This window comes from uncultured Gilliamella sp. (genome assembly GCA_945271295.1).
GTDB lineage: Bacteria > Pseudomonadota > Gammaproteobacteria > Enterobacterales > Orbaceae > Gilliamella.
Genome location: CALYPG010000007.1, coordinates 1 through 57,671, shown reverse-complemented (window position 1 = coordinate 57,671; position 57,671 = coordinate 1). Strand labels below are relative to the sequence as shown.

General features: G+C 35.5%; 47 protein-coding genes, 3 pseudogenes and 1 riboswitch (1 of these 51 running past the window's edge). Of the genes and pseudogenes, 31 read left to right on the top strand and 19 right to left on the bottom strand.

Annotation, left to right across the window (positions count from 1 at the left end):
• The 4 genes from Q0K76_RS05540 to crr form a co-directional block, all read left to right on the top strand.
• Positions 1–229: the 3' portion of a hypothetical protein gene (locus tag Q0K76_RS05540; RefSeq protein WP_294612651.1), read on the top strand. The gene continues 116 nt to the left of window position 1, outside the view; 229 of the gene's 345 nt are visible here — the last part of the coding sequence; its start codon lies beyond the left edge, outside the window; the stop codon is at positions 227–229.
• 138 nt (positions 230–367) lie between these two features.
• Positions 368–625: a phosphocarrier protein Hpr gene (gene ptsH / locus Q0K76_RS05535; RefSeq protein ID WP_065557325.1), complete on the top strand. Its 258-nt coding sequence runs from the start codon at positions 368–370 to the stop codon at positions 623–625.
• A gap of 52 nt (positions 626–677) precedes the next feature.
• Positions 678–2,405, top strand: a complete 1,728-nt coding sequence (gene ptsI, locus Q0K76_RS05530) for a phosphoenolpyruvate-protein phosphotransferase PtsI (protein WP_294612645.1) — start codon at positions 678–680, stop codon at positions 2,403–2,405.
• Positions 2,406–2,414: 9 nt separating this feature from the next.
• Positions 2,415–2,924 (top strand): PTS glucose transporter subunit IIA, encoded by a 510-nt coding sequence (gene crr, locus Q0K76_RS05525; protein ID WP_294612642.1) that lies wholly within the window; start codon positions 2,415–2,417, stop codon positions 2,922–2,924.
• 94 nt (positions 2,925–3,018) lie between these two features.
• Here the strand turns inward: crr and pgi are convergent, their stop codons facing one another.
• Positions 3,019–4,668 (bottom strand): glucose-6-phosphate isomerase, encoded by a 1,650-nt coding sequence (gene pgi, locus Q0K76_RS05520; protein ID WP_294612639.1) that lies wholly within the window; start codon positions 4,666–4,668, stop codon positions 3,019–3,021.
• 265 nt (positions 4,669–4,933) lie between these two features.
• Between pgi and Q0K76_RS05515 the strand changes: the two genes are divergently transcribed.
• Positions 4,934–5,686, top strand: coding sequence for an IclR family transcriptional regulator (locus tag Q0K76_RS05515; protein WP_294612636.1), 753 nt, complete (start codon positions 4,934–4,936; stop codon positions 5,684–5,686).
• Between the two features lie 134 nt (positions 5,687–5,820).
• Here the strand turns inward: Q0K76_RS05515 and Q0K76_RS05510 are convergent, their stop codons facing one another.
• On the bottom strand, positions 5,821–6,963 hold the full coding sequence (locus tag Q0K76_RS05510) for an iron-containing alcohol dehydrogenase (RefSeq protein ID WP_294612634.1): 1,143 nt from the start codon (positions 6,961–6,963) through the stop codon (positions 5,821–5,823).
• Between the two features lie 229 nt (positions 6,964–7,192).
• Between Q0K76_RS05510 and Q0K76_RS05505 the strand changes: the two genes are divergently transcribed.
• From Q0K76_RS05505 to ilvD, 3 genes are read left to right on the top strand one after another with little or no spacing between them, the layout of a single operon-like run.
• Positions 7,193–8,107 (top strand): dihydrodipicolinate synthase family protein, encoded by a 915-nt coding sequence (locus Q0K76_RS05505; RefSeq protein WP_294612631.1) that lies wholly within the window; start codon positions 7,193–7,195, stop codon positions 8,105–8,107.
• A gap of 21 nt (positions 8,108–8,128) precedes the next feature.
• Positions 8,129–9,397, top strand: a complete 1,269-nt coding sequence (locus Q0K76_RS05500) for an MFS transporter (RefSeq protein WP_294612628.1) — start codon at positions 8,129–8,131, stop codon at positions 9,395–9,397.
• A gap of 35 nt (positions 9,398–9,432) precedes the next feature.
• Complete coding sequence (gene ilvD, locus Q0K76_RS05495) at positions 9,433–11,145, top strand: dihydroxy-acid dehydratase (protein WP_294612625.1); 1,713 nt, start codon at positions 9,433–9,435, stop codon at positions 11,143–11,145.
• A 131-nt stretch (positions 11,146–11,276) separates the two neighbouring features.
• On the opposite strand, the gene metA is transcribed toward ilvD, so the two are convergent.
• The 6 genes and pseudogenes from metA to rne all read right to left on the bottom strand — a co-directional run.
• Positions 11,277–12,209: a homoserine O-succinyltransferase gene (metA, locus tag Q0K76_RS05490; protein WP_294612622.1), complete on the bottom strand. Its 933-nt coding sequence runs from the start codon at positions 12,207–12,209 to the stop codon at positions 11,277–11,279.
• Between the two features lie 155 nt (positions 12,210–12,364).
• Positions 12,365–13,177: an ATP-binding cassette domain-containing protein gene (locus Q0K76_RS05485; protein WP_294612618.1), complete on the bottom strand. Its 813-nt coding sequence runs from the start codon at positions 13,175–13,177 to the stop codon at positions 12,365–12,367.
• A 23-nt stretch (positions 13,178–13,200) separates the two neighbouring features.
• A complete protein-coding gene (locus Q0K76_RS05480) occupies positions 13,201–14,190 on the bottom strand; it encodes an oligopeptide/dipeptide ABC transporter ATP-binding protein (protein ID WP_294612615.1) in 990 nt (329 codons plus the stop codon).
• A 2-nt stretch (positions 14,191–14,192) separates the two neighbouring features.
• Positions 14,193–15,053 carry an ABC transporter permease subunit gene (locus Q0K76_RS05475; RefSeq protein ID WP_294612612.1) on the bottom strand — a complete coding sequence of 287 codons (861 nt, stop codon included), beginning with the start codon at positions 15,051–15,053 and terminating at the stop codon, positions 14,193–14,195.
• Entirely contained in the window at positions 15,046–15,975 is a 930-nt protein-coding gene (locus Q0K76_RS05470; RefSeq protein ID WP_294612609.1) for an ABC transporter permease subunit, read from the bottom strand. The genes Q0K76_RS05475 and Q0K76_RS05470 overlap by 8 nt, the downstream gene beginning before the upstream one ends.
• A gap of 505 nt (positions 15,976–16,480) precedes the next feature.
• Positions 16,481–18,745: pseudogene (rne, locus tag Q0K76_RS05465) on the bottom strand (ribonuclease E); the annotation flags it as partial.
• A 746-nt stretch (positions 18,746–19,491) separates the two neighbouring features.
• Between rne and syd the strand changes: the two are divergent.
• From syd to Q0K76_RS05430, 7 genes are all read left to right on the top strand, one after another.
• Positions 19,492–20,031 carry a SecY-interacting protein gene (gene syd, locus Q0K76_RS05460; RefSeq protein ID WP_294612603.1) on the top strand — a complete coding sequence of 180 codons (540 nt, stop codon included), beginning with the start codon at positions 19,492–19,494 and terminating at the stop codon, positions 20,029–20,031.
• 117 nt (positions 20,032–20,148) lie between these two features.
• Positions 20,149–21,324, top strand: a complete 1,176-nt coding sequence (locus tag Q0K76_RS05455) for an amino acid aminotransferase (protein WP_294612598.1) — start codon at positions 20,149–20,151, stop codon at positions 21,322–21,324.
• Positions 21,325–21,713: 389 nt separating this feature from the next.
• Positions 21,714–23,075: an adenylosuccinate lyase gene (gene purB, locus Q0K76_RS05450; RefSeq protein ID WP_294612595.1), complete on the top strand. Its 1,362-nt coding sequence runs from the start codon at positions 21,714–21,716 to the stop codon at positions 23,073–23,075.
• Entirely contained in the window at positions 23,072–23,593 is a 522-nt protein-coding gene (locus Q0K76_RS05445) for a GNAT family N-acetyltransferase (protein ID WP_294612592.1), read from the top strand. Before purB ends, Q0K76_RS05445 begins: the two co-directional genes overlap by 4 nt.
• Positions 23,593–24,375, top strand: a complete 783-nt coding sequence (locus Q0K76_RS05440) for an amino acid ABC transporter substrate-binding protein (RefSeq protein ID WP_294612589.1) — start codon at positions 23,593–23,595, stop codon at positions 24,373–24,375. Before Q0K76_RS05445 ends, Q0K76_RS05440 begins: the two co-directional genes overlap by 1 nt.
• Positions 24,372–25,043 (top strand): amino acid ABC transporter permease, encoded by a 672-nt coding sequence (locus Q0K76_RS05435; RefSeq protein ID WP_294612586.1) that lies wholly within the window; start codon positions 24,372–24,374, stop codon positions 25,041–25,043. The genes Q0K76_RS05440 and Q0K76_RS05435 overlap by 4 nt, the downstream gene beginning before the upstream one ends.
• 10 nt (positions 25,044–25,053) lie before the next feature.
• Positions 25,054–25,806, top strand: coding sequence for an amino acid ABC transporter ATP-binding protein (locus Q0K76_RS05430; protein WP_294612583.1), 753 nt, complete (start codon positions 25,054–25,056; stop codon positions 25,804–25,806).
• Positions 25,807–25,861: 55 nt separating this feature from the next.
• Here Q0K76_RS05430 and Q0K76_RS05425 read toward each other — a convergent pair whose 3' ends face one another.
• Entirely contained in the window at positions 25,862–27,220 is a 1,359-nt protein-coding gene (locus Q0K76_RS05425) for an MmgE/PrpD family protein (protein WP_294612580.1), read from the bottom strand.
• Between the two features lie 212 nt (positions 27,221–27,432).
• Between Q0K76_RS05425 and folK the strand changes: the two genes are divergently transcribed.
• From folK to gluQRS, 3 genes are all read left to right on the top strand, one after another.
• Entirely contained in the window at positions 27,433–27,918 is a 486-nt protein-coding gene (folK, locus tag Q0K76_RS05420) for a 2-amino-4-hydroxy-6-hydroxymethyldihydropteridine diphosphokinase (protein WP_294612577.1), read from the top strand.
• A 137-nt stretch (positions 27,919–28,055) separates the two neighbouring features.
• Positions 28,056–28,511: an RNA polymerase-binding protein DksA gene (gene dksA / locus Q0K76_RS05415; RefSeq protein WP_294612574.1), complete on the top strand. Its 456-nt coding sequence runs from the start codon at positions 28,056–28,058 to the stop codon at positions 28,509–28,511.
• A gap of 42 nt (positions 28,512–28,553) precedes the next feature.
• Positions 28,554–29,441: a tRNA glutamyl-Q(34) synthetase GluQRS gene (gene gluQRS, locus Q0K76_RS05410; protein ID WP_294612571.1), complete on the top strand. Its 888-nt coding sequence runs from the start codon at positions 28,554–28,556 to the stop codon at positions 29,439–29,441.
• Here the strand turns inward: gluQRS and moaA are convergent.
• The 3 genes from moaA to Q0K76_RS05395 all read right to left on the bottom strand — a co-directional run bounded on the left by moaA (position 29,424) and on the right by Q0K76_RS05395 (position 32,440).
• Positions 29,424–30,398 carry a GTP 3',8-cyclase MoaA gene (gene moaA / locus Q0K76_RS05405; protein WP_294612568.1) on the bottom strand — a complete coding sequence of 325 codons (975 nt, stop codon included), beginning with the start codon at positions 30,396–30,398 and terminating at the stop codon, positions 29,424–29,426. The genes gluQRS and moaA overlap by 18 nt on opposite strands.
• Positions 30,393–30,523, bottom strand: a riboswitch (molybdenum cofactor riboswitch). It overlaps the preceding gene by 6 nt.
• 85 nt (positions 30,524–30,608) lie before the next feature.
• A complete protein-coding gene (locus Q0K76_RS05400) occupies positions 30,609–31,532 on the bottom strand; it encodes a hypothetical protein (RefSeq protein WP_294612566.1) in 924 nt (307 codons plus the stop codon).
• Positions 31,533–31,648: 116 nt separating this feature from the next.
• Positions 31,649–32,440: a hypothetical protein gene (locus Q0K76_RS05395; RefSeq protein WP_294612564.1), complete on the bottom strand. Its 792-nt coding sequence runs from the start codon at positions 32,438–32,440 to the stop codon at positions 31,649–31,651.
• Positions 32,441–32,993: 553 nt separating this feature from the next.
• Between Q0K76_RS05395 and ppnN the strand changes: the two genes are divergently transcribed.
• Entirely contained in the window at positions 32,994–34,370 is a 1,377-nt protein-coding gene (ppnN, locus tag Q0K76_RS05390) for a nucleotide 5'-monophosphate nucleosidase PpnN (protein WP_294612561.1), read from the top strand.
• Positions 34,371–34,441: 71 nt separating this feature from the next.
• On the opposite strand, the gene radA is transcribed toward ppnN, so the two are convergent.
• From radA to Q0K76_RS05375, 3 genes are all read right to left on the bottom strand, one after another.
• Entirely contained in the window at positions 34,442–35,821 is a 1,380-nt protein-coding gene (gene radA, locus Q0K76_RS05385; RefSeq protein WP_294612558.1) for a DNA repair protein RadA, read from the bottom strand.
• Between the two features lie 9 nt (positions 35,822–35,830).
• Entirely contained in the window at positions 35,831–36,805 is a 975-nt protein-coding gene (gene serB, locus Q0K76_RS05380; RefSeq protein WP_294612554.1) for a phosphoserine phosphatase, read from the bottom strand.
• Positions 36,806–37,016: 211 nt separating this feature from the next.
• Complete coding sequence (locus Q0K76_RS05375; protein ID WP_294612551.1) at positions 37,017–37,358, bottom strand: helix-turn-helix domain-containing protein; 342 nt, start codon at positions 37,356–37,358, stop codon at positions 37,017–37,019.
• 109 nt (positions 37,359–37,467) lie between these two features.
• Here Q0K76_RS05375 and Q0K76_RS05370 point away from each other — a divergent pair, with 109 nt between their 5' ends.
• On the top strand, positions 37,468–38,007 hold the full coding sequence (locus Q0K76_RS05370) for an NAD(P)H-dependent oxidoreductase (RefSeq protein WP_294612546.1): 540 nt from the start codon (positions 37,468–37,470) through the stop codon (positions 38,005–38,007).
• A gap of 83 nt (positions 38,008–38,090) precedes the next feature.
• On the opposite strand, the gene Q0K76_RS05365 is transcribed toward Q0K76_RS05370, so the two are convergent.
• Complete coding sequence (locus tag Q0K76_RS05365; protein ID WP_294612543.1) at positions 38,091–38,432, bottom strand: helix-turn-helix domain-containing protein; 342 nt, start codon at positions 38,430–38,432, stop codon at positions 38,091–38,093.
• A gap of 109 nt (positions 38,433–38,541) precedes the next feature.
• Here Q0K76_RS05365 and Q0K76_RS05360 point away from each other — a divergent pair.
• Positions 38,542–39,080 (top strand): annotated as a pseudogene (locus Q0K76_RS05360) (NAD(P)H-dependent oxidoreductase).
• A gap of 59 nt (positions 39,081–39,139) precedes the next feature.
• Here the strand turns inward: Q0K76_RS05360 and rsmB are convergent.
• Positions 39,140–40,429, bottom strand: coding sequence for a 16S rRNA (cytosine(967)-C(5))-methyltransferase RsmB (rsmB, locus tag Q0K76_RS05355; RefSeq protein WP_294612537.1), 1,290 nt, complete (start codon positions 40,427–40,429; stop codon positions 39,140–39,142).
• A 36-nt stretch (positions 40,430–40,465) separates the two neighbouring features.
• Complete coding sequence (locus Q0K76_RS05350) at positions 40,466–41,809, bottom strand: Na+/H+ antiporter family protein (RefSeq protein WP_294612534.1); 1,344 nt, start codon at positions 41,807–41,809, stop codon at positions 40,466–40,468.
• 812 nt (positions 41,810–42,621) lie between these two features.
• Here Q0K76_RS05350 and aroD point away from each other — a divergent pair.
• From aroD to Q0K76_RS05300, 10 genes and pseudogenes are all read left to right on the top strand, one after another.
• On the top strand, positions 42,622–43,386 hold the full coding sequence (gene aroD, locus Q0K76_RS05345; RefSeq protein ID WP_294612531.1) for a type I 3-dehydroquinate dehydratase: 765 nt from the start codon (positions 42,622–42,624) through the stop codon (positions 43,384–43,386).
• A gap of 342 nt (positions 43,387–43,728) precedes the next feature.
• Positions 43,729–46,155, top strand: a complete 2,427-nt coding sequence (gene plsB, locus Q0K76_RS05340; RefSeq protein WP_294612528.1) for a glycerol-3-phosphate 1-O-acyltransferase PlsB — start codon at positions 43,729–43,731, stop codon at positions 46,153–46,155.
• 224 nt (positions 46,156–46,379) lie between these two features.
• Positions 46,380–49,448: a formate dehydrogenase-N subunit alpha gene (gene fdnG / locus Q0K76_RS05335; RefSeq protein ID WP_294612525.1), complete on the top strand. Its 3,069-nt coding sequence runs from the start codon at positions 46,380–46,382 to the stop codon at positions 49,446–49,448.
• A 17-nt stretch (positions 49,449–49,465) separates the two neighbouring features.
• Positions 49,466–50,347: pseudogene (gene fdxH, locus Q0K76_RS05330) on the top strand (formate dehydrogenase subunit beta); the annotation flags it as partial.
• An 85-nt stretch (positions 50,348–50,432) separates the two neighbouring features.
• Complete coding sequence (locus Q0K76_RS05325; protein ID WP_294612519.1) at positions 50,433–51,125, top strand: formate dehydrogenase subunit gamma; 693 nt, start codon at positions 50,433–50,435, stop codon at positions 51,123–51,125.
• A 112-nt stretch (positions 51,126–51,237) separates the two neighbouring features.
• Complete coding sequence (gene fdhE / locus Q0K76_RS05320; protein ID WP_294612516.1) at positions 51,238–52,140, top strand: formate dehydrogenase accessory protein FdhE; 903 nt, start codon at positions 51,238–51,240, stop codon at positions 52,138–52,140.
• 300 nt (positions 52,141–52,440) lie between these two features.
• Positions 52,441–53,400, top strand: a complete 960-nt coding sequence (locus Q0K76_RS05315) for an ABC transporter substrate-binding protein (RefSeq protein ID WP_294612513.1) — start codon at positions 52,441–52,443, stop codon at positions 53,398–53,400.
• Positions 53,401–53,686: 286 nt separating this feature from the next.
• Complete coding sequence (locus Q0K76_RS05310) at positions 53,687–54,637, top strand: ABC transporter substrate-binding protein (protein ID WP_363322403.1); 951 nt, start codon at positions 53,687–53,689, stop codon at positions 54,635–54,637.
• Positions 54,638–54,698: 61 nt separating this feature from the next.
• A complete protein-coding gene (locus tag Q0K76_RS05305; protein ID WP_294612507.1) occupies positions 54,699–55,652 on the top strand; it encodes an ABC transporter permease in 954 nt (317 codons plus the stop codon).
• A complete protein-coding gene (locus tag Q0K76_RS05300; protein WP_294612504.1) occupies positions 55,645–56,439 on the top strand; it encodes an ABC transporter ATP-binding protein in 795 nt (264 codons plus the stop codon). The genes Q0K76_RS05305 and Q0K76_RS05300 overlap by 8 nt, the downstream gene beginning before the upstream one ends.
• 266 nt (positions 56,440–56,705) lie before the next feature.
• Here the strand turns inward: Q0K76_RS05300 and Q0K76_RS05295 are convergent, their stop codons facing one another.
• Entirely contained in the window at positions 56,706–57,248 is a 543-nt protein-coding gene (locus Q0K76_RS05295; RefSeq protein ID WP_294612501.1) for an NADAR family protein, read from the bottom strand.
• Between the last annotated feature and the right edge of the window lie 423 nt (positions 57,249–57,671).

Here is a 57,671-nt window from a genome sequence, read left to right as displayed (position 1 = left end):
AGACAAAGTACAACACCATGTAACAAGTCAAGACTTGCCAAAATATTACAAGTTAGGTGATAGCGAGCAAGAACTACAGAAATTTGAAACATTTTGCCGAGAAGAAATCCGTGCATCACAACTCGATGGTAGTGAAGAAATCGTTTTTGAAAATGTCAGGCACGGGATTCATGGGCAAGTTGAATTTAAAAAATGTAGTGACCGAATCAATCGCATTTATCAATATTGATAAAATATGGTTATCTTTATATATTAGAATGAATAATATTAACTAAATCCAAAAGAACTATGAAATCTTACTAGCCTTTCCGGCGGATTTTATTTATATTGTTCGCGTAGACAAAATATTTTCGGGAGTAAAATAACTATGTATAAACAAGATGTAACAATTACTGCATCAAATGGTCTTCATACCCGCCCTGCTGCTCAGTTCGTAAAAGAAGCAAAAAACTTCAATGCTGAAATCACAGTTACCTCAAATGGCAAAAGCGCCAGTGCGAAAAGCTTGTTTAAATTACAAACACTAGGGCTAACACAAGGTACTGTAATTACAATTTCTGCCGAAGGTGAAGATGAAAAAGAAGCGGTAAATCATTTAGTAAAATTAATTCCTGAATTGGAATAATACTCCCTAATAGCAATAAAATGGTTTTAAAATTGAATAAGGATTAAATGTTATGGTATCAGGTATACTTGTTTCCCCCGGTATCGCTTTCGCAAAAGCGTTATTATTAAAAGAAGAACCTATTGTTATTAATAATAGACAAATTCTTGATAACAAAATCGATGCTGAAATCGAGCGTTTTAAAGATGCGCGAGCCAAATCAAGCGAACAATTACATGCGATCATGGAGCGAGCTAAATCGACACTTGGTGAAGATAAAGCCGCTATTTTTGAAGGGCACATTATGCTTCTTGAAGATGAGGATCTTGAGCAAGAAGTGATCTCTCGCATTCAAAGCAAACATTCTACTGCTGATGCCGCAGTCCAAACTGTATTTGAAACCCAAGCAAAAGAGCTTGAAAATTTGGATGACGAATACTTAAAAGAACGTGCAGCAGATATCCGAGACATTGGTAAACGATTACTCAAAAATATTTTAGGTGTGGAAATTGTTGATTTAAGTGCCATTAGCCAACCTTGTATTTTAGTTGCAACGGATCTAACACCATCAGAAACCGCACAATTAAATTTAGACATGGTGTTAGGTTTTATTACTGATGCCGGTGGGCGAACTTCACATACCTCAATTATGGCGCGTTCCCTTGAAATTCCTGCTATTGTTGGTACATCAAATGCCACCGAAAATATTAAACAAGGTGATTTTATTATTTTAGATGCGATTAATAATGCTATTTATATTAATCCAGACCACACTACGCAAGAAAAATTAAAACAAGTTCAAGCTAAGTTTATTGCTGATAAAGAAGAACTAGCTAAACTAAAAGATCTACCAGCAGTTACACTAGATGGTCACCAAGTTGAAATTTGTGGCAATATCGGTACTGTACGTGATGTAGCTGGTGCTGAACGTAATGGTTATGAAGGTATAGGGCTTTACCGTACTGAATTCTTATTCATGGATCGTGATGCTTATCCGAATGAAGAAGAACAATTCAAAGCTTATAAAGAAGTGGCTGAATCAACTAATGGTTTACCTGTTATTGTACGTACTATGGATATCGGCGGTGATAAAGATGTACCATATATGCACTTACCTAAAGAAGAAAACCCATTCTTAGGCTGGCGAGCAATTCGTATTTGCCTTGATCGTAAAGATGTCTTACACGCTCAATTAAAAGCAATCTTACGTGCATCAGCTTTCGGCAAATTACGCATTATGTTCCCTATGATTATTTCGGTTGAAGAAGTTCGTCAATTAAAATCAGAAATCAACATTCTTAAAGAACAATTAAATGCTGAAGGGAAAGCTTTTGATAAAAATATTGAAATTGGTGTGATGATTGAAACCCCAGCAGCAGCAGTGATTGCTCCTCACTTAGCTAAAGAAGTCGACTTCTTTAGTATAGGTACTAACGATTTAACACAATACACATTAGCGGTTGACCGTGGTAATGAGTTAATTTCTCATCTTTATAACCCGCTTTCACCTTCAGTGTTAACCCTGATTAAAAATGTTATTGATGCTTCGCACAAAGAAGGTAAATGGACAGGCATGTGTGGTGAACTTGCTGGTGATGAAAGAGCAACAGTTTTATTACTCGGTATGGGATTAGATGAATTTAGTATGAGTGCGGTTTCAATTCCTAAAATTAAAAAATTGATTCGTAATACTAATTTTGAAGAAGCGAAAAAACTAGCCGATACTGCACTTGCAAAAGCAACAGCAAAAGAAATTATTGATTTAATAGAAAATTATACTGCTGAAAAGCAAATTAGTTAGGAGACAATAATGGGATTATTCGATAAAATCAAACAATTTGTGTCCGATGATAGCAAGAATGATAATAGCATTGAAATTATTGCTCCATTAAGTGGCGAAATTGTTAAAATTGAAGATGTACCTGATGTAGTTTTTGCAGAAAAAATTGTTGGCGATGGGATTGCCATTAAACCAGCGGGTAATAAAATCGTAGCACCATTGAATGGTAAAATCGGTACAATCTTCCAAACCAACCATGCTTTTGCGATTGAATCGGATGAAGGTATTGAGCTTTTTGTTCACTTTGGTATTGATACTGTTGAATTAAAAGGAGAAGGCTTTAAACGTATTGCTGAAGAAGGGCAACAAGTTAAAGTTGGTGATACAATTATTGAATTTGATCTAAAACTACTAGAAAGTAAAGCAAAATCAGTCTTAACGCCGGTCGTTATTTCCAATATGGAAATTATAACTGAATTAACCAAACTATCTGGTACCGTTGAAGCAGGTCAAACCCCAATAATGCGGGTAAAAAAATAAAAAACTGTCAATAAAAAAACCTTCAGTTTAAAGCTGAAGGTTTTTTATTAAACTGTTTAACAGTATATAAAATTCATAGATTTAATAAAACCTATTAACGCCATTTCTTATATTGATTAATCAAATTATTAGTTGAATCATCATGAGACGTCACTGGTTTATCATCAGCTAATTCAGGCAAAATTCGCCCGGCTAACTGTTTACCTAATTCAACTCCCCATTGATCGAAACTAAAGATATTTAAAATAATACCTTGGGTAAAGATTTTGTGCTCATACATAGCGACTAATGCACCAAGTGTATAAGGAGTGATCTTTTTGACTAAAATAGAGTTGGTCGGTTTATTACCTTCAAATACCTTAAATGGTACAATTGCTTTTATTTCATCAAGTGTTTTACCTGCTGCAATAAATTCTTGCTCAACTTGCTTAGCTGTTTTACCAAAAGCTAATGCTTCAGTTTGCGCGAAAAAGTTAGAAAGTAATTTTGGATGATGATCACCTACAGGATTATGACTAATAGCAGGCGCAATAAAATCACAAGGAATAAGCTTAGTACCTTGATGAATTAATTGATAAAAAGCGTGTTGCCCATTAGTACCCGGTTCCCCCCAAATAATTGGTCCTGTAGTATAAGTGGTTTTATGACCATTGCGATCAACACTTTTACCGTTCGACTCCATATTACCCTGTTGGAAGTAAGCTGCAAAACGGTGCATATATTGATCATAAGGTAAAATGGCTTCGGTTTCCGCGCCAAAAAAGTTATTATACCAAATACCGATGAGCGCTAATAAAGTCGGAATATTTTTATCAATTGGTGCATTTTGGAAATGCTTATCCATCGCATGACCACCAGCTAAAAATTGTTTAAAATTAGCAAAACCGATTGATAGCACAATTGATAATCCAATTGCTGACCAAGATGAGTAACGTCCACCAACCCAATCCCAAAATTCAAACATATTGGCAGTATCAATACCAAATTTTTCAACTTCCTTAGCATTAGTTGATAGTGCGACAAAGTGCAGGGCTACTGCTTTGTTATCTTTGGCTGCATCAAGTAACCAATCACGCGCCGTTTGTGCATTAGTCATGGTTTCTTGAGTAGTAAAGGTTTTTGAAGCCACTAAAAACAAGGTGGTTTCAGGGTTTAAACCTTTAAGCGCCTCTACAATATGAGTGCCATCAACATTAGAAACAAAATGCATAGTTAAATGATTTTTATAAGGTCTTAAAGCCTCTGTTATCATATGTGGACCAAGATCTGAACCACCAATCCCAATATTTACAACATCAGTAATGGCTTTACCAGTGTAACCTTTCCACTCACCGCTAATAATTCTATTACTGAATTTTTCCATTTTAGCCAATACCGCATTAACATCATCCATGACATTGTTACCATCAACGTAAATAGGGGTATTTGATACATTACGAAGGGCGACATGCAATACTGCTCGATTTTCGGTTCGATTGATTTTTTCGCCACTATACATAGCTTTTATTGCGCCGTTGAGGTCACATTCATCAGCTAGTTTATAAAGGGTTTCAAGCGTTGCTTGTGTAATTCGATTTTTAGATAAATCAACAAGAAATTCATCTTCAAATGGGATACTAAGTTTCTCGACTCGCTTTGGTTCTTCTTTTAAGATTTGCGCAATCGTTTTACTTTTGTTTTTTTCGTAGCTAGCTTGTAGAGACTTCCACGATGTGGTACTAGTTGGATCAATTGACTTTAACATAATAAATTCCTTAAATAATATAGCATTGCGTTCATAATATAACTATGCCTAAAATGATGCAAGATAAGGATTTTATCGATTGAGTTTAACTTAATTATAGAAAAAACTAATAGATGTTATGTTCTTTTCAAATTTAATAACTTGAATATAATGCTAAAGATAATATATAAAATACAGCTAATTATTCAAGATGTAATATTTCCAATTTACTTGCATCAATAAGATAAATGAGACTTCTTACACTATTATTACAATAGGATATTTAATGCCAATTATTCAAACACTTGTCCCTGCACTAGATAAAATGGTGCGCATTTGTGATTATTTAGATAATCACCGAGGTGCTACATTTAGTCAAATTTTTCAAGATCTTAATCTTCCCAAAAGTAGTACCTCAACATTACTTAATGCTCTTGTTATTCATGGTATTTTGCGTCAAGAAAAAAATAAATATTATCTCGGATTAAAATTACACGAATGGGGTGACAAATCACTTGAACAATTTGATATTGCTAAAATAGCTAAACCAATGATGTCAGAATTACGTAATGAAACAAATTTAACCTGTCATTTGGGCGTTCTTGACGGCTTATATCCGGTATATATTGCTAAAATTGAAAATGATCAAGCTATTGGTATTCGTACTTGGATAGGCAAAAAACTGCCTTTACATAGTTCTGGGGTAGGTAAAGCACTCATTGCTTGGCTACCGGAAGAAAAAATTGACCAACTGATTCCTGAAGATAAGCTCACCAAATATACCGAAACAACCATTACCAGTAAAAAGCAATTGAAAAAAGAACTAGCGAAAATCCGCTCGCAAGGTTGGGCTTATGACAATCAGGAAGATGTTCAAGGAGTGCATTGTATTGCCGCGCCAATATTTAATAAAAATAATGAACCAATTGCCGCAATTAGCATATCAGGTGTCCTTTTCCAGTTACCTATCGACAAGATTGAAAAATATTCAATATTAGTGCGTAAAGCCTGTCAAGCAATAACCAATAAACTTCAATAATAAATGCCCTTGTAGATAAAAATCGTATCAATTATTCATTTTTTAAAACGCAATAAAACTCTCAGCCACTAAGTAATCGTGAATGAGAGTTATCTAATTAACCGTAACTGTTTTACTTTTTATTTGTTTATTACTTATGCGATTTTTTTAAATAGTTCAATCAGTTTTGCTTTATCAAAAAAGACTGGATTAGCGCCGGCACAAGCATCTTTCATTGAATTTTCAGCCAATAAGTCAAAATCAGGATTATTAACCCCTAACTCTTTTAATGATTTAGGAATACCCACTTCCTCTGCTAAATCTTTAATGCGTTTAATCACATAATCAACACATTGCTGATCACTTTTATTTTGGGTATCAAGTCCTATGGTCTCAGCAATCACCCGGAATTTTTGTGGTGCATGTTTGGCGTTTTCTTCTTCCACCACTGATAATAACATGGCATTACACACACCATGTGGTAAATCATACAGCCCACCTAATTGATGCGCCATGGCATGAACATTGCCTAATCCTGCGTTACTAAATGCAATACCATTTAAAAAACACGCAAAACTCATCTGCTCCCTCGCTTCTACATCATTACCATTTTTTACTGCTCTGGCTAAATAATCGAATGTTTGGCGAATTGCATATAGCGCAGTTGAGTCAGTAACATCCATGGCACCTTTAGCAACTACCGCTTCAATTGCATGAGTTAAGGCATCCATGCCTGTGGCTGCGGTTAAATTAGCTGGTTTAGAGAGCATTAAATCTGGATCACTTACCGTTATTGAGGCAAGTGTATTCGGATCAACCATGATCATTTTTACATGCCTTGATTCATCAGTAATGACATAGTTAATGGTTACCTCAGCAGAGGTCCCTGCTGTAGTAGCTATTGCCACAATTGGCAAACATCTTTTTTTACTCTTATGCATACCTTCATAATCTGTGATTTTACCACCATTAGTTGCAAGCACAGCAACGGCTTTACCACAATCTTGTGGAGAACCGCCACCAATTGAAACAATAAAATCACATCCAGATTCTTGACACACTTTTAAAGCATTTTCGACGTTAGTCACCGTTGGATTAGGTTTGACATCACAAAAAACAACTGATTCAATCCCCTCTTTCTTCAAGATATTAACCACTCGATCTACAGTACCATTGCCAACTAAAAATTTATCACTGACAACAAATGCTTTTTTACAATTTAATTTTTTTACTGGTACCCCTAATTCAGATAAACAACCCTTGCCTAATAAATTTACTGGTGGAATGTAATAAATCATATATTTTCCTCTCAATTGATAATTTTATTTAAATTTTTTCCTATTACAGAACTATTTTTCATTATACAGAAATTATCAATTTACTCATAAAAATATTTCATACAATGAGAGAGCGATCACAAAATTAATTTTCTTTTAAATGAATGCATTGCAATTCAATTTTTTTTTGCCAATAATTTGTTCACGAAACAGAAATACAGTTCCAAGCAAAGAACAAAAAGGAGAGAAAATGAATTTAGCTCAATTTAAAGGTATATTTCCACCCGTGCCAACTATCGTTACTAAAAAAGGTGAATTAGATAAAACAAGAATGGCAAATCTTTTAGAACACCTTATCAAAAATGATGCAGATGGGCTGTTAATACTGGGTAGTGGTGGTGAGTTTTGTCATATGACCCCTAAATTACGCTTAGAAGTAGCTGAATTCGCGGTTAAACACGTGAATAAACGTATTCCCGTTATGATAGGAATATCAAGCCCAAGTACTGAAGAAACCATTCAATATGGTCAACATGCAGCTCAAATTGGTGCTGACGCTGTTTTAGTTGTCAATCCTTACTATGCATTATTAAATAGCGACGCTATTTACCATCACTATCAAACAGTTGCTGTAAATATCTCAGTCCCGGTACTGCTTTATAATTTCCCAGCCTTGACCGGTCAAGATATTGGTATTGATGTCATTACTAGATTGGCAAAAGATGTACCAAATATTGTTGGATTAAAAGACACTATCGACAACATCAGTCATACGCGAGAAGTCATTAACCGAGTTCACGCTTTCCGCCCGGATTTTATTATTTTCAGTGGTTTTGATGAATATATGCTAGACACACTTATTTTAGGTGGCCACGGCGGAATTCCAGCAACATTCAATTTTGCACCCCAAATTACCAAAGGAATTTATAACGCGTTTGTAAATAAAGATTATGAAACCGCCTTTAAATTACAACGTCAGTTAGCCAAATTAATGCCAATTTACGCCATTGAATCACCTTTCTTTGGTGTGATTAAACAAGCAATTAAATTAGTTGGCGTAGATATTTCAACTGAGGTATTAGCGCCAGTTCAACCACTCCAAAAAAATAAAAAAGACCTGTTAATTAAAACGTTGCAATCAGCAAATATTTCTTTTGAAAAATAAATGATAGTAGGAGATATTCATATGAATGATATAAAAAATGAGGTTATACCTAAAGGTCGTTGGAAACACATAATACCTGCGACAATACTTGTTTATATTGTGGCTTACATGGATAGAACGAATATCGCTATTGGCATTGCTGGTGGTATGAATAAAGATCTTGGTATGACCGCTTCTATAGCAGGACTTGTTGCAGGAATATTTTTTATTGGTTACATATTTTTACAAATTCCAGGTGGACAAATTGCTGAGCGATACAGTGCAAAAAAATTCATTGCAGGAACAATTGTTGTTTGGGGTGGATTTGCAGCGATCACTGGATTTGTCCAAAATCCCATTCATTTATTAATTATTCGTTTTATATTAGGTGTCGCTGAAGGCGGTGTTTATCCTGCAATTTTAGCATTAATCGGACATTGGTTTCCTAATCATGAACGTGCTAGAGCAATTGCATTTTTCCAAATGAATTTAGCTGTTGCATCAATTATTACAGGTCCATTATCTGGTTGGTTAATCGAAGTTTGGGGATGGAGGGAAATGTTTATAATTGAGGGAGTTCTTTCACTTGCATTACTCTTTGTTTGGATGCCTTTAGTTTCTGATCATCCTCATCAAGCTAAATGGTTAGATCCTAAAGAATTGGATTGGTTAAATCAAAAATTTGCTGAAGATAAAGCTCTCATTAAGTTAAATGATAAAGCTAGCATAAAAACAGTATTAAGTAGTATCAATTTATGGAAATTAGTTGCTATCTATTTCTTTTTCCAAGTTGGCTTCTATGGTTTTGCGCTTTGGATGCCAGCATTAATTAAACAATTAACTGGTAGTGGCATGTCAATAGTTGGTCTTTTAACTGCTGCTCCCTATATCCTCTGCATTTTTGGACAATACTATATTGCAAAATTATGCGACCAAACCATGAATCGCCGATTATATACTGCCATTCCAATGATTGGTTTTGCAATATGCCTAACTCTATCAATTTTATTAGAAAATAACACATGGCTAGCTTATGGAATGATGGTTTTATGTGGCTTTTTCTTACAAGCATATGCCGGACCATTTTGGACATTACCTCCACTATTATTCCCGTCTAATGTTTTGGGTGGAGTTAGAGGAACAATCAATGCGCTTGGTAATTTAGGTGGATTTATTGGACCATACTTAGTTGGATTATTAACGGTTAGCGTTAGTAAGAATGCTGGATTATATACATTGGTTGGCTCACTCGTCATAGCAATAATTTTATTATTTACACTACCAGTAATCACAGCAAAACCCAACAAATAGAATAATTAATAATTTAAAATACATTGGAGGATATTATGCAACAAAAATGTAAATTTGCTCGAGATTTATGGTCTCAATTAGATGCCTTGCGTATGGGAATGAATTATACAGTTGAAGATACTGAAAAACCCCAAGTTCTTATTGATGATTGTTTTGGTGAAAGTCATCCAGGAAGTTATCACTTAGATAGCCTTGGTTATGAGGTTGTTCTAGGAGTGCACGAGAGAGGAGGGCGTTCAGTACGTAGTCATGTTACAGATATTTGCGATGGTTGGGGGCAAGGACATGATGGAATGAACTATATATTGGCTTCACGAGAAGCTATTGCAAATATGGTTGAAATTCATGGCTCTGTTGTTCCATATGACGCTGCAGTACTGATTTCTAGTTGTGATAAATCTGTTCCCGCACATCTTATTGCCGCAGCCAGACTTGATATGCCATTAGTGCATGTTCCTGGAGGTTCCATGCGTGCAGCACCCAACATGACAACATCAGACCTCGGTGGCGCAACTGCTCAATATAAAAAAGGAGAAATTGATATAAAACAAATTGAAACCTTACAAAGATGTGGTTGCCCAACCGCTGGAGCATGTCAATTTATGGGAACTGCCAGTACAATGCAATGTATGTCAGAAGCTTTAGGAATGGCGCTTCCCGGTAGTGCTCTCGCCCCATCAACCATGTCTGAAATTCGAAGAATTGCTAGGGCTGCGGGACATCATGCAATGTATTTAGCGCAAGAGGGAATAACAACTCGTCAAATACTTACCCCTGCAGCATTTGAAAATGCGATAAAAGTACACGCTGCTATCAGTGGTAGTACAAATGCCCTCATTCATTTACCAGCCATTGCTCATGCAGCAGGGTTAGAGTTAACACCTGATATTTTTGATAAGATAAATAATACCGTACCTTACCTGACGAATGTACAACCTAGTGGTCAATATGTTACTGAGTTATTATGGTTTGCAGGTGGTATACCAATGGTTCAATGGATGATTAAAGACTTACTTGATCTTGATGTTATGACAGTAACCGGACATTCATTAGGCGATAATTTGGAAATGATGCAAAAAACAGGATTTTTTGATCGTAATTTAGGATATTTACATAATTACAAACTAGAAAGAGAAGATCTAATTCGCAAACCTAATAAAGCAAAAATAGGCGCTATTGCTGTATTAAAAGGAAATATAGCCCCAGAAGGAGCTGTTATCAAATATACTGCTTGTAGCCCAGATATGCATAAACATACTGGACCTGCAAAAGTTTATAATTCGGAAGAAGCTGCTCAAGAAGCAATTATAAAAAATAAAGTTAATCCAGGTGATGTTATTTTTATTCGTTATGAAGGACCTAAAGGATCTGGAGCACCTGAAATGTTAATGACTACTGATGCCATTGTTTTTGATAAACGATTAAATGGTAGTGTCGCATTAGTAACTGATGGACGTTTTTCTGGTGCAACTCATGGTCCATGTATTGGTCATGTATCACCTGAAGCAGCTGATGGTGGACCTATTGCTCTCGTTGAGGATAATGATATTATTGAAATTGATGTTCATGCCAGAAAACTCAATATTATCGGTATCAATGGTGAAAAAAAATCAGCTGAAGAAATAGCAGAAATTTTTTCTAAACGCAAAGCTAAATGGACTCCACCAGATTATTCAAAACGAAAAGGTGTATTCAAACAATATACTGAAAGAGCAAAATCATTAATGGCTGGAGCATATATTGAATAACAATAACTTATTAATAAATATGTAATTAAAGAGAATGCCACTAGTTGTATTTAGTGGCATTTTACGATTTTCTTAGTCAAATCTAATTTAAATCATAACTGAATAAATAAAATTATAATTTCACCAATCATTTAATCATCAATGGTCATATTACGGGTATTTAAATCAAATGGTGTTAATTGATAAACGTAATAATTAAGCCAATTACTAAATAATAGGTAAGCATGACTTCGCCAAGTCGCTTTAGGCGTTAGGTTAGGATTATTATCAGGAAAATAATTTTCCGGAATTTTTGGATTAATACCAGCTTTTAAATCACGGTGGTATTCATTGGCTAGTGTAAAAGAGTCATATTCCGGATGGCCGGTAACAAAAGCCATGCGTTTATCACTCGTCGCCATTAAATAAGCACCAGTAATGTCAGACTCAGCTAAAATATTTAAATCTGTATAGGCTTTTATTTTATCCAATGGGAAATCAGCATTACGAGAATGCGGTGCCAAAAATGTATCATCAAAGCCACGTGTTAAAATAGCATTTGACATAACGGTATTATGTTGATAAACACCGGATAACTTCTGAGTACGGGTAAATTTAGGTAGGTTATATAAAACATGTAAAGCCGCTTGTACCGCCCAACAAACAAACATGGTTGAAGTAACATGCTCTTTTGCCCAATTAATAATTTCAACTAACTTAGGCCAATAAACCACATCGGAAAAAGCAACTTTTCCTAATGGAGCACCAGTGATTATTAAGCCATCAAAATTTTGTTCACGAATATCATCAAAATCACAATAAAAGCTATTTAAATGCTCTATTGGCGTATTTTTTGATTCACGCTGATCAATCCGTAATAACTGGATATTAATTTGCAAAGAAGAATTAGATAATAATCGCAAAAACTGGTTTTCAGTCTCAATTTTTTTTGGCATTAAATTTAAGAAAAGGAGTTTTAAAGGGCGAATTTCTTGAGTATTTGCTCGCGATGAAGTCATAACAAAGACATTTTCATTACGAAGAACATCAACAGCGGGTAATGAATCAGGAATACAGATAGGCATAACACAAGCTCCTCAAAAACATCAATCTATTTAATCAATTTCCTAAAAAATAGACGTCTAGAAATCCATACAGCTAAATATAGTGTGTTTTAGATTAATTGTCGAGATTTTTTATTAAGCAAAAACTGATTAAAATATATTAATAATAATTATTATTAAAAGGCTCTAGTATCTGTACGCCATGCATCGGCGGTCAATGCTTCACCAAAATAACTGTGAATAAGTTTTTGCGTAATGTCACTTAATGGTGACGCTAGTACTTCCGCGGTATTACCATACTCCACTAAATCTCCATTATGCATTACCAAGATATCATCACTAATATGTTTCATCATGCCAATATCCTGAGTAACATAAACGTAAGATATTTTTTGCTGCTCTTGTAATGACAACATTAAATTTACAATTTGCGATCGCATCGAAATATCTAAAGCCGCTAAAGCTTCATCAAGAATAATGACTTTGGGTTTTAAAATTAACGCTCTGGCAAGCGCCACTCGCTGTTTTTGTCCTGCTGCCATAACAGATGGGTAATATGAAGCATGCTCAGGTAATAATCCTACTTGTTTCAATACGGCATTAATCAGTTTTTCACGCTCGATTGCATCATAATCAGCATTTCGTTTTAAGGGGACTTCTAGTAATTGACCAATACGAAGTCTAGGATCGAAAGAGCTTTCAACGTGTTGAAAAATCATCCGAATAAGTTGGTACCGACTATCATAATCACCATATTTAACTTTATGATCATCAATCCAAATGTCGCCACTATCAGGTTTTAGCATACCCACCAACATTTTAGCTAATGTTGACTTACCTGAACCATTTTGCCCAATAATCGCCAAAGTTTTTCCCTCATTAAGCGAAAATGACAGCGGTTTGACTGCATCAATACGTAAGTGCCCAAAAATCCCTTTAGGAATAATAAACTGTTTAGATAAATTACGTACTTTTAAGATTGGATTCATGGTTACTCCTTCTTGGTGTACCGCTACTCATCAGTATTCAATGGGAAATGGCAAGCAACAGAGTGATCTTTTATTGCTATAAGCTCTGGAGTTTGTATACATTTTTTTTGCGCATAAGGGCAACGAGGTCCCAATCGGCAGCCAATTGGTAAATGTTCCAATGAGGGAATTACACCCGATAATGTGTTTAAAGGGCTTTTATGTGGCATCGCTTTACCAAAATCAGGAATTGCATATATCAATGCTTGGGTATAAGGGTGATAGGGTGATTTAAATAAAGCTTCGCTGTCAGCTATTTCCACTGTTTGTCCACAATACAGCACATTAATACGATCAGTCCATCTGGTTATCATTTGTAAATCATGGCTAATTAATAAAATCGTTGTTCCCATATTTTGATTCATACTAGCCAGTAATCGAAAAATTTGCGCTTCGGTTGTGGCTTCCATCGCATTAGTTGGTTCATCAGCAATCAGTAGTTTAGGTTGGTTAGCAAGTGCAATAGCAATCATTACCTTTTGACATTCGCCTTCGGTCAATTCAAAAGGATACGATTTTAATATTTCTTTATGATCTTTAATACCAACACGATGAAGTAGCTCGATAGCACGATTTTTGCGCCAAAATAACCGCTGCCACCAATGACCTTTAAATGTTCTTCTTGGGATAGCATCAATTAATTGCTCCCCGATTTTCATGGAAGGATCTAAACAAGATTGTGGTTCTTGGAATATCATTGAAATATTAGCACTAATCACTTTTCGCCTCTGTTTGGGCGTTAAGCTCAATAAATCAATATTATTAAAATGGAAGCGATCTGCTGAAATCTTCCAATTATTGTTAGTCACACCTAAAATAGCTTTGGCTATTAGGCTTTTACCTGATCCAGACTCACCGACTAATCCTCGAATTTCGCCTTCAGACAATTTTAAATTTACGCGATCGATAGCGCGTAAAAGCCCATCAGAAGTGATAAATTCAATCGTTAAATTGCGGATATCTAACAATGCCATAGTTAATTTCCTACTTGACGGCCAAATAATCCGAAAACGAATAAATAAACTAACGTAATCGTAATAACTACAGCCATTCCTGGTGATAAAAAAGCCCAACAATTGGTAGCAATAATATCTTTCATTTGAAACATCATCATACCTAAATCAGGACGAGAGACATCATTGGCAAAACCTAAAAATGTTAAAGTGGTAACGGCTAAAATAGTGGCACCAAATAATGAGACGATTTCAGTTAAGTAAACCGGTAATATATTAGGAATAATGTAATGGTTTAAAATTGCAAATGAAGACAATCCATCTAATCGATAAGCTGTAATATAAGTTTTATGCCACTCTTTAATCACTTGTTGATGTATATTATAAATAAAACGTGGCATATAGGACAAACCGATAATTATTAACATATTAGTAATATTATCTTCAACTAATAAACTAATTAAAATCACTCCCAATAAAGGTGGGATCACCGTACAAAACCTAAATATAAACAATATGATAGTTCGTAAAGCCGGAATAAAAAACAGTAAATAAATTAAAATACTGCCGATTACAACCACATAAAACACTGCTTTCATGGTCATTGCAATGGTTGAGCGATATCCTATTAGCAAGTAATAAAATACATCTTGCCCACGCGCATTAGTGCCTAAAATATGATTAATATCACCATTTATAACCCAAGCTGGTGGTAAAGAAGCCACATAAATCGGATCTAAATGCGCATGGAAAAACCACCTTGTTGATAAAGAAACAAATACGATTGCCAATATGCCATAGAACCCAATCATAGAATAGAGATTGCTGTGTAATTTATTAAAACAGAGTGTTAACCAACTAAGTAACTTAGTTCGACTAAACATATTTTTCTTTATGCCTCATAGGGTAAATCAAAATAGCAGAGATTTCACCTAACAAAGTTAATAAACTAATTAACGAACCACAAGCTAAAATTGCAATAGCGATAATAAAGTAATTATGATGATAATAAGCCATCATAATCCATTGTCCGAGTCCTACTCGATTAAATAAGATCTCAATAACCATTGTTGAAAATAATAATGTTGTAGTATTGTAAGTTAACAACGGTATAGTTGCTGGAATTGAGTTGGGTAATAAGTGCTTACGCAAAATTCTAAATGGCGAAGTTTCGCGAATAATTGCCATTTTAATGAAATTTTGTTGCGCCGTATTTCTTACATTTTGACTGACTAACTGAATAGTCACAATACTTGGTTGAATAGATAGAATAATAATCGGTAGCAGTAAATATTGCATCTGTTCCAGTAACAATTGCACCTTACCTGTTTTTGACGAAAAAATAATATCTAATAAAGAGGAATGGGTATCAATTGGTGCAATATTAAAATAAACAAATAGTGACCATGAAGGTGAAGATAAATACATCGTCACAATAACGATTAACACAAGTGGACATGAATAGAGAAGTAAACAACCTATTCTGATGGTATTATTCAGCCATTTGATATTACTTAACCCAAGAAAAATACCTAAAGGCAACCCGACCAGTAATGTCACAATCAGAGCTAAAATACAAAGCTCAAATGTCGCCGATAAGGTATTGAAAAACGGTCCCCGCTCACCCGATAACAATATAAATTGACCATGCAATAACTGTTTAAAAAAAGCCGTATAGGCATCAATAAAACTCAAATTGTAAAATATAGAATGAGGCGAAAAATAAACAAGACAAAAGCTAATCTGAGCCAGAACACAGACAATAAATAAGAATATCACTATTTTTTTTAAAATATAGGTTATCATTATACATCTTTATCGTAATCAATAGCTCAGTTAAAAACAGTGGGTGACATGCGCCACCCGTTTGTTAGATCAATTATCTTTATTCTGATGGTAATACTGGCTTACTGGCTTTTGCGTAGGCATGATCCTTAACTCTTAATTCGTCGGAGTTAGCTTTACCTTCGTCACGATAATCTGACTCTTCGCGTAACTTTATGGCTACCTCAGAGGCTAAATACTCTGGCGCAGGCGCTTTAGTCATCGCTGATGAAGAATAACCAACTACTTGTTGATCATTAGTTATCGACTCATCGCTATCATCAGCCTTTGGTTCATCATCGTTATATTCTAGATTTAATTCTGCGTTAATAGTAATCTGATTTGGTGATACCTTATCACTTATATTGCCATTATCAGCATTACTACTGCTTTTCTTCTTCGTTTTATTTTTAACTATAACAGGTAACAATAGCGAAGGAATGACTGGAACAACAGCATTTGCGTCATCATTACTAGTCAAACTATTATAGTCGATTACCACTCTGCCTAACGCTAATTCTAATGAAGCCGCAGCAAATGGTAATGGTACTGGAGATTGTTTAAGAGAACTATTTTTAACACGGCGCTTAGTACTACTACGTTGCCCTGTCATGCGCAAATGCCTAGAGGTTCGGCGTTGACGCTTAGGTTGTGATTCTACTGACGAGTCTGAAATAATAATTGGTAGCAATACTGAAGGAATAATTACTTGCTCTTGCTCAACTGGTACAACTGCAACTTCATTAATCGCATCAGAAGTGTTAACTCGCACACTTCTAGTTAAAGATCGCTGTTGTCGTCTCGGTTTAACTTCACGTTGTTTAGTTTGAACAACTTCATTAACAACTTTAGATGCTGTATTAGTCGTTGAATTAGCAGCATTATTATTTTGTTTAGTACGACGACTGTTATTTTTAACCGGTTCTTTTGTATCTTCTGTTGCAGCATGGTTAGTCGTTGTTACGCTGTTAGTTTTAGTAGTACGTTGACGTCGATTATTTGAGCGCGTAGTTTCACGTTTTTTAGTTGGTTGCGCTTTAACTTCTGGTTGTGGTTCATCACTTTTTTCAGCCTCAAACAATTTACTCAATTTATTAAATAAACGACTAAATAAATTAACTGATTTTTCTGCTTTAGGTTCAACTTTAGCTGTAGCATTTGCTTCAACTACAGGACCAGAAAGCACGGCTTGTTCAACTACAGCTTCCACAACTTGATCTTCTTCCTCTTCTTCAAGATCACGAATAAGTTTAGGTAAATTGTAACTTAGTACATCCGTTTCTTCACCCGCTCGCTTACGAATGACTTTGTAAAGAGGTGTTTCCATCTCTTCATCGCTTGCAATCACAATTTTAACATCAGGGTGCATGCGTTCAATATTAGTAATTGCACGGCGTTTTTCATTCAACAAATAACTCGCAATTGGTACCGGTACAATCACATCAATTTGTACGGTATTGTCTTTCATTGCTTCTTCTTGAATCAAGCGAAGAATAGACAGAGAAAGTGAATTATTATCTCTGACAGTGCCAGTGCCTTGACAGCGAGGGCAAATATGATGAGTTGCCTCACGTAAAGACGGGCTTAAACGTTGGCGGGACATTTCAAGCAAACCAAATCGTGAAATCCGGGTAGTTTGGATGCGGGCCCGATCGGTTTTCATTGCCTCTTTAAGACGGTTTTCAACATCACGTTGATTGCGAATCGGTGTCATATCAATAAAATCAATAACAATCAAACCACCAAGATCGCGTAAACGTAATTGTCGAGCAATTTCTTCTGCGGCTTCAAGATTGGTATTAAAAGCCGTTTCTTCAATATCACTACCACGAATTGACTTTGCTGAATTGATATCAATTGCAGTTAAAGCCTCTGTTGTATCAATAACAATAGAACCACCTGATGGCAAACGGACTTCACGCTGAAATGCTGACTCAATTTGCCCTTCGATTTGGAAATGGTTAAATAACGGTACATCACCGTCATAGAGCTTAAGGCGACTTACATACTCTCCACGCCCTAAATCAACTAATCGCTTTTTAGCTATTTCTAGCACTTTCGGATTGTCGATTAAAATATCACCGACATCATCGCGTAAATAATCACGAAATGCTCGCGTAATAATATCACTCTCTTTATGAATTAGACTTGGTGCCGGATGATTTTTCGCTTCATTTTGAATAGCCGCCCAATAGTTCACCAAAGCATCTAAATCTTGTTGTAATTCTTCTTGGCTTTTACCAACGCCAGCTGTTCTAGCAATAACTCCCATACCTTTTGGTTTTTCAATTGCATCAATAATCCGTTTTAAATCGGCGCGTTCTTCACCCTCAATTCGACGTGACACACCACCAGCGCGAGGATCGTTTGGCATTAAGACTAAATAACTACCTGCTAAACTAATATAGGTAGTTAATGCCGCACCTTTTTTACCCCGGATCTCTTTTTCAATTTGAATTAATACTTCCTGACCTTCTTGTAAATGTTTGATACTTCGACGACCAGGACCAGTTGAAGGGAAATAACTTTCGGCAATTTCTTTTAATGGTAAAAAACCATCACGTTCACCACCATAAGAGACAAAAGCAGCTTCAAGGCTAGGATTGATTTTAGTGATTTTACCTTTATAAATATTGGCTTTTTTTTGCTCATGACCAAGGCTTTCGATATCTAAATCATATAAACGTTGGCCATCAACAAGAGCAACGCGCAACTCTTCTTGTTGGGTTGCATTGATTAGCATTCTTTTCATTATTCTACACTCTTGATTAATCTTAATTAATTGTAGGTAGAATCAAATTATTGATTAGATTGCTTATTTTAACAATGGTAATGATACTTAACGTTGTACTTGATATGCGGTATTCATTATTTTATTTGTGTTATTTTTGTTATTATTTTATGTGAACCCGATATTAGTTACATAATATCAATTTAATATTTAAGCACTCATTGAATCCGAAATTTATACACATTTTTCGAACAATTCTAAAATATCATCTATTGATATTATTTTTTCATGGTTAATTTGCAAATCACTGCCTATTCTCTTAACAGTATTTGGCAAACAAACTAAATCTTTATTTAATTGTTTAAAATAAACTTATTCTCTAACTATAACGATTCTACTCACGCTATTTTCTTTTGGATATTTGTAATGTCTAACGCCATTGCTGCATTACAAGGGTAAAACTACCCAGTCATATTATTAACGTTTCAGCTAAGGATAGCAAGCAAATTAAACTTACAATTTTATAAACAGTTAGGAATTATTTTTTTCTTTTATCAATTCTATTAATTACTTATAAAAAAATAATTTTATTTTAGCGGCATTTATACTTAAACATATAGTTAACCTGAAACATTTTTACAAATTGATGTTCGATACCTTACTTTATATCCTCAAATAAAAAGACTCTTGATAGCATAGTGCATATTAATGGTTTATCAGTATAATGGAGATGAACAAAGCTATCAAAAAAGAGATAAAATCTGTCTATGACGTTACCGGATCAATTAGCACTCATTGATTTTTCCACTCGCTGGTGTAATCAATTTGAACATGCCCCCCGAAGTGAAGAGTTACATGCTATACCTTCACCGTGCATCTTAAAAACGGAACAATTAACAGTTTTATGGCAGCCTTTTTTATTAGCGCCACCGAGAAATCTTAAAATCGCCGAACAAGTATTAAATATTACCCTCCACCCCAGTGCTCATGTTTTTTATGGTACGCAATATGCAGGTAATATGAAGACCAAGTTTGCCGATATTAATTTAGTTTTAATTCAAGCTTGGAATGATGAGGATTTTTGCAATTTAGAACAGAATATAATTGCTCATTTATCCCAACAAAAAAAACTAAAACGAATACCCACTATTTTTATTGCATCAACTGATGAAGATAGTGAAATAGTTGCATTAAATAATCTTACAGGTGAAGTGGTAAAAGAGGACCTTATTACCGGAGAGTTAACCATATTAACTAATAATTTAACCTCATTTCTAAGCCAACTTATCACATTTGCTAGTAACTAAATTTAACAGATAAATATATTGATATTAACCTTATTAATGGCTCTGCTATCAACATTGTATCTTGTAAAATAATGAGTATATAATGCTTTTAAAGTAATAAAATGAAATAGGTGAATTATGTTTGAAAATCTAACTGCCGCTCCGGCTGATCCAATCCTCGGGCTAGCGGATCTTTATAATAAAGATGAACGCACCAATAAAATTAATCTAAGCGTTGGGGTTTATAAAGACGAAACGACCCAAACACCTATTTTAGAAAGCGTTAAAAAAGCCGAACACTTTTTGCTTGGTGATGAAACCACAAAAAGCTACTTGCCAATTGATGGTGTAAGCGTCTTTAATTGCGCCACTCAAACGCTATTATTTGGTGAAGATAATGATAGAGCAAGAACCGCGCAAGCGCCAGGTGGAACAGGTGCATTACGAATTATGGCAGATTTCTTGTCTCGAAGAACTAAAGTTAAGCGTATTTGGGTGAGTAATCCAACTTGGCCAAATCATCGCAGTGTGTTTCAAACCGCAGGGCTCGAGGTTCGAGAATATCACTATTACAATGCACAAACTCATAATCTTGACTTTGATGCCATGATGAATGATTTAAGTTTAGTTTCTGCTGGTGAGGCGGTGTTATTCCATGGTTGCTGCCATAATCCAACCGGTATAGATCCCACACCAGAACAATGGCAATTAATCTCTGACTTAGCATTAAAAAAAGGTTGGTTACCTTTATTTGATTTAGCTTATCAAGGACTAGGACAAGGTTTGGAAGAAGATATTTTTGGCTTAAGATTATTTGCTAACTCTCAACCAGAGTTGTTAATTGCTAGTTCATACTCCAAGAACTTTGGGCTTTACAATGAACGAGTCGGGGCTTTCACCTTAATTGCAGCAAACACGGATATTGCCGATCGTGCTTTTAGCCAAGTAAAAACCATTATCCGAGCTAATTACTCAAACCCACCTGCACATGGTGCAAAAATTGTTTCTTATATTTTAAATTCACCAGAATTAAAAGAAGAGTGGATCGATGAATTAACAGGAATGCGTCAACGAATTCACCGTATGCGCCAATTGTTTGTTAAAACCTTGCAAGAAAAAGGGGCGAACCAAGATTTCAGTTTTATAGCTAAACAAAATGGCATGTTTTCCTTTAGTGGTTTAAGCGAAGAACAAGTTCTAAAATTACGCAATGATTATGGTATTTACATTGTTAATTCTGGACGTATCAATGTAGCGGGAATGACACTTGATAATATGTCGAGACTATGTGAATCCATTGTTGAGGTTTTATAAAATACTTATTGGGTTTGATAAAATTAATCTTTTCATCAAACCTTTGATATTGATCAATCCAATTATATGATTATGTTAATAACATTGTTTAGAATTAATAATTAAATACGTTAACCTTTCATTACTGGCTATCATAATGAATTATTTGTTGTTGGCCAGTATTTATTGACATTAATAAAGTCGCTCCCAAACCCTAATTGCAATTATTTATCACAGTATTAATAACCGGTCTGTCACTTCTAACTTATTGCTTAATGACAATAATTCCCCCCCTTTTGTATTGGTTGTTATTCCATTTAATTATAACAATATACAAACTGATTATTAGACGTTACTACATTTATTATTAATAATTAATTAACTAAAAAATAATGATTAAGGATAATTCAGTGGCGTCACACATTATTGATTTTTTAATTTTAGGTAACAATTTTAGCACCAGTGAAATGCGTGCAATTTGGTCAGAGCAAAACCGTTTAGCCAAACAAGTTGAAGTTGAGGTGGCACTAGCACAAGCAGAAGGTGAATTTGGCGTTATTCCAGCTGAAAAGGCCAGATTAATTATAGAAAAAGCCGATGCTTCCAAACTATCGATTGAACAAATTGCCAATGAGGCAGCTCAAGCTAAACACTCTTTAATGTCAACAATCAATGCGCTACAAGCACAAGTCGGTCAGGCTGGGCAATTTATTCATTATGGTGCCACCACGCAAGATATTGTTGATACCGCAACTGTATTACAAGTAAAAGCATCTTTTGCCATCATCGAACGAGATACGAAGCTGGTCGCCCTTGAATTAAAACGCTTAGCAAAACAATATCAATTCTTACCCATGGTTGGCCGTACACATGGTATGCAAGCCCTACCCACCACGTTTGGCTTTAAACTGGCTGTTTGGTTAGATGAATTTATTCGCCATTTACAACGTTTATCGGAAATAAAACAGCGGGTACTGGTGGGTAATATTAGTGGTGCAATTTGTACCTATGCATCCATTGGTCAATTAGGTCCGAAAGTCGAAGAGCGAGCATTGACATTACTTGGGTTAAATACCCCCAATATTGGTTGGCAAGCCGCGCGTGATCGCTTTTCTGAATATGCATCAGTTATAGCTTTAATTAGTGGTTCACTCGGTAAAATTGGCAATGAATTTTATAACTTAATGCGCACTGAAATTAATGAAGTTGAAGAACCTTTTTCACAAGGAAAGATAGGTTCCACCACCATGCCTCATAAACGCAACCCTGCGGCATTAGAAGGTCTAGCTAGTTTAACCGCACCTTTATTAAAAAGTGTGGCATTAATCCATGAATCAATGAAAGTTGAACATGAACGTGATGCCATGAGCTGGCGCGCAGAATGGATAGCACTTCCTGAAATTAATCTTTACATCTCAGCACAATTACAAACTGCATTAGCGGTACTAAAAGGGTTAAAAGTGAATGCTGAGCAAATGCTAGCTAATTTAGCTTTACAAAACGGTTTACTTTTATCAGAAAAAGTCATGTTTGAGATAGGAAAACGCTTAGGCAAACAAACCGCACACAAACTTGTTTATGCAAGTGCAATGAAAGCTTTTGAACAAAATAAAAAGTTCAAAGCTGTGTTATTAGATGATCCGATCTTGAATAAAGAGTTTACTGAGTCTGAGCTAGATAATTGGTTAAATCCTATTAATTATCTAGGATCAGCGCCAGAAAAGGTACAACAAGTCATCGATTTCGCTGATCAAAGTGGAGTATTAGCATGATATTTCGTCTAATTACTCTTGAGGAAATAACAGCATATCAAAAGCTGCTACATAGTGCGTATCAATCGGTGAGTAAATTGGGAATTCATTTTGCTGCTGCAACGGCGAAGCAAAAACAGATTCATCAGCATATTGCATCAAACGCCGTTTATGTACTAGAAGCAAAAGACAAGCTTGTTTCAACATTAAGTATTCGTTTCCCATGGGGAAATAATCCAGGCCCGTATGGCGTACCACATTTAGGTTGGTTTGCTACCGATCCAAATTACAAAGGCCAAGGTTATGGTAATCAATTATGGGATTGGGTTGAACAGCAAATCCTCATCAAACAACTAAAATTACCCGCGGTAACATTAGGCACTGCCGCAAATCATCCTTGGCTTGCAGATGCTTATATAAAAAAAGGGTTTAAGCAAATAGGCCAAGCAGATTTAACCGATGATCATACCACGCTCTATTTTGAAAAAATATTGAATACCCAAACTTATACCGAATGGAAAAATAGGAGTAAGAAATAATGAATAAAATAAAAATTTTGCTTTTTGCTGTGTTATTAACCAGCTTAACTTTAGTTGGTTGTGATAATAAATCTGATAAACAAGCTATAGCACAACATGTGATTAAAGTTGGCTCAACCGGACAAAGTTATCCTAATGGTTATAAACAAGATGGCAAGTTGGTTGGTTTTGATATTGAAGTAACTGAGGCGATTGCCAAAGAATTAGATTATAAAGTTGAATGGGTCATTGCTGAATTTAGCGGATTAATGGGGCAATTTGATTCGGGCCGCTTAGATACGGTGGCAAATGCAGTGGCAGTTACACCATCTCGTCAGGAGAAATATGACTTTTCTACCGCATATAGTTTTTATGGTAGTCAGATTGTCACTCATAAAGATAATAAAGATATCCAAACGTTGACTGATTTGCAAGGTAAGACCATTGCTGGCGTGCTAGGTTCAAATCATATTAATAATTTGAAAAAAGTCTTCCCAAATAATGAGATCACTATCAAAACTTATGAAACACGAGATGGTGCAATGTATGATACTGAGTATAAACGAGTTGATGGTTATGTTAACTCCAAACCAATTTTGCTTGCCGAAATAAAACGCAAAAATTTACCATTTAAACTTGTTGGCGAGCCAATAACTATAGAAGACGTCGCTTTCCCATTTAGTAAAGATGAAAACGGTCAAGCATTACGAGAAAAATTCAATCAAGTACTCGAAAAATTACGTGCTAATGGCACACTAAAAACAATTTCAATCAAATATTTTGGTGAAGATATTACCTCATGAAGTTTAACATAAACTATTTTTTTAATGTGTTCCCGCAGATATTACCTTATCTGCCGGTCACACTACTTATTGCCGTAATATCGATCATATTTGCTATTATATTGGGATTAGCTATTGCACTTTTGCGTAACAATAAAATCAAAATTATCGATCCTGTTTTTGCGCTCTTTATTTCACTATTTCGAGGCATACCCTCAGTAGTTTTGCTGTTTATTATTTATTACGGCTTACCACCAATTTTCCCTGCTTTGAAACATATGGGCGCAACAACCGCAGCCATTATCTGTTTCAGCTTAAAATATTCAGCCTATTTAGCGGAAATTTTCCGCGCAGGTTTAGCTTCCGTCGACCCAGGCCAAAAAGAAGCAGGGCTAACTTCCGGACTTAATATAATACAGGTCTATCGAGGCATTATATTGCCACAGGCGATGATTAATGCACTACCCAACACAGGTAATATGTTTATTTCATTACTGAAAGATTCCTCTGTCGCTTTTTATGTAGGTGTTCAAGAACTATTAGCCGCTGGAAAGATGTTAACTGTAGATTCGTTTCTCTACTTTGAAACCTATTTAGCTGTTGGTATTGTTTACTGGCTTACCGTTGTAGTTTACTCCTGGATACAAAAACAATTAGAACAAAAGTTCAGTAAACCCTATCATCGTTAAGGAAAAGGCAATGATTACTGTTTCACATTTATCCAAGCGATTTGCAGATAATGAAGTTTTAAAGGAAATAAACTTAAATATTAAACAAGGTGAAGTTATTGCAATTATTGGCCCATCAGGTTCTGGAAAATCAACGTTGTTACGTTGTTTAAATTTATTAGAAAAACCTAATACCGGTCAAATTCGCATTGGTGCAATATCACTTAATTGTGAACACTATAGTAATAAAGACGAAGTTAATTTGCGTAGGCAATCGGCAATGGTGTTTCAACACTATAATTTATTTAAAAATAAAACTGCTTTGCAAAATATCACTTTCCCTTTAATTGTTGGGCAAAACATGGATAAGCTAGAAGCAAAACAGCTAGGGTTATCATTACTGAAACGAGTTGGAATGTTACCCTATGCTGACCAATACCCAATCACATTATCGGGAGGTCAACAACAACGAGTTGCTATTGCAAGAGCACTCGCGGTTAGGCCGAAAGTATTACTGTTTGATGAACCAACCTCAGCACTAGACCCTGAACGTGTACATGAAGTATTGCAAGTCATGTTGCAATTAGCAAAAGAAAAAATCACCATGATTATTGTCACCCATGAAATGGAATTTGCAAAATATGTTGCCGATCGCATCATTTTTATGGCCAATGGCGTAATTGTTGAAGAAGGCGAGGCAAAATCACTTATTGATAACCCTCAAAATGAAGTTACACAGCGTTTTTTACGCCAACTAACGGATGAAATTGACTTCGAAATTTAATTGACGGAGATATTTAGGTTGAAAAAAATTAATATTCATTAACAATAAATCAACATTAGAGCGTAAATGCATATGATGATAAAAATTGATAAACATCAGTTCCTATTGCCAATTTACGAATATCCGTTATTAATTTTTCGGTCTGTTGCCGATCACCAATAGCGGTGAACAACTTTAACCACATTTCATTTTGACTATATGGATTTTTCGGAGAACCTTTCGGAAAATCAATTCGTTGACTAAGTTTTTCACCACTACTGAACAATATTTCTACCACCACATAACGTTGATTATAACTTTCCGGATGAGGAGGTAGTTGTATTTGATAGCTACGTTGCATTTTTTGCATTAATCTTTGAATCTGATCAGCAATCGGCATTGGAGTAAACTGCTGAAAATTAAGTGGTATTCCCAATAAGGTTAAAGCAAGAATATATTCTGCCGAAAATCGCCCTTGGTCAGCTAATAATGGCGTTTTATAGATCAACGCCGCATCACTTTTTGGTGGTGCAAAAAAAATGGTGATATGTTCAATTTTATTAATATCAAACTTAGCATGTTGATAAAGTAATTGACCCGCATCGGCAATATAAGCAGCAGCGGAACAATAAGAATAAGTTTTAAACCATAAACCGGGATCTACAATTTTCCATGGTCGCCCCCAATTCTCTAAATTTAAACGTGTATTTCCCTCCCCATAAATCGCTAAAAAACCCAGCTTATCATCTAAAAAATCTTTATCAGCATCGATCCCCACTCTCAACCATTCAACAGACTGTATGGCACTTTGTGCCGCAAGTCCCGCATGTAAGAATTTAATCGCAGTGCCCATAAGCAAACGCATTCCTGATGCTTGCGTCGCGGCTAATGTTAAAGCTTGTGATAAAAATGGTTCATCATGAAGATAGCAAATTGCCGCAGTTGCCGCCATTCCACCTAAAGTCATGGTTGCGTGCCAACCTTTTTCATAATGCTTTGGGTTGACACTTTGGCCTAACAATGCCATAACTTCAATGCCAATAATATAAGCAGTTAAAAACCTTTTGCTATCAATATTAGCTATCCGCTTATCAAGCCGAATACTGGCAATTAACGCCGATAAGATTACTGCTGAGGGGTGACCGCGTACATCTGAATGTACATCATCGTAATCTAAATAATGCGCTTGAAAGCCATTAAAGAGTGCGGCTTGCCGAGCGGTAACTAACTTTTTTTGACCAACTAACCACACCTTTGCTGTGCCACCTTCATCCTCTATCCAAGCTAACAGCTTGTGAATATCAACTTCATTGCGTGCTTGTAAACTACTAGCCAAATAATCAATCACACCATTAATTGCACGATCAATCACGTTAGGATCATTAATTACTGGTGTATTTGCTATCAAAAAACTCAATTGTTGAGCTAAATTCATTTTAAAATCTCAAAATAAGTACATCACCACAAAACCAACTGATTTACGTTACCATAACGCATAAACAGTAATAAGTTAAAGATTGTCTAGTTATATTTTAATAACGTGAAGGCATAACCGTGAACCAATATATAGCGATTTTTTGCTATTATTTTATATGTTAAAATATCGACATCCGATTACATTTGATCCATAAAAAGTTAAATAGCATTATGTCAATTTGTTATATCGCTTTAGGTAGCAATTTGGAAGACCCATTTGCTCAAGCTAATCAAGCCATTATGGCTTTGCAACAGTTACCACAAAGTAAAGTTATTGATGTTTCACCCTTTTACCGCAGCAAACCGCTTGGTCCCCAAGACCAAAATGATTATCTAAATGCAGTAATTAAAATTAATACCACTTTATCCCCAATAGAATTGCTTGATCAGCTACAGGCAATAGAACAATCACAGGGACGAGTGCGTAAAGATAATCGTTGGGGAGCTAGAACCCTAGATCTCGATATTTTACTGTATGATGATTTGGTTATTGATAGTGAAAGACTTACAATTCCACATTATCATATGCAATTTAGAGAGTTTGTTCTCTATCCTTTATTTGATATTGCTCCAACGCTTGTATTACCCAATAATCAAAAATTATCCGATTTAGTCGCTAATTGTGAAAGGAATGGATTGATAAGATGGAACAAATAATTATATTGATTAATAACATAGAGTTGTGAACATTTACATTTTTTATAGTGAAAAAAAACACAAAAAAAATTTGCCAATAGCCAATTTATTGCTATAGTTTACCCCCTAAAAATAATATGTACTTAAGGGGGATTGCTGTGAAAAAGGAACAAAAAGTAAATACATCTTCTCTAAGCCTACTTTCAATTGCGGGGCTGGAGCCTTACAAAGAGGCTAAAGATGAGGAGTATATGAATCCTAAGCAATTGAAACATTTTAAACTAATTTTAGAAGCATGGTTAGCTCAACTACAAGGTGAAATGGGTAAAACTGTTTCTCATATGCAAGATGAGGCGGCAAACTTTCCAGATCCTGCTGACCGGGCGACACAAGAAGAAGAGTTCAGTTTAGAACTTCGTGCTCGAGATAGAGAACGTAAACTCATTAAGAAAATCGAAAAAACGTTAAAGAAAATTGAAACAGATGATTTTGGTTTTTGCGAGTCTTGTGGTGTAGAAATTGGTATTCGCCGTTTAGAAGCAAGACCAACGGCTGATTTATGTATTGATTGTAAAACACTGGCTGAACTACGTGAAAAACAAATGGGCATATAATCTTGATTTGAGTTGATTATCTGTTATTTTGCGACATACACCATGCATTATATTGGTCGTTTTGCTCCCTCACCATCTGGACCATTACATTTCGGTTCATTGGTGACGGCTCTTGGTAGTTATCTTCAAGCTAAATCTCAATGTGGCAAATGGTTGATTCGCATTGAGGATATTGACCCGCCACGTGAAGTCAAAGGCGCATCATCCCTAATTTTAAAAACACTAGAGGCTTTTAATTTGTTTTGGGATGATGACATCTTATATCAATCGGCTTGTTATAAGCGATATCAAGCCGTTTTACAATCCTTGCTTGATAAACAGTACGCTTATTATTGTGATTGTACTCGCCAGCGTATCCATAACCTGCCTAGCGGTGTTTATGATGGTTTTTGTCGCAATCGACATTTAAGTAATGCACCACAACAACCACTTGCTATACGTTTAAAACAAACCCGCCCTATTTATCAATTTACCGATCAAATTCGTGGTTTACAAAATGTTGATATTGCTAATGCACAAGAAGATTTTATTATCCACCGTAAAGATGGTTTATTTGCTTATAATTTAGTGGTAGTGCTTGATGATTATCAGCAAGGCATTACCGAAATTGTAAGGGGAGCAGATTTGTTACCCGTTACCGCCAAACAAATATCACTTTATCAATTACTTGATTTACCCGTGCCCACATATTGTCACTTACCATTGGTATTAGACAACAATGGAAATAAACTGTCTAAACAAAATCATGCTCAACCACTCGATCTAAATGATCTAACTACCGCAACAGCTCAAGCATTACAATTTTTAGGGCAAATTATTCCGGAAAATTGGCAAGATGCCTCTCAACAACAACTTTTAGAGTGGGCTATTGACCATTGGGATATAGCCAAAGTGCCAAAGCAAAACAGTCAGTTAACCACCAATATATGATAAGTTAGGTGTAATACCCACTTTATGATCATGTAAGAAGTGTTTTTCAGGTTTGCTCATTAAGGACGCTAAAATTCTGGCTTTTAATTGTTCTTTTTGATCGGCACTGACCAACAAATCACGTAAATCAACAGCCTCATCACCAAATAAACAGTAATGTAATTTACCTAGTGAGGAAACCCGTAATCGATTGCAACTTTTACAAAAATCTTTGGAATACGGCATGATTAGCCCAATTTTACCTTGATAATCACTGTGCGAATACACTTTAGCAGGTCCTGATAATGCCACTTTCGGTTGCAATTGCCACCCTTGGGCTAGGAGTTGAGTTTCAATTAAATTACCGGCTAAATGATAACGATTAAATACCTCATCGCTTTCACCTGTTTCCATAAGCTCAATAAAACGTAAATCGACAGGTCGATGTTTGATCCAAGCTAAATAATCGCTGAGATTATCATTCATATTTTTCATTAACACGGTGTTGATTTTGACTTTTTTTATGCCAACCTCTAACGATTTTTCAACACATTGAATGATTTCTTTGAGTTTATCTTGACCAGTAATTAATTTGAATAAATGAGGCGAAAAACTATCAATACTGATATTAATTGCAGTTAAACCCGCTTGCTGCCAGTGGGTGATATTTTTTAATAAACGTGAACCATTAGTGGTAATAGCCAGTTCTTTAATACTTGGGTAAGAGGAAATCATGGATAGAATATCGATAAAGTCACGGCGTAAGGTTGGTTCACCACCAGTTAGTCGGATTTTGTGCACACCTAACTCAGTAAATGTGGCCACAATATTATTGATTTCACTTAGTGATAGAAATTTATGATCTTTGTTAGATTGATAACCTTGAGGTAAACAGTACTGGCACTGAAAATTACACTGCTCGGTAATCGACAAACGTAGATACTGAAATCGACGCTGATAATTATCCATTAATTGCATAGCTTAAAAACACCTTATCCAAATCGGGAAGCATAGCCATTTCTGTACTATACCGCGGCTAATTCACCTTATGACAAAAGTATTGGTATCACTTAGGTAAAAGAGCTTCAGAGTTTATTTAAGTTTAGCATAACCTTATTTTTTTCCATATTATAATCACCATATATTTACAATATTTAGCTAGTTTCATATTTTATCAGTCTGACTGAGTCAATTTTTTCCTGGTTGGTTTATTTCTTGTTTAAATTGTTGTATTGAGCAAGACATCATTTTAGACAAATAAGGAAATATATCCTTATGATAAACAGGTAAAGCTGCTGTTAAACAAATTGAGTCCATTTTTTGTTTTAATGTAGCAAAAGATTGATTTTGTAATTTTTGTTTTAACTTATTTTCATAATATTGATATAAATCTAAATAACAAGGGTGATATTCACCATCTTTTATCTCTTCTTGGCAGGAATCAGATTGTTGTTGACTGTAATCCAATTGAAGTTTTTCAGTAAGGACGTTAAATTGCGTTGGATAGATAATTTGAAAATGTGTATCAGCTGCACTAATTAACATCTCTTTAAGGGTAAACTCCATTTTGTTAGTGTCAATGTGATAATGTTTCCTTAATATTGGAGTAATGCCTTCCTCTGTTTCTACAAATAATATCGTATAAATGTCGCCACTTGGTGCAATATAGTAACGTTGATAACCAACCGCATATTCACCAAGTTCAAAAAAATTATCAGCTAAAAAAATCTTATCTTTCACTTTATTTTGGTAAATTAAAGACAAGGTGATCTCGCCACCGTCTTCGTTTGGATCATAATCTTGTTTCGATTTACTTAGCCTAAGTTGTATATTATTATCTTTATAAGCAATAGGATTTTTAACAATTAACTTATATAATCTGCTAAAATCAAAGGTAAGATGATTTAAAGGGCAACGCTCATCATCTTTCTTTTTTTCATCCTCGTCTTGCCAATAATCTGGATGTCTTATGCAATCATGCTCAAGCTCTAGCATATTATTGTTACTAAAAAAGGGATCCCCACGGTATTTTTTAGCAATATTAAATGATTGCCCGTATACACTTGAGCTAACTATAAATAATATAATCGTAATAAAAGAGCATCGTTTCATTGTTTACTCCTCTTTTTTTAATCTTGGCTATTGAAAATTTATTATGAAAAATGTCTAATTTACAATAGAAAGATTTTTTCATTACCTATCTGCAATGCCAATCACTCCTCTAATTTTTAATCAGCGGAATACAAAGCTATTACTTTGGTTTTATTGCCTTGATAAATAAAAGTATAAGTAGTCACACCACCAGCAAAGTTTTGCGTAATTTCTAATTTATTTTTATCTTTCCATTTATATTCTACTTCGACATCCTTATCTTTATAAAAGGTGGAGAAATTTTTGCCTACTTTGATTTTCTCTCTGAAAACATAATAAGGCTGAAAAGCCATAGCATTATAAACATCCAAAATAGTCATATTTTTATAATAACAAGTATCCGTCCACTCCATTTCACCACTATTCTCTGTTTCAAAACATTGTTGGTTATTTTTTAAATTATCTATTTTATTTTTATCTTCTTTCGGTAGGCGCTGATAAAAAGATAATAGATTTTTGTATGGAATCATTAATTCATTATTTTCAAGCTGAATAATGTATCTGTATCCACGACACGCTTCTGATAAATTAGATTCATCAATTGAATAAAGTCGGTTAAATTCATTTAATGATAAGTGGTATTTTTTTAATTCTTGATCATAGTCTTTATAAAAATTACTTTTATTTAGCGTCGCGTTAATATTTTCTTTAGTTGTTTCGACATGGTTTAAGTCACAACCTTCTATATTAATCTTCTCATTATTTTGCGTAACAAATTTATCTAATATACTTTTTAATAGATTATTTTGATCACTTAATCTGTCTTTTATTAACAAGTAATAATTATCTCTATTCAAATCAATATCGGACGCATAAGTAAAATAAGGTACTAAAATTAATAATAAACTGCTTAATAAAAAATTTTTCATTTCGTAACTTCACCTCAAACCAATTTAGTTTCATTATCTTCTGTATGAATAACAGTTTTATAGCTAGAAGTCGTGAGAGCATTAGAATATAACACTCACAATAACGCACTTTTAGATTTAGATAACCTAAAGTAACAATAATCTTGCCCGCAACTTTTTATCTAGATTGGGAATCTGTTTCTAAGCATTAATTAATTTAGGAATATTGTTATTCATATTATTATAATCGTATCTGATTATAATAAATTACAATATATACAACTAGTAGTTTATCGGTTCACATCATTGTTTTTTTTAATAATATTAATTATCGATGATTGGTGTTTTTAATTTAAATAACTATTAATAATCAGTAGGTGCTAGTCATTGTCAATTCAAATTAAATTTCACTTGGCAATGAATAGTATGGCTAGCCATTTAAAGCAATATAACCAAATTGGCTTTGGTCATGAATTAAATAGTATCCAATATATCAATTTTCTATTGTACTTATTGGCAAGGTTTATGTATATAATGGAAGTCTTGCCTATAAAACCGTCAAATGGAGGTTGTGATGATTACCCATATTAGTCCATTAGGATCAATGGATTTACTTGCTCAGGCTGAAGTGGATATTCTTAAAAAATCTGCTAACAGTGAACTTTATCAATTATATCGAAACTGCTCATTGGCAACATTAAATGCCGGTAGTAAAACCGACAATACTAAAGAATTACTGGATAGATTTAAGTCTTTTGAAATTAATGTGATTAGCAAAGAGCGTGGTGTTAAATTAGAACTGGTTAATGCCCCCGAAAGCGCCTTTGTGGATCGCCGCATCATTCGTTCCATTCAAGCCAACCTCTTTGCCGTATTGCGCGATATTTTGTTTTTAAATAATCAAATCAGTGCCATTAAACAGTTAGTATCCAATGTTAAGCTCGATAGAGATCATTCCTTTTATATTACCAATCTCGTTTTTTCGATTTTACGTAATGCTAATGCGCTGCATGTTGGGGAAGAACCCAATTTAATTGTTTGCTGGGGTGGGCATTCAATTAATGAAAATGAATACTACTATGCGCGCCAAGTTGGTATGCAACTTGGTTTACGTGAACTTAATATTTGTACTGGTTGTGGACCGGGGATCATGGAAGCGCCAATGAAAGGGGCTGCTGTGGGTCATGCTCAGCAACGTTACAAAGATAGCCGTTTTATTGGTATGACTGAACCCTCAATTATTGCCGCCGAACCACCGAATGCCTTAGTGAATGAACTAATAATTATGCCCGATATTGAAAAGCGTCTGGAAGCTTTTGTGCGTATGGCTCATGGTATTATCATATTCCCTGGCGGTCCCGGCACAGCTGAAGAATTACTGTATATTTTAGGCATTTTGTTAAATCCAGCCAATAAATCCCAAACATTACCACTCATTTTAACCGGACCTAAAGAGTGTGAGGAATACTTTACCGCGATTGATAACTTTATTCGTAGTGCCTTAGGTGATGAAGCGACCAAGTTGTATCAAATTGTGATTGATTCACCTGAACAAGTGGCACGAATTATGAAAGATGGGGTAAAACAAGTTAAATCATCACGTTTAACCACTGGCGATGCATATGGATTTAACTGGTTACTTAAAATTGATGAATCATTACAACATCCGTTCGATCCAACGCATGCAAATATGGCATCGTTAAATTTGCATAAAGATCAGCCGGTTGAGCTATTAGCGGCAGATTTACGCCGGGCGTTTTCAGGTATTGTGGCTGGTAATGTCAAAGAGTTTGGCATGAAGCTAATTGCCGAACATGGACCGTATAAATTACAAGGCGATCCGGAGATTATGCAGCACTTAGATAACTTATTGCGCAGCTTCATTCAGCAAGATCGAATGAAATTGCCGGGTGGAACCGCCTATCAACCTTGTTATGAGATTTGTTATTAACTAAAAATCTAAGCAAATTAACACGTTCCGCCGATAATCACATCGGCGGAAAATCTTAGCTATGAGTATGTTTAACAATCAGCCAAAATATCTAGTGCTTGTGACACTTTTTTAACCGCAAATATCTGCATATTGTCAGGTTTCTTTTTCGGCATATTAGCAATCGGCACAATCGCTTTTTTAAAGCCATGTTTGGCGGCTTCGGCAATTCGTTCTTGCCCACTAGGAACGGGTCTAATTTCACCACCTAGTCCAATTTCCCCAAAGATAACGACATCTTGTGGTAGCGCACGATTACGAAAACTCGAAACTAAAGCCGCAATTAAAGCCAAATCCGCACTGGTTTCGGTTACTTTTACCCCACCAACTACATTAACAAAAATATCTTGATCGGCCATTTGTAATCCACCATGACGATGCAATACCGCCAACAATAACGCCAATCTATTTTGATCAAGACCAACAGCCACCCGCCTTGGATTACCATACATGGAGTGATCAACAAGGGCTTGGATTTCAACCAGTAGTGGACGTGTTCCTTCCCATAACACCATTACCGAACTACCGGGTAGCATTTCATCACCACGACTTAAAAAGATGGCTGATGGATTACTTACCTCTTTTAAACCTTGTTCAGTCATGGCAAATACGCCAAGTTCATTTACTGCACCAAAGCGATTTTTATGGCTGCGTAATGTTCGAAAACGTGAATCAGCATCACCATCTAATAAAATAGAGCAATCAATACAATGTTCAAGCACTTTAGGGCCAGCCAATGAACCATCTTTGGTCACATGCCCAACCATAATAATGGCAATGCCTTTGGTTTTAGCAAAACGGGTTAAATAAGCGGCGGTTTCACGCACTTGCGCCACACTACCGGGCGATGATTGAATATCAGCAAGGTGCATAACTTGAATAGAGTCAATTACCATTAATTTGGGTTGCGACTGTTCGGCAAGCAAACAAATTTGTTCAATACTGGTTTCAGATAACATATTAATATTATCTGTCGGTAATCCTAAACGGTGAGCACGCATCGCTACTTGTTGCAAAGACTCTTCACCAGTGACGTATAAGGTATTCATTTGTGAAGTAAGCCTGCACATGGTTTGCAGTAACAAAGTACTTTTCCCCGCTCCTGGATTACCACCAATTAAAATAGCACTACCGGGTACCACACCACCACCTAACACCCGATCAAATTCGGAAAACCCGGTTGAAAAACGCGGTAGCGCTTCTAAACTGATTTCGGATAATTTTTGGATTTTAGCTTGCCCAGCGCCACTACCGGCGTAACCAGTTAAGCGGTCATTACGCGAAGAGGTACTAGCAAGTCTAACTTCGGTGATAGTATTCCAAGCATGACAAGAACTGCATTGACCTTGCCAACGTGGATAATCTGCCCCACAATCATTACATACATAAGCTCGCTTTACTGTTTTTGCCAAATTATTCTCCTAGCCTTCACTTAATAAACTGGTAGACAAAATACACCATAACCCGGTTAAATCTGCATAATTAATGCTAATGCGCGCCTTTTCGACCACTTTGGGTTTACCATGATAAGCAACGCCCAGCCCGGCAATACGAATCATCATCAAATCATTAGCGCCATCGCCAATCGCAACGGTTTGTTCAATTGGTATATCTAATGACGTCGCTAACTGCTGTAATGTTCTGGCTTTATACTTAGCATCCACTATTTGACCCGCAACTTTACCGGTTAATTTGTTACTTTTGATCTCAAGTTCATTAGCATAAACCGCAACCAGTTTTAATCGTTGTTTTAAGTAATCGGCAAAATAGGTAAAACCACCAGAAGCAATTGCCACATGCCAGTGTTTTTTATGCAGTTCTTTAACTAAATAGGTTAAACCCGGAGTTAACGGTAAATTATCTTTGACTTGATCTAAAATATCTTGCTGCGCACCTTTTAACGTCGCGACGCGTTTACGTAAGCTAGCGGCAAAATCAAGTTCACCACGCATCGCTTGTTCGGTCACTGCCGCCACTTGTTCCCCAACACCGTGTAATTTGGCTAGTTCATCAATGCATTCAATGCCAATCGCCGTTGAATCCATATCCATGACCAGTAATCCGGGTGAATGTAGTGTGGGTAAATTATCAATCGGCGCAACATCAATACCTAATGCCAATGATATAGATTTAGCCTTTTTAGGCATTACGCCAGCAATACGGACAATTTGATAAGTTTTAATCGTCCATGAAGAAACAATCACCATAGGCATAGCCAATCGGTTTTGAAATTTAGACAATATGGTTTTATTTAATTTTCGTCCATAAATAATCCATCCCGTTTTACCAGCATTATAATCAAGCGGTACAACTTCGCAGCCATTTAAAGAAAGTGGTAAACCCTGCCAATGTTGAATATTTTCAGGAAGATCCGTATAGGTAAGCGTGTAAGCCATATTAAAAAGTCTTTAGAACATAAAACAAAGTCAGAATTTATCATATCTACCAATATTTGTCCAAATCTGTGGTTTTTGCGCATATCAACCAAAAAAGGAAATGAAATGGTATATACTCCTGAATAATTTTTACAAAATAACCACTATTTTTATAGTCAAATAGGCCATGTTCTGAAAATTTTTTAATATAAATCGATATCATTATTTACGATTAGATAGTTAATCCCCACACGCTGAGCTGCTCTAACGCTGGCCCTAATCGCTCGCCAAGTGGTGTTAATTTATATATTACTTTTAAAGGTGGTTTATCGCCAAAAACAGTGCGCGTAATTAAACCGTCATCTTCCAGTTTTTTGAGTTGGATACTTAAAGTCATATCCGTAATTTCAGGGATCACTGTTTTTAATTCACAAAAGCGTTTTTCACTTAACAGCAGATAGTAAAGAATTACCCCTTTCCATCTGCCACCAATTAAATCCATCGCCAAACTAATTGGACAATAATAAATTTTATTTTTATAACGTTTTGACGGTCGTTGTTTATCTGTTTGCATGACATATTCCAAACTATCTAATTTGATAGATATTGCGATAAAGTTATTTAGTAATAAACTAATAATAGAAACTATCATTTTAATAGTAAAAAAGGGAAAGGGAATCATTATGGCATTAATTATTTTAGGTCATCCAAACATTGAACAATCTGTGGCTAACAAAACAATTATTGAGAATGTGCAAACCAATATGCCAGATATTGAAATACGCAATATTCATCAACTTTATCCAGACTATCAAATCAATGTCGAAGAAGAACAAGCTGCACTTTTAAGGCATAATCTGATTGTTTTACAATATCCTATGTATTGGTTTAATATGCCAGCTATTTTAAAAATATGGTTCGATGAAGTATTAACTTACCAATTTGCCTATGGCTCTAAAGGCGATAAGTTAAAAAATAAAAAACTGTTACCCAGTTTGACCATTGGAGCCAATCAAGAAGTCTATCAACAAGATGGGCATAATTTAATTGATGATTTTTTACAACCGGTCAAAATCTCAACCATCTATACACAAATGCAATATCTTTCACCAATTTTTATATATGGCGTGTCACCAGTAATTGAAAGTAGCCACGATAAAATAAAAGCGTTAGCGTTAAAGCAAAGCCAACGATTACAGGAAATCATTAAACAACATAGCTGAGTATAATCAAATGTGATGATTAACTAATCAATCATCACATATTCTGAAAATTTTTTAATATATATCGATATAATTATTTATGATTAGATAGTTAATCCCCACAAGCAGAGCTGCTCTAACGCTGGTCCAAATCGTTCGCCTAGTGGTGTCAATTTATATATTACTTTTAAAGGTGGTTTATCGCCAAAAACAGTGCGCGTAATTAAACCGTCATCTTCCAGTTTTTTGAGTTGGATACTTAAAGTCATATCCGTAATTTCAGGGATCACTGTTTTTAATTCACAAAAGCGTTTTTCACTTAACAGCAGATAGTAAAGAATTACCCCTTTCCATCTGCCACCAATTAAATCCATCGCCAAACTAATTGGACAATAATAAATTTTATTTTTATAACGTTTTGACGGTCGTTGTTTATCTGTTTGCATCAAATATTCCTAACTATCTAATTTGATAGATATTGCGATAAAGTTATTTAGTAATAAACTAAAGATAGAAACTATCATTTTAATAGTAAAAAAAGGAAAGGGAATCATTATGGCATTAATTATTTTAGGCCATCCAAACATTGAACAATCAGTGGCTAACAAAACAATTATTGAGAATGTGCAGACCAATATGCCGGATATTGAAATACGCAATATTCATCAACTTTATCCAAACTATCAAATCAATGTCCAAGAAGAACAAGCTGCACTTTTAAGACATAATCTTATTATTTTACAATACCCTTTGTATTGCCTCAATATGCCAGCCATCCTGAAAATATGGTTCGAGCAAGTATTAACTTACCAATTTGCCTATGGTTCTAAAGGCGATAAAAAATTAAAAAATAAAAAACTGTTACCGAGTTTAACCATTGGAGCCAATCAAGAAGTCTATCAACAAGATGGGTATAATTTAGTTGATGATTTTTTACAACCGGTCAAAATCTCAACCATTTATATGCAAATGCAATATCTTTCACCGATTTTCTATATGGCGTGTCACCGGAGATTGAAAGCCACGCTAAAATAAAAGCGTTAGCTGTAAAACATAGCCAACGATTGCAGGAAATCATTAAACAACATAGCTGAGCATAATCAATTGTGATGATTTAGATTAACTTATCGATCATCACATACTATTTTATCATTTAGCATTTATTTAATACGGCATAAAAGAAGCCATCCCCACCCTCTGGTGCTGGTAAAAATTGTTTGATTTCACCTTGTAACTTTGCATCGCCATGCACTTGTAAAAAACGTTCAATTTGTAATTTATTTTCATCTGGTAAGATTGAACAAGTTGCATAAACTAATGTGCCACCAACTTTTAAATAGTGCCAAATTTTGCTTAGAATGGCATATTGTAGCTCAGTTAATTGCGCTATATCGCTATCTCTACGCAACCATTTTATATCAGGATGACGGCGGATAACGCCGGTTGCCGAACAGGGCGCATCGAGCAAAATTCGGTCAAACTGTTGCCCGGCACACCATTTTTCAGGCGTAAGTCCATCTCCGACTTTAACTTCTGCTTGTTGTTTTAAACGTGCCAAATTTTGATAGATACGTTTAACGCGACCGGCATCAATATCAACGGCTAACACGTTAGCTTTGGGGGCAACTTCCAATATATGCGTGGTTTTACCACCTGGTGCGGCACATAAATCTAAAATCTGCTCGCCATCTTGTGGTGCTAATAAGTAGGCCGCATATTGAGCAGAGAGATCTTGCACGGTTACCGCGCCATCATCAAAATACGGTAATTGATTAACGTTGACCGGTGTGAGTAACTGGAGCGCACAAAGTATCTCTGGACAAATTTTAGTTTCAATTTGTTGCAGTTTAAGCAACTGTTGATACTCTTGTGTTGAATAATGTGTTTGATTAACCCGCAACCACATTGGCGGTTTTTGATTATTGGCATGAACAATTGCTTGCCATTGCTGTGGGTAAGCTTGTTTAAGTCGATTTAACAACCAACTTGGGTGCAAGGTTTGACCAACTTGTTGCTTAATATCTTGTCGAAATTTTTGCGGTAACGAGGTTTGCTGGCGCAAAAATTCACGCAGTACGCCATTAATTAAGCCTTTAAAAGGTATTTTTTTCAGTGACTGCACCGCACTAACCGTTTCACCGACCGCGGCATGCTCAGGGATGCGAGTATAAAGGATCTGATAAATGCCAACTAATAATAAATAGTGCAAGATTCGATTTTTTCCGGTTAGTACTTTATTCATCAAGGTATGAACATAAAAATTCAGTTCAGGTAATACGCGCATGACACCAAAACAGATTTCTTGCACTAAAGCGCGATCTTTATCGGCCACCTTATCATTTAAAATAGTCAATGTAGCACTCAGGGAATGCCCTTGTTCAAGTACATTAAAAATGGTTTGAGCACAAACGGCTCGAATATTTGGCTGAGATTTTTTATTCATAAAAGGTCATGACCTTAATTTAGCTAATTTGATTCATTATAAAATTAATGACCCGAGCCAACCAGCTATAAACAGTGGAATATTAAAATGGGTAAAAGTGGGAATAACACTATCGCGAATATGGTCATGTTGCCCATCACTATTTAACCCTGCCGAGGTGGCTAAAATCGTATCCGACGGTGGCGAACCGGCATCACCAATTGCCCCTGATGCACCAATTAAGCATACGGTTGCAACTGGAGAAAATCCAAGTTGTACACACAGTGGCACATAGATGGCGGCAATAATTGGCACCGTTGAAAATGAAGAACCAATACCTAAGGTAATAACCAGACCAACTAACATCATCATAAACGAAGCCACAACTTTATTACCCGCAAATAATTCCGCGCTATTATTAACCAAAGGCTCAATTTCATGAGTTTGTTTTAATACTTCAGCAAAACCTTGCGCAGAAATCATCACAAAGCCAATCATGGCCATCATTTTTATGCCGTCAGTAAATACTCCGTCAGCTTCCCCCCATTTAATTGATCCTGAAACAATAAAGCAAATAAAACCAATTAAGGCACCGAGAATCATTGAACCGGTATAAAGTTGAATGCTAAATGATAACACAATAGCTATTAATGAAATAATAAGTGAACGCGCACTAACATTGGTTGCCGCTTGTGAACTCATGGTTTCATGAATGATTTGATATTGCCTCGGTTTACGATAACTAATAAAAATAGCCCATAATAATCCCATAAACATACCAAAAGCTGGGATTGCCATTGCATGCATCACATTAACATGACTGACATCCATACCGGATGAAATGATATTTTTTAATAATATTTGATTTAAAAAAATATTCCCAAAGCCAACAGGTAAAAACATATATGGCGTGATTAAGCCAAAGGTCATAATGCAGGCAATCATTCGCCGATCGAGTTGTAATCGTGACATTACATATAAAAGTGGCGGAATCAAAAGGGGAATAAAAGCTATGTGGATTGGAATTACGTTTTGTGAGGAAATACTCACTAACGCAATAATAATAATTAATGCCCATTTGATGCGTTTTTTGGCTCCACTTGATGTAAGTTGTTTTACAGCTTTCTCCGCTAATAGTTCTGGTAATCCAGATTTTGAAATGGCAACCGCAAATGCACCGAGCATGGCATAGGAAAGCGCAATGTTTGCACCATTACTAATGCCGGTATTAAAAGCATTAATCGTTTCATTTAACGTGAGATGACTAAACAACCCGCCAACAAATGCCCCTATAATCAAACTAATAACGACATGAACGCGACATAATGACAGTATTAACATACAAATTACTGCCATTACAACGGCATTAATTGATGAGAACAGACTAAGGATAAAATCCATAAAGATACTCAAAATAGACAAACAAACCGTCTATTTTAGGTGATGCAGGTTAAAAGTGCAATTTGTGCTGGTGAGGGCCTATTAGAATAGCTAGCAAAATCAATGTTTATTGAATCATCATTAAATCAAATACAGGTTAATTTTAACCATACTTATTATCTTGCTAATTTATAAATAAATCTATATTTAATATATTAAGGGAATAAAATGTTCAAAAAGTTTATAACACTTTGCTTATCTTTAATAATCTTAAGAGTATCAATTTTATCTTAATAAAGAAATCACTTTATCTTTTTTAAATAAGAAATTAGAAAATCAATTTCATAAATTTGTTTGTGAAAATAATGAATATAAGTATATTTTTTCAGGCAAATTTAGAAGTAATTTATTTGGTGTTGGTCGTTTAGATGTCACTGATGGTCAATTATTATGTGGTGATTAAGATTTAATTAAAAGCCGGTTAAAACAGCAGACAGGTCTTTTATTTGATTAATATAGTGCAATCTAATTTAAGAGCTTCTTATGACAAATCAAATATTAAATCAAACCAAATAGCAAATAATTTGCGACAAGCTCATAACGATTGATTTAATATAACCAGCAGTAATAAATGGAATTTAATGTCTGATAGATAAAAGGTACTTTTATTTTTGAACTTTACTGCCATAAAATTAATATCATTAGTAAAACTATTAAACAAGAAGAAGCAAATTGATTGTTTATTTCTAAATTTAAATTAACACTTTCCATATCATTATAAATATATGAATATTACTTTCAATTTATATAGGTTTTGGCTTATAGGATATTAAATGAAAACACTGAACATAAAAAACATCAAGATAGGTTCTGGAGCACCAAAGATTATAGTTCCAATTGTAGGTAATACTGAAAATGAATTACTTGATGAAATTACATTTTTACAATCTATTGATTTTGATGTTATAGAATGGCGAGTTGATTACTTTAACTTAGTTGACGATATCCAAGCGGTTAAAGATGTAGCGGCAAAAATAGCTCTTCTATTACCTCATAAACCTATTTTATTTACTTTCCGAACCGCAAACGAGGGCGGCGTAAAACCTTGGCCTATTACCTCATACATTGAATTGAATAAAGAAATGGCCCGTAGTGGTTTAGTTGATTTAATTGATGTTGAGGTTTTTATCGGTGATAAATATGTAACAGAGATTATTAATGTTGCCCATCAACACCACGTTTATGTTATTGCATCCAACCATGATTTTCAAAAAACACCATCAAAAAGTGACATTATTTACCGATTACGAAAAATGCAAGATCTTGGTGCTGATATTGTCAAAATTGCGGTTATGCCACAAACAACTGAGGATGTTTTAACCTTACTTTCGGCAACGACTGAAATGTATGAAAAATATGCAACCAAACCAATTATTACTATGTCTATGGCAGGACTTGGGGCAATTAGTCGAGTGGCGGGAACAACATTTGGTTCATCAATGACATTTGGAGTAGCAAAAAATGCTTCTGCGCCTGGTCAATTAGAAGTTAAACAATTACGTGATATACTCGACATATTGTACAAAAATAAAGTTTAATAAAAGAATGATATTTTAATATATTGGTAAAATCGATATTCATATCATATCAACGTACTTTTTTCACCAAGATGCACATAACGTTGATATTATAAATATTGTTATAATACGCCCAAATTGGGTTGTTAAAAGTTACTAAACTATTTAAATCGATCATGTAAAGATGATAGAAATTTACTAACAGTTAAATAATAACAAGTATATACTTAATCACTCTTATGTTTAAAGATAGATAAAAAGAGTCATTTGGTTTTGCAATCTAAAGCGTTTTTTGGGTTGATTACTAGGTTTGCAACTTAATATTTAATTAGATGATTAACAAAAAATAAAAGGTTTATTAGTATGTTTTCTTGGTGGGTTAGAGCTTATTTTTCACTTATTCAAATCCCGGTTAAACTCTTTGTTAAAAGTAAACCTATTCCCACCGATCCGATTTCAGAATTAGATTTAGATATTAGCAAACCTATTTTATATGTATTACCTTACAATTCTAAAATAGATTTAATGGTTGTTCGTTCCTTATGTTTACGTAATCAATTGCCTGATCCCTTGGAAGGTAACGAAATTAATGGTAAAAAAGTGCCAGCTTTTATCTATATTGATAAAGGTCCGGGCATTTTTGCTTCTAATCAGCAACAAAATAAATCGATTGCAATTTTAAGAGATTATATTTCGGCTCATCAACATAACCATGAACTCGATATACAACTGTTACCCGTTTCGGTTATGTTTGGCAGAAGCCCAGATAAAGAAGGTAAGAAAAAACCGTCATTACAAGTTTTGGGGGCAACTTATAAATTATATAAAATAATTGTTTCTGGACGTGACTGTTATACCCGCTTTTCTCGTACTGTATCATTCAAAAATATTCAGGTAGATAATCAGCAAGATTTATCAGTTTTAGCACATAAATTAGCCCGTGTGGCTCGTATTCATTTTGCTAAACAACGAACAGCATCAGTTGGACCAAAACTCCCTGTTCGCCAAGCCATGTTAAATAAATTACTAAATAATGTGGCACTATCAGAGGCAATTCAAGAAGAAGCCAAAAGTAAACATATTAGCCTGGATAAAGCTAAGAAAAATGCGTTATCAATGTTAAATGAAATTGCCGCTAATTTTTCATATCGCATGCTAAGAATCACTGATTTTATCTTAACTTGGGCTTGGCATAGGCTATATCAAGGCTTGAAAGTTACTAATGCAGATCCGGTTCGTGAACTGGCACAAAATGGACATGAGATTGTTTATGCACCGTGCCATCGTAGCCATATGGATTATCTATTATTATCTTATGTGCTTTATCGTCAAGGCTTAGTCCCACCACATATTGCCGCAGGTATTAATTTAAATTTTTGGCCTGCAGGTCCTATTTTTAGACATTTGGGTGCTTTTTTTATTCGTCGTTCATTTAAAGGTAACAAACTTTATACCGCTGTTTTTCGTGAATATTTAGCCGAATTATTTATTCGCGGTTATGCTGTGGAATATTTTATTGAAGGAGGCAGATCGCGAACAGGAAGATTACTCGATCCCAAAACCGGCATGCTCATGATGACTATTCAAACGTTATTACGTGGCGACCCGCGTCCGATTACGGTAGTACCCGTTTATATTGGCTATGAACATGTATTAGAAGTTGCCACCTATGCTAATGAACTGCGTGGTGCCAAAAAACAAAAAGAGAGCTTGTGGCGTACGCTTAATGCATTTTTTAAATTAAAAAAATTAGGTTTTGGTTATGTTAATTTTGGACAACCAATTCCGTTAAATCAATTTTTAACTAATCACATTCCCGACTGGCGTGAAGCTATTGATCCTACAGGGACTCAACGCCCTAATTGGTTAACGCCAACAACTAACCTGTTAGCAACGCAAATTATGCAGAGAATCAATGCCTCAGCAGCCATTAATGCCATGAATTTATGTTGCTCCATTTTACTTGCTGCAGATCAACGTGCTCTGACTAAAGTCAGATTACTTGAAAACATTAACTATTTACTGAGATTATTAAAAAATATTCCTTATTCTAATTTAATTACCATACCTGATGAAACTGCGGAACAACTTTTTGAGCATGCTAAAGAGATGGGGAAATTTGTAATAACGACTGATGAAGTGGGTGAAATAGTTGGTTTAACTACCGAGCAAGCAGTATTAATGACTTATTATCGTAATAATATTCAACACTTACTTATCATTCCTGCCATAGTGGCAAGAATAATAATCAAACATAATAGAATTTCATTAGATGAAGTTATACATCAAGTAAAACTGCTTTATCCATTAATTAAATCTGAATTATTTCTTTATCAAAACGAAGAACAACTAGTCACTTATGTACAGCAAATTATACATAGTTATGCAGAGTTAAATTTGATTAACTATTCACCAGATAAATTGGTGCTCAATTACTTAAAAATGTCAGGAATGCAGTTAATCGCATCCTCATCGAGAGATACTTTACAGCGTTACGCGATTGCGTTTTCATTGTTACAAAAAGATCCAACCATTAATAGATCATCTCTTGAAAAAGAAGCCCGTTTAATTGCTGAGCGATTATCTGTGCTACATGGAATTAATGCCCCTGAATTCTTTGATAAAGGCGTATTTTCAATACTGGTTGCCTCTTTAAGAGAGCAAGGCTATTTAGATGATAAAGATGGCGCTAACCTTCAAAAAATTGACAAAATGAATGACATACTTAAACCGCTCATTACCACTCGTGTTATGCAAACAATTGACGAAATCAATCCATTAAAAAGCTAATCATAAATTTAACTTTTTTATTGAGTCAGTTCATTAAATACCGAACTGACTTCTTATAAAACAATTTATTGTTTTTTTTGACACATCTCAAAAAACAACAATTCTTTCCTGTTTTTTCCTTTATTTCCAGTTGATAAAAGATTATCATTAATTTTAGTAAGGTTATTTACAACTTTTAGAATAATAAATTAAATAATGTAATGTCAGCTTTCTAAGGAGTTCATATGCTACTTAACCGTAGACAGTTCTTTAAGATCTGTGCTGGTGGTATGGCTGGAACAACAGTGGCCACTCTTGGGCTTGCACCCAATATCGCCCTTGCACAAACTCGCCAATATAAATTGTTAAAATCAAAAGAAACTCGTAACAACTGCACCTATTGTTCTGTTGGTTGTGGCATGCTTCTTTATAGTCGCGGAGATGGCGCCAAAAATGCCGAATCCTCTATTTTTCATATTGAAGGTGATCCTGATCATCCCGTCAGCCGTGGTTCTCTTTGCCCTAAAGGCGCTGGTGTTCTCGATTATATCAAGAGTGAAAATCGCGTTAAATATCCGCAATACCGTGCACCGGGCTCAGATAAATGGCAACGTATTAGTTGGGAAGAAGCTATCGATCGTATCGCTAGATTAATGAAAGCCGATCGTGATAAAAATTTTGTTGAGAAAAATGAAAAAGGCACTACGGTTAATCGTTGGACCACAACGGGGTGGTTGGTTACTTCTGCTGCCAGTAATGAAACGGGTTGGTTAGCATTTAAAGTTGCACGTTCTTTAGGCATGTTAAGTCTGGAAACCCAAGCAAGGGTCTGTCATGGGCCATCGGTATCGAGCTTAGCGGCAACTTTTGGTCGTGGCGCCATGACCAATAACTGGAACGATATTAAAAATGCCAATGTAGTTATCGTTATGGGGGGGAATGCGGCTGAAGCGCATCCGGTTGGTTTTAAATGGGCGATAGAAGCCAAAATCACTAATGGCGCCGAGCTAATTGCCATAGACCCACGCTTTCATCGTACCGCATCAGTTGCTGATCATTATGTGCCAATCCGTTCTGGATCTGACATTACATTTCTGCTGGGGGTTATCAATTACCTTATTACACATAATGAAGTTAATTTCGAATATTTAGTCACCCATAGTAATGCAAGCTTGATTGTGCGAGATGACTTTAATTTTGATGTTAGTAGCGGGCTGTTTAGTGGCTATGATGCCAATAATCGACAATATGATCAAACCAGCTGGGCCTATCAAACAGATGACCAGGGTTACGCGCTACGTGATAAGACACTTAATCATCCTCGCTGTGTTTGGAACTTACTGAAACAACATGTGAGCCGCTATACACCAGCAATGGTAAATAAGATCACCGGTAGTCCTGTCGAGAGTTTTTTACATGTTTGTCGCTCACTGGCTAGTACTAAAACCAATGACCGGGCCGCTACTTTTTTATATGCATTAGGTTGGACACAGCATACTTATGGTACGCAGATTATTCGCACCGCCGCGATGATTCAATTAATACTTGGTAATATTGGGGTAATGGGTGGTGGTATTAACGCGCTACGTGGACATTCAAACATTCAAGGTTTAACCGATGTAGGGTTGTTATCCAATCGTTTACCGGCTTATCTTGATTTACCTAAAGACTCGCAAGTTTCACTGGAACAATATTTAGCGGAAAAAACGCCTAAACCACTTGGCCCCAGCGAAGTTAATTTTTGGGGAAATTATCCAAAATTCTTTGTTAGTTTTATGAAATCCATGTTTGGTGATAACGCCACTAAGGATAATGATTGGGGATTTGATTGGTTACCGAAATGGGATAAGACCTATGATATCTTAAGATTCAGTAAAATGATGCGTGATGGTCAAGCCAATGGCTTTATTTGTCAAGGTTTCAACCCTCTAGCCGCGCTGCCAGATAAAAATAGTATCCGTGAAGGCTTATCCAATTTAAAATTCTTGGTTAACATCGATCCTATGCCAACCGAAACTGCTGAGTTTTGGCAAAATCATGGTGAATCAAATGATGTTGATCCTAGCAAAATTCAAACCGAAGTATTCCGGCTCCCAGCTAACTGTTTTGCTGAAGAAAATGGCACCATTGTTAACTCTTCTCGTTGGTTACAATGGCACTGGGCGGCCGCCAGACCGCCCTATGATGCCTTATACGATCCAGAAATTATTGCTCGCATCTTTCTAAGGATTAAACAGCTATATGCTGAAGAAGGCGGTACTTATCATGAACCGATTGATAATTTAGTTTGGGATTATCAAGATCCGCAAGGACCGGCTGCGGAAGAGCTGGCTAAAGATTATAATGGTAAAGCGCTCGCTGATCTTACTGATGCCAACGGTAATATTATTCTCAAAAAAGGTCAGCAACTTAGTGGTTTTTCGCAACTGAAAGCGGATGGTACCACTTCTTCAGGCATTTGGATATTCTGTGGTTCTTGGACAGAACAAGGCAACCAAATGGCCAGACGTGATCCAAGTGACCCTTCAGGTAAAGGGGTACATAGTGGTTGGGCTTGGGCTTGGCCAATGAATCGGCGCGTACTTTATAATCGCGCTTCTGCTGATGAAAATGGCAAACCATGGGATCCTAATCGCGTATTAATCAAATGGAATGGTTCAAGTTGGGAAGGTAATGATGTTGCTGATTTTACTGCAACTTTACCGCCAAGTTCGGGCGCGGGGGCCTTTATTATGAATAATGATGGTTTAGGTGGTTTATTCTGTTTAAACCGTTTAGTTGATGGGCCGTTCCCTGAACATTATGAACCATTTGAGACACCAATTTCCAATAATCCACTGCATCCAAAACAGGTTAATAGCCCTGTAGCTAGAGCCTTTAAAGAAGATTTAGCACGTTTAGGTAATGCCAATGAATTCCCTTATGTTGGTACAACTTATAGTATTACCGAACATTTCCATTTCTGGACTCAGCATGCAAGACTCGCTTCAATCACTCAGCCCGAACAATTTATTGAATTAAGCGAAAATCTGGCTAAGAAAAAAGGTATTAAATTAGGTGATACGGTAAAAGTAACCTCGTATCGGGGTTATATTAAGGCCAAAGCTGTAGTGACCAAGCGACTTCCAACGTTAACTGTTGATGGCAGGGAGATCGAAACCATTGGAATTCCTATTGTCTGGGGATTCACTGGGCAAACTAAGAAAGGTTTTTTGGTGAATGAATTAACACCACATTTAGGTGATGCTAATTCTCAAACTCCAGAATATAAATCATTCTTAGTTAATATCGAAAAAGTTACTGTCGCGGCATAAAAAGAGGAGACTAAATTATGTCATTACAAACTCAAGATATTATTCGCCGCTCAGCAACCAATTCGTTAACGCCTGCTCCGCGTGCCCGAGATTATCAACAAGAAGTCGCTAAATTAATTGATGTTACCACCTGCATTGGTTGTAAAGCATGTCAAGTCGCCTGTAGTGAATGGAACGATCTACGAGCCGAAATCGGTCATACTGTAGGTGTCTATGATAACCCTGCCGATTTAGCACCTAAAGCTTGGACAGTAATGCGTTACTCAGAAGTCGAGGTGAATGGTAAATTTGAATGGCTTATTCGCAAAGATGGCTGTATGCACTGCGCCGATCCGGGTTGTTTAAAAGCATGTCCATCTGAGGGCGCTATCATTCAATATGCTAATGGTATTGTCGATTTCCAGTCTGAGCACTGTATTGGCTGTGGTTACTGTATTGCTGGTTGTCCGTTTAATATCCCTCGTGTAAGCAAAGAGGATAATCACTCGTACAAATGTACATTATGTGTTGATCGTGTATCTGTCGGCCAAGAACCAGCCTGTGTAAAAACGTGCCCTACTGGTGCTATTCATTTTGGTACTAAGCAAGATATGATTAGGCACGCCGAACACCGCATTGTAGATTTAAAAAAACGTGGTTTTGAACATGCCGGACTTTATAATCCTGAGGGCGTTGGCGGAACACATGTCATGTATGTACTGCACCATGCAGATCAACCCGAACTCTATCGCGGCTTACCAAAAGATCCACAGATTAGCGAAATCGTTAAATTCTGGAAAGGTGCTTGGAAACCACTTTCTGCCGCAACATTTGTCGCCACCTTTGCTGGTTTACTGTTTCACTATATGGGAGTCGGAGCGATTGAAGTCGATGACGAAGATATAGAAAACGAACAAGAAGCTGATAGGCAAGCGCGACAACGATTAGGATTACCTATTTTCGGTGGCAAAAATAGTACCAGCTCATCGCAACAGGAGAACCGCCATGAATAAGAAAAACATGATTTTAAGAACGCCGCTTATAGTACGTTTCTGTCATTGGTGTATGGTTTGCCTGTTTATTTTAACCGCACTATCTGGTTTATCTTTATTTTTTCCATCCATTAAACTATTTGGGCTAGTGTTAGGTACACCACAATTAGTTCGGACTCTACATCCAATTATTGGTTGTATTGTATTTGTCATGTTGATGTTTATGTTTTTAAAACTCGCTCATCACAATATTCCTAATAAGGATGATATCTTGTGGCTCAAGAACTTTAAAAAAGTGATTATGGGTAAAGAAGAAGGCATTCCCATTGGTAAATATAATATCGGACAGAAGTTTTTATTCTGGTGCATTATGGGATTAATCTCGGTATTATTTGTCACTGGCATGATAATGTGGCGTCGGTATGTTTCAGATTATTTCCCAGTTCAGGTGGTTAGGATTGCTATATTTTTCCATTCGTTAGCTGCCATTGGATTGATTTTACTTGCTATTGGTCATGCCTATATGGCTATTTGGGTTAAAGGCTCAATTAAAGGTATGATAACTGGTTATGTTTCCCGTGCATGGGCGCGTAAAAACCACTCGGCTTGGTATGAGCAAGAAATGAAACAAGTTTATCAAAAAGAATTAAAAAATAATGAAAAAACAAAATCAGAGTCACCCGAAATAGAGCACAAACCAGCTTAGGAGTAAGCGGTACACTTCAATAGTTAATTCCGCTGTTGGTTATCAGCGGAATTAATTAATTTTTGATAGATGGTCAATCTATGGAAAAAATAATTAATAATGGCAAGCTAAAATGAGCATAAAAATCATCCCACAACAACTTGAACAACAAACCACCAATTCTATTGTTAGAAAAATCCCATTATTATTTTATCCTTTGCCAAATACCCTCTATATTCATAGAGCCAAGCGCTTACAATCTTTAGCCAAAGAAAGTCCATTGAGTGATTACTTAAATTTTTGTGCTTCCATTGCTGAAGGGCAAGCTAATATAGTCAAACTTAAACCGATCCAAATGGATTTAGCAGATGCGCTGCATAAAGATCAACCACCATTAAGTTTAGATGCATTGCCTTTAACGACTATATGGCAAGATTATTTAACATTACTATTAACTTCATTTGCTCAAACTACGTCAGAAATTGCTCAAACCATTGAACAACTGCAACAAAATAGTGTACAGCAATTACAAGATAAGGCTTTATCTTTACTAACAGGTAAATTTGAACAAGTCGCGGGTAATGAATCACTGTTTATTTGGAGTGCATTATCAGTTTATTACAGCCAACTAGCGAGTCAAATCAAAGGTACTGCAATTGCGGAAAATACAGATAAACATTGGTTTTGCCCTGTTTGTAATAGCCTGCCAGTTGCCAGTGTAATTCAATTAGGTAATAACAGTGGGTTACGTTATCTACATTGTAGCTTATGTGAAAGCGAATGGTATGTTCCCCGAGTAAAATGTACCAGTTGCGATAATATGCAAGATATCCAATATTTTTCACTCGAGAATGAGCTAGCAGCGATTAAAACTGAATGTTGTGAAGCTTGTCATGGTTATTTGAAAATCTTAGATCAAGACAAAGACCCGCATATTGAAGTTGTTGCTGATGATATTGCTTCACTTATATTAGATATGAAAACTGAAGAGGAAGGTTTTGTTAAAAGTGGCATTAATCCTTTTGTTTTTTCCTGAAAGAATATAAATCGTTTAAAGCAATTATTTATGAAGTTAAATTATCATCACCTACAAAAAAGACTTGGCTTTAAAACACCTTATGAAGCCTTTTACCATCTCGATTCGCACTTAGCTTTTGAACCTGCAATATAAAAATGACTCAAACATACCCTTTTCCTGAAACTTCTTAACATTACTATCATTTCTTTCAGAATTAAACCAACTTTAAAATAATTTATAATAAAACCAAAATACAACTTAACATTTTTATTTAATCACGTTAGAATAAAACTATTGTACTAGTTTATGAGTGTGAATATGAAACGAATTACGCTATTAATAGTTATATTATTACTAACACCTTTTTTCAGTCTGGCTGATTCTATAAAAAATGTTGCGATTACAGCAATTGTTGAACATCCTTCATTAGATCAAATCCGCGATGGCGTCAAAGACGAATTAGTAGAAAGTGGTTATAAATTAAATGATGATGTGCACGTACAATACAAAAGCGCCCAAGGTAGTAGTGCCACCGCCGCCCAAATTGCCAGGCAATTTGTTGCAGCCAAACCAGATGTAATTGTCGCCATCGCAACACCAAGTGCACAAGCAACTGCAGCAGCCACAAAACAAATTCCAATTGTTTTTGCAGGAATTACTGACCCGCTGGCGGCTAAATTAATCAAAAATTGGGAAGCAAGTGGAACAAATATTACTGGTGTTTCAGATTATCAAGAAACAGGGCCACAAATTGAATTTATGCAAAAAATCGTTCCTGGTGTTAAATCAGTAGGCTATATTTACAGCCCTAGTGAAATCAACTCAACTATTGTGTTAAAGAACTTACAAGTACTACTTGCTAAACAAAATATTACCCTTATTGCGGTTCCGGCACAACGTACTGCGGATATTTCAACTGCCGCAAATACCCTAAAAGGTAAAGTGGATTTAATTTATACGACAACTGACAATAATGTCGTTTCTGCTTATGAAGCATTAGTAAAATTTGCCAATGAAAATAAAATTCCTTTATTAGCCTCATTTCCTGATGCAATTGAACGCGGTGCTGTCGCCGCTTATGGTATGAGTTACTATGATGTGGGACGTCAATCAGGTAAGTTAGTGGTGCGGGTATTGAAAGGCGAAAAACCAGGAGAGATTGTTCCAGAAATTGGGCAAACATTACGTTTGGTATTAAATACTGAGGCCGCCAAAAAACAAGGAGTCACTTTATCACCTGAGGTCATTCAATCGGCTTATAAAGTTATTAACCAATAATGTTAACGCTTGGTTTTAGCCAACAATAATAGTATTTTTATCGATATTTCTTTTGCTCACAACTTGTGAGCAAAATCTGTTTATACTTCTTATCAACTTGATAACCAATGATATAGTTGCTTAACTATCTAAAAATTTAGCTATGTAATTTATAATTTACACTTTGCTCTCTTTTTTAATCTAGAAAATTATCATAATATGCTTTATAGTAAAGCAATATTTAGTTTAGTTGTAAAAAAAAAATTACAGAGGTACCAACATGCGTAAATCTATTATAAAAATAGCTATGTTATTGAGTTTATCGGTTATAGCTTTTTCATCCTCAGCAGATCCTAAAGTTGAACAAAAATATGTTGCTATTACTGCAATTGTCGAGCACCCAGCACTAGATAATGTGCGTAAGGGAGTCGAAGATGAGTTAAAAGACAATGGTTATATTGCCGGCAAAAATTTGAAATTACAATTTCAAAGTGCTCAAGGCAGTAGTGCTAATGCTGCGCAAATAGCTAAGCAGTTTGTTGCTAATAAACCAGATGTTATTGTGGGTATTGCAACACCAAGTACTCAAGCTTTAGTGGCAACAACCAAACTTATTCCTATCGTTTTCACCGCTGTTACTGATCCTGTGGCCGCGAAATTAACCCCAAGCTGGGACGCATCAAAAACTAATGTCACCGGTGTTTCCGATGCTTTACCCTTAGAAACACAAATTGATATGATGTTAAAAATTAAACCTGATGCCAAAAATATTGGTTATGTTTACAGTCCAAGTGAAATAAATTCAACAATTGTTCTTAAAGAGCTACAAATTGCACTTGAAAAACGTGGGATGAAAATTATAGCCGCACCAGCTCAACGCACTTCGGATATATCAACAGCAGCCCGAAGCTTAAAAGGGAAAGTAGATCTAATCTATACGACTACCGATAACAATGTTGTTTCGGCTTATGAAGCTTTAGCAAAAATTGCTAACGAAAGTAAAATCCCTCTTCTTGCTTCAGATCCTGATTCCGCTGAACGAGGTGCGATTGCAGCATTAGGTATGAGTTATTATGATCTTGGACGTCAAGCGGGTAAAATCGTTATTCGTATACTTAATGGTGAAAAACCTGGTGATATTCCGTCACAAGTCGGTAATATTACTCAATTGACGATTAATACTAAAGCTGCTGAACGTCAAGGCGTTACATTATCTGATGATGTACTAAAATCAGCTGCAAAAATTGTCGAAAAATAATTACATCTCATACATAACCATACCGCCAATTTGTGGCGGTTATTTTTAATGGATTTTTTTCATGTCGTTTGAATTTTTATTAGGTTCATTAGGTATTGGACTTATTTATGCGCTGGTTAGCTTAGGCGTTTTCATTTCCTTTCGTCTGCTCGATTTTCCAGACTTAACTGCTGATGCTAGTTTTCCACTTGGTGGTGCTATCTGCGGTTTATGCATTTATGTTGGGATTGATCCCTGGTTAGCTACTTTATTAGGTATGTTAGCGGGTTGTGCAGCAGGTGCAGCCACTGGATTGCTGTATGTTAAACTCAATATATTACAATTACTTTCCAGTATTATTGTGATGATAGGGCTTTATTCTATTAATTTAAGAATATTAGGTATTGGTCCATACCTTATGAATGAAACGCCACGATTGGCAGGCTCACCAAATCTGCCATTACTGGATGCTAAAACGATATTCTCGCCATTTATTTGTGAAGACTATAGTAATCAATATATTGTTCAACCTCTGATAGTATTAGGATTTGTGATCGTATTTTGGTTATTACTTAATTTATTCCTTAATACCCAAATGGGCTTAGCGTTAAGAGCAACAGGTACTAATCAACGTATGGCGAAAGCGCAAGGTATTCCAACAGGAAGGATTACCATTTTAGGTATGGCCATATCAAATGGGTTAATCGCACTTGGCGGTTCACTATTTGTCCAAACACAAGGTGGAGCTGATATTACTATTGGTGTTGGAACTATCGTTATTGGACTTGCTTCAATTATAATTGGTGAAAGTATATTCCCAACCAAACGTATTTGGGCAGTAATGCTTGCTGTTATTTTTGGTTCTATTTTATATCGTCTGTTTATTGCATTTGCACTAAGTAATGAGTTTCTACAAGAAATCGGTGTAGGGACAGAAGATCTTAATCTTATCACCGCAATATTAGTGGTGCTTGCATTAGTATTACCAAAACAATTAAAAAAATACTCGAAAAAAAGAGGAAGTAAACATGATTAAAGTTGGACAATTACAATTAACTTTTAATCAAGGAACACCGATTGAAAATCATGTTTTACGAGGATTAAACCTTAATATTAGTGAAGGAGAGTTTGTAACAATTATTGGCAGTAATGGGGCTGGAAAAAGTTCATTACTTAATGTAATTAGTGGTGATTTGCTTGCTGACTCGGGACATGTAATGATTAATGATAAAGACGTGACCCGTTGGCCAGCATGGAAACGCGCAGGAATGGTTGCTAGAGTATTTCAAGATCCTATGGTAGGCACCTGTGAAAATCTGACTATAGAGGAAAATCTAGCTATTGCATATAATCGTGGTAATCGTTATACATTATATCCTGCACTTAATCGTAAGATTAGAGCTATCTTTAAAGATAAGCTGGCTACTTTAAATTTAGGTCTTGAAAATAGATTATCAGATATGATGGGGCTCCTATCTGGAGGACAAAGGCAAGCAGTGAGCTTATTAATGTCAACTTTACAACCATCGAAAATATTACTGCTTGATGAACATACTGCCGCACTTGATCCGAAAACTGCACAATTCGTTTTAGAACTCACTAATGAAATTGTTTCCAACCATCATTTAACCACCATGATGGTTACTCATTCAATGAAACAAGCCTTAGAATATGGTTCAAGAACAGTTATGCTTCATCAAGGTCAAGTTGTACTTGATGTATCGGGAGAAAAACGAGATAAATTAACCGTAACAGATTTATTAGATATGTTTGAAAAAGTACGCGGAGAAAAAGTAACGGATGATGCGCTACTTTTAGGGTAAGAATCAATAAGCAATATTTCATAAAAAAATATTGCTTATTTTTATTATAGGCAATTAGTTTGTTACTTTTTCTATTATATTTCAAAAGACATCATCTATTAGAGGCAAAATACTGAGAATAAATCCAATTAAATTCGATAATAAAAAAGCTCAGATTTCATCATGCTTTTTATAGATGATTGCAAACGGGTTTTAACTAATGTATTAAACTAGGGTCATTCTTATAATTTGTTCGATTATTCTGCAAAATGAGAATGTGATTAAAGCTAGCTTAATTTTTGCCGTACCGCCATTAAAGAAAATCCTAATAAATTTTTACCTTGCCATGTTAACGGATTATCAATATTAGGTGTATTTTGTGGTAATCCAATTCCCCATATTTTATCTACTGGGCTTGCCTCAACTAACACTCTTTCTTGGGTAGATAATAAGAAATTTGCTAATTGCTTATTTTGAGAGAACTTTGCCAAATTACCTGCGATAACAATAGATAAGCACTGTTCATTCCATATCTGAGGTACAAATCCTTTCACTTGTCGACCAAGAGATTTAGCTAAACCTGGATTAGTCGATTTAAGAATATCTTGCAATACATTTTGATCATTAAATAATCTAGCTTTCTCTGCCATCATATAATGCTCAGCAGTTGCATAATAAATGTCATCGACTACAAAACCACTAGGATACCATTGACTAAAACAGGCCTTAGTTATTATAGAAGCAGGTTCCTTTTGAGTATGTCCCCAAAAATATACATATTTAAAACGCTCTCCATTACTATAACGCTGGCATAACTTTTGAATATCCATTATTTCTCCTTTTGCAACCGAAGGATATATTATAATAATTATATGCTTTACAGTATATGATGAAAAACATACTATTTTTTAAACTGTATACTAATAATTCGGCTTTTTTATTACCTTATACCTTAAAATAAATAGTTATTGGCAGTAATTAAGTAAATTAGTATCAATATTAAAACACTGTGGTTTGGTTACTAAACTCATCAATAAGCCAGTAACTTTTTATTTAAAATGATTATTTACATTAGATTTGATTATGTAGCACAGCTATTAACTTGTTTTATCACTGATGGAAAAAATAAGAGATTTAGTTACTATTTTCGAATTAAAAATCAGAGTTAACGAAATCAAATAGATAATTTGAATTATCTATTATTCACTCCCTAAACAAATCGAACTATAAAGCTAAAATAACAAAATAAATTA

Bases quoted from the DNA above. Each gene is read 5' to 3' on its own strand.
- ptsH (WP_065557325.1), top strand. From the start codon at position 368: ATGTATAAACAAGATGTAACAATTACTGCATCAAATGGTCTTCATACC.
- ptsI (WP_294612645.1), top strand. From the start codon at position 678: ATGGTATCAGGTATACTTGTTTCCCCCGGTATCGCTTTCGCAAAAGCG.
- crr (WP_294612642.1), top strand. From the start codon at position 2,415: ATGGGATTATTCGATAAAATCAAACAATTTGTGTCCGATGATAGCAAG.
- pgi (WP_294612639.1), bottom strand. From the start codon at position 4,668: ATGTTAAAGTCAATTGATCCAACTAGTACCACATCGTGGAAGTCTCTA.
- Q0K76_RS05515 (WP_294612636.1), top strand. From the start codon at position 4,934: ATGCCAATTATTCAAACACTTGTCCCTGCACTAGATAAAATGGTGCGC.
- Q0K76_RS05510 (WP_294612634.1), bottom strand. From the start codon at position 6,963: ATGATTTATTACATTCCACCAGTAAATTTATTAGGCAAGGGTTGTTTA.
- Q0K76_RS05505 (WP_294612631.1), top strand. From the start codon at position 7,193: ATGAATTTAGCTCAATTTAAAGGTATATTTCCACCCGTGCCAACTATC.
- Q0K76_RS05500 (WP_294612628.1), top strand. From the start codon at position 8,129: ATGAATGATATAAAAAATGAGGTTATACCTAAAGGTCGTTGGAAACAC.
- ilvD (WP_294612625.1), top strand. From the start codon at position 9,433: ATGCAACAAAAATGTAAATTTGCTCGAGATTTATGGTCTCAATTAGAT.
- metA (WP_294612622.1), bottom strand. From the start codon at position 12,209: ATGCCTATCTGTATTCCTGATTCATTACCCGCTGTTGATGTTCTTCGT.
- Q0K76_RS05485 (WP_294612618.1), bottom strand. From the start codon at position 13,177: ATGAATCCAATCTTAAAAGTACGTAATTTATCTAAACAGTTTATTATT.
- Q0K76_RS05480 (WP_294612615.1), bottom strand. From the start codon at position 14,190: ATGGCATTGTTAGATATCCGCAATTTAACGATTGAATTTATCACTTCT.
- Q0K76_RS05475 (WP_294612612.1), bottom strand. From the start codon at position 15,053: ATGTTTAGTCGAACTAAGTTACTTAGTTGGTTAACACTCTGTTTTAAT.
- Q0K76_RS05470 (WP_294612609.1), bottom strand. From the start codon at position 15,975: ATGATAACCTATATTTTAAAAAAAATAGTGATATTCTTATTTATTGTC.
- syd (WP_294612603.1), top strand. From the start codon at position 19,492: ATGACGTTACCGGATCAATTAGCACTCATTGATTTTTCCACTCGCTGG.
- Q0K76_RS05455 (WP_294612598.1), top strand. From the start codon at position 20,149: ATGTTTGAAAATCTAACTGCCGCTCCGGCTGATCCAATCCTCGGGCTA.
- Q0K76_RS05445 (WP_294612592.1), top strand. From the start codon at position 23,072: ATGATATTTCGTCTAATTACTCTTGAGGAAATAACAGCATATCAAAAG.
- Q0K76_RS05440 (WP_294612589.1), top strand. From the start codon at position 23,593: ATGAATAAAATAAAAATTTTGCTTTTTGCTGTGTTATTAACCAGCTTA.
- Q0K76_RS05435 (WP_294612586.1), top strand. From the start codon at position 24,372: ATGAAGTTTAACATAAACTATTTTTTTAATGTGTTCCCGCAGATATTA.
- Q0K76_RS05430 (WP_294612583.1), top strand. From the start codon at position 25,054: ATGATTACTGTTTCACATTTATCCAAGCGATTTGCAGATAATGAAGTT.
- Q0K76_RS05425 (WP_294612580.1), bottom strand. From the start codon at position 27,220: ATGAATTTAGCTCAACAATTGAGTTTTTTGATAGCAAATACACCAGTA.
- folK (WP_294612577.1), top strand. From the start codon at position 27,433: ATGTCAATTTGTTATATCGCTTTAGGTAGCAATTTGGAAGACCCATTT.
- gluQRS (WP_294612571.1), top strand. From the start codon at position 28,554: ATGCATTATATTGGTCGTTTTGCTCCCTCACCATCTGGACCATTACAT.
- moaA (WP_294612568.1), bottom strand. From the start codon at position 30,398: ATGCAATTAATGGATAATTATCAGCGTCGATTTCAGTATCTACGTTTG.
- Q0K76_RS05400 (WP_294612566.1), bottom strand. From the start codon at position 31,532: ATGAAACGATGCTCTTTTATTACGATTATATTATTTATAGTTAGCTCA.
- Q0K76_RS05395 (WP_294612564.1), bottom strand. From the start codon at position 32,440: ATGAAAAATTTTTTATTAAGCAGTTTATTATTAATTTTAGTACCTTAT.
- ppnN (WP_294612561.1), top strand. From the start codon at position 32,994: ATGATTACCCATATTAGTCCATTAGGATCAATGGATTTACTTGCTCAG.
- serB (WP_294612554.1), bottom strand. From the start codon at position 36,805: ATGGCTTACACGCTTACCTATACGGATCTTCCTGAAAATATTCAACAT.
- Q0K76_RS05375 (WP_294612551.1), bottom strand. From the start codon at position 37,358: ATGCAAACAGATAAACAACGACCGTCAAAACGTTATAAAAATAAAATT.
- Q0K76_RS05370 (WP_294612546.1), top strand. From the start codon at position 37,468: ATGGCATTAATTATTTTAGGTCATCCAAACATTGAACAATCTGTGGCT.
- Q0K76_RS05365 (WP_294612543.1), bottom strand. From the start codon at position 38,432: ATGCAAACAGATAAACAACGACCGTCAAAACGTTATAAAAATAAAATT.
- rsmB (WP_294612537.1), bottom strand. From the start codon at position 40,429: ATGAATAAAAAATCTCAGCCAAATATTCGAGCCGTTTGTGCTCAAACC.
- Q0K76_RS05350 (WP_294612534.1), bottom strand. From the start codon at position 41,809: ATGGATTTTATCCTTAGTCTGTTCTCATCAATTAATGCCGTTGTAATG.
- aroD (WP_294612531.1), top strand. From the start codon at position 42,622: ATGAAAACACTGAACATAAAAAACATCAAGATAGGTTCTGGAGCACCA.
- plsB (WP_294612528.1), top strand. From the start codon at position 43,729: ATGTTTTCTTGGTGGGTTAGAGCTTATTTTTCACTTATTCAAATCCCG.
- fdnG (WP_294612525.1), top strand. From the start codon at position 46,380: ATGCTACTTAACCGTAGACAGTTCTTTAAGATCTGTGCTGGTGGTATG.
- Q0K76_RS05325 (WP_294612519.1), top strand. From the start codon at position 50,433: ATGAATAAGAAAAACATGATTTTAAGAACGCCGCTTATAGTACGTTTC.
- fdhE (WP_294612516.1), top strand. From the start codon at position 51,238: ATGAGCATAAAAATCATCCCACAACAACTTGAACAACAAACCACCAAT.
- Q0K76_RS05315 (WP_294612513.1), top strand. From the start codon at position 52,441: ATGAAACGAATTACGCTATTAATAGTTATATTATTACTAACACCTTTT.
- Q0K76_RS05310 (WP_363322403.1), top strand. From the start codon at position 53,687: ATGTTATTGAGTTTATCGGTTATAGCTTTTTCATCCTCAGCAGATCCT.
- Q0K76_RS05305 (WP_294612507.1), top strand. From the start codon at position 54,699: ATGTCGTTTGAATTTTTATTAGGTTCATTAGGTATTGGACTTATTTAT.
- Q0K76_RS05300 (WP_294612504.1), top strand. From the start codon at position 55,645: ATGATTAAAGTTGGACAATTACAATTAACTTTTAATCAAGGAACACCG.
- Q0K76_RS05295 (WP_294612501.1), bottom strand. From the start codon at position 57,248: ATGGATATTCAAAAGTTATGCCAGCGTTATAGTAATGGAGAGCGTTTT.